A 57,671-nucleotide genomic window follows, 5' to 3' on the forward strand; every position below is an offset into this window, starting at 1 on the left:
TTATCAATTAGTAACGCTAAGTATAATACTACAACATATTTAGCTAACTCTGATGGCTGTAATGATAATCCCCCTAATCTAATCCATCTTCTTGCTCCATTAATATCTGCCCCAACAAATAAAACAACTACTAAAAGACCTATCGTTATTATAACTAACCAAGGAGTCCATTTTTTATAAATATGATAATCTATAGACATAGTAACTATCATACCTACCACTCCTACAACCGTCCAAAGTATTTCTTTAGTAAAATAAAATTCTGAATTGAATACTTTATCCTGATACAAAGCATAATATGAACTTGATGAATATACCATAACTATACCTATGAAAAGCAATACTACTATAGCACATAACAAACTGTAATCTATATTTTTCATTTTTATTTTTTTTCTTTTTATTGAAGGTTTTTTCTTTTTATTTCTCCCCTTTATATCTAACTTTCTTACATTATCCATATTATCTCCTACTATCCTATTATTTCAAATCTAATTTAACTTTTGTTCCCTTTTCAATAAGTTTACCAGCAATAACATCTTGACTATCTACTATACCTGTACCATTTGCTTTAAATGTAATTTGAAGCTTATTTAAAATATTTGTTGCCTCTTCTAAGGTCTTGCCTTCGAGATTTGGCATTATTAACTTATTTGCATCATTTTTAGGATCAGATAAATTAACACTTATAATTGAATTCTCTTCAACTAATGAACCTGGATAAGGTTCCATACTAGTAACTTTAGATCCTTCTTCCTCTAAAGTTATATTTAAATTATTTGCTTCTAATATACTTTTTGCTTCGTCAACTGATTTTCCTCTTAACTCAGGAACAACTACTTTCTTTTTTTCTGTATATCTTTCAGTATAAACTTGTGAATCCATGTAAGTAAACATTTCTGACAATAATGATTTTAATACTGGAGTTGTAACAGGTCCCCCATAGTATTGACCTGCACTTGGGTCTTCAACCTTTATAAATATTGTTACTTGAGGATTTTCAACAGGATATAAAGCAACCACTGATGCAATGTACTTGTCAGCTGAATATCCTCCCAATACAGGATCAACTTTTTGTGCTGTCCCAGTTTTAGCTCCTACTCTTCTCTCTTTACCCATAAAGCTTCCAATTTCTTGTCCTTGATTTATAGTTCTTTCAAGATAATCTCTTAGTACAGCTGTTGTTTCTTCTGAAATTACATTTTCTTCAACTGCAGGTTTAAATTGTTCATCTATTACTTTTGTTCCATTATCAGATTCATGTGTAACTTCTTTCATAATATGTGGTTGAATTAACTTTCCTCCATTAGCTATAGCATTGAAAGCTCTCATAAGTTGAATGCTATTTACAGTATTAGTTTGTCCAAACGCAATAGTGGCTAAATCCATTTCGCTCATATCACTTACTGATTTTATAATTCCTTCTGATTCTCCTGGAAGATCTATTTTAGTCAACTTTCCAAAGCCAAATTTATCTATATACTCTTTTAATTTTGCACTACCTAACCTAGATCCTAATTCCATAAAACCTACATTACAAGAATTTTGCAGTATTTGTGGTAATGTTTGAGTTCCATGCCCTGCTGTATTCCAACATTTAATAGTTGTAGATCCAAATTTTACTCCACCATCACAATAAAATGTATCATTTTCATGCGCAACGCCTTCTTCTATAGCTGCTACCATAGTAATATTCTTAAAGGTAGATCCTGGCTCAAACGTATTACTTATAGAACTATTTCTAAACATATTTTGTAGCTTTTCAAAATCATTTTCTCCTTCAAAATTCTCATATTCATCATATGGATCATTAGGATTAAAGTCAGGCTTATTTACCATTGCTAAAATTTCGCCATTATTAGGATTCATAACTATAATTGATACTTCTTTTGCTTTATTTTCTTCGTAAGCCTTTTGAGCTGCTCTTTCAGCCATTAATTGAATATTTTCATCTATTGTTAACATAACATCTTTACCGTCAATTGGACTTGTATATTTTACTGTTTGGAATGGTAATTCCTTTAATGAACCATCAACTTCTGCTATTTTATAACCAGCTATTCCTGTTAATTCTGAATCATATTGTAATTCTACTCCATTTAATCCTGTATTATCGGAATTCACACTTCCTAATACATGTGATAAAAAGTTATTATTAGGATAATATCTCTTTGGATTAATAGAAATAACAACTCCATATATATTTAATGCTTTAATTTTATCTGCAACTTCTTTTTCTATTCCTGTAACAAGTGTACTATTCCTTATTTGAGTTCCATCTTCACCTACAGTGTTTAGTTTATCTTTAACTTCATTAAAAGGTATTCCTGAAGCATTTGCTAATTCTTGTGCAACTTTATCTATAGTTGTCCCCTCGTCTTGTAAATGTATTTTTATTGCATCTAAATCTAAATCTACCCTATAAACATCAATAGATGTTGCAAGTATAGAACCATTTCTATCTTTTATATCTCCTCTTTTAGCCTCCACAGAAACTTGTGAATTCCATTGACTTTGAGCCATATGTTTATATTCTTTATTTTTATAAATCATTATATAAGTTAATCTTCCTATTAAAAATAAGAATATTAAACAAATACTTATGCTACTATATAAAGCTCTTTCTCTTGAATAAATTTTTTTAAATTTATTGGTTTTTCTTTTATTAGTTTTTCTTTTATTATTCATTCTTCTCCCCCATGGTGCTATTTAAAGATTACTATTCATAGGTTGTCCAATTAATTATATCAAAAAGATATTCATTCAGTAAATTATTCCCTATGAATTAAACTAAATAAAAAGTAAAAGTGGATTCCCACCTTTACTTATTATCTTCAAATAAAGCTAAATATTTCCCATAGCCTTTTTCTTTCATTTCTTTTCTAGGTATAAACTTTAAGGCTGCAGAGTTAATGCAATATCTAAGTCCACCTAACTCCTCTGGCCCATCACAAAACACATGACCAAGATGCGAATCTGAATTTTTACTTCTTACCTCTGTTCTAATCATTCCATGGCTTTTATCTACTTTTTCGGAAATTAACTTTCTATCTATAGGTTTTGAAAAAGCTGGCCAGCCACAACCAGAATTAAATTTGTCTGTTGAAATAAATAATGGCTCTAAGGAAACTATATCTACGTAAATACCTTCTTCAAAATGATTATTATATTCATTCATAAAAGGTGGTTCAGTTCCATTTTCTTGAGTAACTCTATATTGAAGTTCTGTTAATCTATTTTTTAATTCATCTTTATTTAATTTTTCCATATTTCATCCTCCATTTATATTATAAAGCCATTTATGTAAAATTTCTATTTATTCTTAGTAATAAATATTCTTTTTATAACAGTTTGTGGTGGATTTGATTTAGTCATAGCTTCGCTTACTCTCATATATACTAAATCTCCATTTTCAATTACTATATTTTCTTTTTTATCATTTGCTGAATTCATAACTTTCGTTTCATTATCTATAATTCCAACAACTGTTATTTTACTAACTTCTTTTCCTTTCATGTACCCTTGTACAGTTATCATAGTTGAATTTCCATCCTCTGATTTTTTTACTTCTGTTACTTCTCCTATAACAACAGGGCTTTTGGTTGACATTCCTTTTTCAGGGGTTGCTCCAATTAAAATTCCTGAAAAAATAATTAGTGAACAAAGTGCTAATATTGATTTTTTAAATTTCATACTAATTCCTCCTTAATTTATATTCACTAATAGTTTTGTTCTATTTTTTATAAATATTCATAGACTAAATCCAATTTATTTTTTCGAAACATAAGGATTATTTTTAATATAGAACCGCCATTTAAAATCTTTAGCTTCTTCAGCATAATCTATACCTATTCTAGTAGTTTCTACAATTTCTATATTCTTTTCATAATTATATTCTAAGTATAATCCACTATCTATATATAGTTTTTTATAATTATCCTCCCTTGTTATACTTAAAGCCGAACATAACTTAGATGGACCATTAGTTAAATTCTTTTTTTGTGCATTAGTTAACTCATTATAATTTTTGTTAAATCTAATATTAGATAAATACTCAAAATTATCAATGGGTTCTACAGCCCTTATTAAAACTGCTTCTGGTTCATCTTTAATATTGGTCACTATATTAAAACAATGATATAACCCATAAATAAAGTAAACATATGCTATTCCGCCTTCCTCGTATAAAGGCTTCGTACGTTCAGTTCTTTTATAATTATAAGCATGGCATGCTTTATCAGTAGCTCCTATGTAACTTTCTGTTTCCACTATTTTCGTTCTAACCTTTATTCCATTCACTTCTCTTACTAAGTAATGACCTAAAATACTTTTTGCAACTTCAATAGCTCCCTGGTTATAAAACTCTTTTTCAATTATCATAATAAATCTCCAATTTAAATTTATAATTTCATTATTTCTATAACTTTATTATTTATTATACTACTATATTTATTCCTTAAATATTTCATAATTATTACTTATGTTTTTTTTATAAATAGACATAATAAATATTATAAAAAACTATTAATCAGGAGATTTATATGTTAGAAAATTTTATAAAATCAATTATCCCCACTTTAGTAAATATTTTAGAATTAATAGGAATTTTGGTTATATGTATTAGTTCTATTAAAGCCTTTTATCATTATCTATATACATTAATAACTAAAAAACCTTATCCACTAAAATGGGAATATGCTAACTCTATGGCTACTGCACTTGAGTTTAAACTAGCAGCAGAAATATTAAAAACAGTTATTATTAGAAATATGAGCGAACTAATAATTCTAGGCTCAATAACTTTATTAAGAGGATTCTTAACATTAATCATTCATTGGGAAATGAAATCTGAAAATCCTTCTAAAAACAAAAAAGATAGAGAAGCCAAATAAAACTTCTCTATCTTTGCTATTTTAAATTATTAAATGACTGTTTTGTTAAAGATAAATCTTTATAATTTATATATACATCAAAATTTATAGTAGAAATTTTAATGTAAGGTCCTTTATCACTTTGGATATAGAGCTTAACTTCTTCTCCATCCTTCAACTTAAAATCACCCTTTTTAATGGTACCACCATCACTATATCCATTACTCTTAAATTCTATTTCTGGAGTATTATCTACAAGCTCTATTGATTTTATATCTTTTCTTTTTAAAGTAGTTCCATACATTCCATCTATAACTATAGTTTCATCTTTAACTATAATATTATTTGGTTCATTTCCATATGAAAAAATTATAATTACAAAAGATAATGCTATAAATCCTATAACTACCATTACTATTATTTCTACTTTGCTCTTTTTATTATGATCAAATCTTTGAATATATATTAAATATCCAAATATAATAATTAATAAAGTAATTACAAAAGGTAGTATAGAAATTTCAAAGTAATTTGAAACTATAACTCCTACAAATATTACAAAAGATATTAAGTAGCACATTCTTCCCATATGTTTTGCTACTTTTTCAATATCTACTCTCTCTTTTTCCTTTTTAGATTGTGTATTATATCCAGATATTAGCCAGTAGCATTTATACTTACTAATAGCTATTCCTAATATTATAAATATCATGCAAATAATAGAAATAAATATTATGAATCCCATGACATGCCTCTAATCTAAATATTTCTACAAAACAAAGTTATAACTTCATCTTATATGGTTAATTATAACACTTTTAATAATACTGTCAATATTATTATTAGCTATTTCTTACCATTCAATTGTTAAAATATTAACTTCATCTTTTATTAATGATACTTTATACCCTTCAATAACAAGCCAAGTTAATAATTCTTTTTGTACTTCATCATCATTACACATAAGTATTGCTGAGACCTTATTTATACTAGACTCCTTGGCATAATTTATATTATCTAATATTTTTCTTTTTTGATCATTTATAAACTCTAAATTCATAAATATCCTCCTATTTATTTTTATTCATTATAAATATGTATTCATTATAACTCACTATTATGTTAATTTCTTTTATTTCCCTGGGAAATATTTACACAAGCCATTTAAATATGTATAATCCTATAAAAAGGAGATGATATCATGAATAATTTTTTAAGGTTTAAAATTTTAGGTTCTGGAGGATGTACTTCTATACCTAGAGCCTGTTGTAATTGTAATATATGTACTGAAGCAAGATTAAAAGGCGAGCCATATAAAAGAACAGGCTGTTCTCTTTATTTATATAATTTAAATATGCTTATAGACACTCCTGAAGATGTAAATTATCAATTAAATAGAGATTCTATAGATAATGTAGATAATATCCTATATTCTCATTGGGATCCAGATCATACATTAGGCATGAGAATAATTGAACAACTTAGGCTTAACTGGCTTGATTATTTTAGAAACATTGATTGTTCAAAATCAATTAATATATATGCATTGAATGACGTTTTTTCTGAAATAAAAGCTATAAAAAATAAATTTGGATCTTATTTAGATTATTATTCTAAACTAAATCTTTGCAGTATAAATGAAATACCTTCCAATGGCTATGTTAATTTAGATAATATAAAAATAACATTTATCCCTATAGTATCAAATTGTACTTCAACAGCATTTGTCTTTGAGCACTTAGATAAAAAAATTATATATGCCCCTTGTGATAATAAACCATTTCCTAATTCAAATATATTTATGAATGCAGATATCGCAATTTTAGGTGGATATATTCCAAACGAATACTTTAAAAATAACATATATATTCCAATGGGAAATGAAATATATAGTGCAATGTTTACAATTGATGAAATTATAGAAATAAAAAATAAATATAATCTAAAAAAAGTTATACTAACTCATCTTGAAGAAAACTGGGGTAAGAGCTACGATGATTACTTAAGGCTTGAAGCTTCTTTAAAAAAGCATAATATATATTTTGCTTATGATGGAATGGAGATAAACATCTAGTTTATCTCCTGTTTTATTACACCAATTGCAACTCCTAGTATATTAACTTCCTTGTTTTCTAAACTAATTGGAGCATACAAAGAATTTGCTGGCATTAATTTTGGTGAATCTCCATTTAAGTTTAGTGTTTTTAATGTCGCTTCACCATTTAAGCTTGCAGCTACTATTTCATTGTGATTTGCAGTAGCTTGCTTTTTAATAACAACTAAATCACCATCACAAATATCTTTTTCTACCATAGAGTCACCCTTTACTCTTAATATAAATGAATCCTTTCCTCTTTCTAACCAATATTTAGGTAGATAAAAGCTTCCCTCTATATTATCATTCATTTCTATAGGTGTTCCCGCTGCTATATTATTGAACATAGGGATATCTTCTAATTCATTTTCATTATAATAAACACTATTTTCTTCAAATACTTCTTTTTTATTTGAAGCTGTATCTATATTAAATTCAACAACGCCTTTATTTTTTAAGTTTATATATTTATACTTTTCAACTGTGTTTACTTGTTTTTTCTTCTTAGCGTTATATTTAATTTTAAAGTTAAAACTCTTTCCTTTTACATCTATTCCTAAGGTATTTACTTTTCTCCCTTTTATCATCCAAGAATTCTTTTTATTGTTAAGCTCACTATTTAATATGAAAATAAATGAAGAATGAGGCTTATTTTTATAAATAGCTTTTATAAACTCTATTTCCCCTTTAGTAAACTTCTCCATATCATCTAAAATAACATGACTATATATTCCACCATGATTATTTATATATGAAGTAGCATATATAACATGATCATACTCATCCATAAATCCTTTGTTTATTAAACTTTCATTATATAAGTCCTTTATTTTATAGATAGATTCCCTTGTATACGAATCTTTCTTAATTCTTCCTCCTCGTCCCTTTCTATCAACTTCAAGATAGTATTCCTTAGAAAAATTACTTGCTTTAATCCATAAAATTTCTTCTAATAAAAATTCAATTGTTGCCTTTTGAAGGAACTTAGATTTTTTATAAAATAATGATATTTCATTTTCCAACTCTTTTAATATCTCTATGCCCTTAACTTTATCTATAACTTGCATAGCTAGTCCCTTTTCTCTTCTGAAAGCTTTTGAATATGTTTCAATAATCTCTTCTAGCGTTACTATGTTTAATCTATCTTTTTCTAATGAAAATAATGAATAAAAATAGTCCTCTTTACTTTCTTTTTTATAAAGCTCCCTTGCTTCGTATGTCTTAGTATAATTTGATGTTACAAATAAAATTTTATCTTCTTCATAAATACAATAATTATTTTCTAAATTTATAGCCTTATATATTGATGCAGTACTTTTCCCTGTTCCTTCTTTACCTTTCAAAAGCTGATATCCAGAGCTCTTATGGTTTATAAATCTATTTTGAACTTTCGAAAGTTCCATACTTTCACCACCTTAAATCTATCTTATGTTTTTCCGTATTTTAATAATATATTTTATAATACTTTATGTCAAATTACCAATATCAAAAAATCACTATTATATATAATTAATAAACGTATTTAATCTAAGTATAAATAACTTATTTACATACCAAAATATAATACATATGTGCAAAAAAGAACCTATAAAATTTTTCTCCTTTACAAGTGTCTATTTTATAGGTTCTTTATTTAAATCTATCACTAAAAATATTTTTGAAGCAATTTAAATGAAATTTTATTAAAGCTTATATAAAAGGATTATAGAAACGTCCATGATTAAGTATAGTAGCAGCTATAGCTATAATAAATATTGCACTGACTATAGCTATTGTTATATAATCTCTTTTTTCAAATTTTCTTCCACTATACCAAGTACGTTTTTTATTTTTCCCAAAAGCCCTTAGCTCCATTGCTGAACTTATAGTATCTATTCTATCTAAACTTGAAAAAATTAATGGCATCAATATTGAAGCAGAATTTTTAATTCTTTTTGTCAATTTCTCCTTTTTAGACATATCAATTCCTCTAGCTTGTTGTGCAAATGATATATCTTGATAATCACGTTGAACATCTGGAATATATCTTAAAGCTATAGCAACAGAATAAGCAACCTTATAACTAACACCAATTTTATTTAATGATGCTGCAAATTCACTTGGATTAGTTGCAACCATAAATAATAATGCCATTGGTATTATAGAAAAATACTTTAAAGTTATATTAAACTGATAAAATAATTGCTCTAATGTTAGTGTATATGGCCCTGCAATTTTAAATAAATCAGTTCTACTCCCATAAATATGAACTCCTTCATATGGAGAAAAAATAAATATTGCTAAATTATTTAACAATAAAAATATTAATATGAAATATAGAACAAATGATACTTGCTTAAATTCTACTTTTGAAATTTTAAATACAAATATGCTTATAATAAACATAAGTATAAGTACACGTGTATCATATGTAATCATTGAAGCTAATGCCCATATTATCAAAGCAATTAACTTAGATGCACCTGTCAGTTTATGAATAGGTGAATTTAAATTTGTATATTCAAGCATTTTACTCATATGCCTCTAATCCTCCTATCATAGTCAATAAACTTTTTAACAAAATCTCTTGGATTATCTAATTTAGCTTTTATTGCTAACTCATATAAAGATGTCTCTTTTAAATTAGCTTTAGATATCACTTCCTCATCTGTAAGAACATTAGCTGCCATATCATCTGCTAATTTTAATCCATTAGATAATACTATTGCTCGATTTGTGTACTCAAGCATCAAATGCATATCATGAGTTATCATGATTATAGTAACACCTTTTCTATTTAATTCTTGTAAGAATTCCATAATTTCAGTATAATGCTTAAAATCTTGCCCAGCTGTTGGTTCATCTAAGATTATAACTTCTGGATTTAATACTAATATAGATGCAATAGTTACACGCTTCTTTTGCCCGAAGCTAAGTGCAGAAATTGGCCAATTACGAAACTCATATAAGCCACAAATTTTTAATGTATCAAGTACTCTTTCTTTAATTTCTTTTTCACTAATTCCTCTAACTCTAAGTCCTAATGCTACTTCATCAAAAATCATAGTTTTAGATATCATTTGATTAGGATTTTGCATAACAATACCAATTTTATCCGCACGCTCTTTAATTGTATCGTTAACTAAATTTTTACCATTAAACAATATTTGTCCTTCTGTTGGCTTATAAAAACCACATATAAGCTTTGATATAGTAGACTTCCCTGCACCATTCCTTCCAACTATACTAACCATTTCACCTTTTCTAATATTAAAAGAAACTCCTTTTAATATTTCTCTATTTTCTTCATAACCAAACTTTATATCTTTTAATTCAAGTATAGTTTCAGAATTTACATTAGTACTCTTTTCAACAGTTTCATAATACCATTCTTTAAGTTTTTCACTACATGTATGTAAATTTAATGTATCAATATGTTGTGGATTAATTTCTGGAGTAACTTTACAACCTGCATATTTTAAAGCAGTAATATATAATGGTTCACGTATACCTGTTTCAGATAATATATTTGAACTTAGAAGTTCTTCTGGAGTTATATCAGCAGCAATTTCACCATTATCTACTACTATAATTCTATCCACAGGACAATGTAGTACATCTTCTAACCTATGCTCTATAATTACTATAGTTTTATTTGTTTCTTGTTGTATTTTGTCAATTAATTCAATTGCACTTTTACCAGTTGCAGGATCTAAACTTGCAAGTGGTTCATCAAATAAAAGTATGTCTACATCTCCAACCATAACTCCTGCTAATGTTACTCGTTGTTTTTGACCACCTGATAAACTATATGGAGCTGATTCTAAATGCTTATCTATTCCAACAATTTCAGAAACAATTTCTACTTTCTTTTTCATTTCATCTTGAGAAATACAATCATTTTCTAGCTTAAAAGCAATATCTTCTCCTACGGTTAATCCAATAAACTGGCTATCTGGATCTTGAAGTACAGTACCAACTGAATTGGATAATTCAAATACGCTCATCTTACTAGTTTCTTTGCCTTTAACCTTTAAACTTCCTGAAATATCCCCTTTATATGAAAACGGAATAAGGCCATTTATACAACTTGAAATAGTACTCTTACCTGATCCAGAAGGACCAACAATAAGAACTTTTTCACCTTCATATATAGTTAAATTTATATTATTTAATGTTGGCTTTGCTTGAGCTCTGTATTGGAATGTAAAATTATTGAACTCAATTACAGGTTTTTTCATAGCAAATCTCCCTTTATATAAAAATTATATGTTCCTCGAAAACGTTATTTATGATTAAAAATAATAGTATATTGTTTGTAATATATAAGTAAAAAATACCAGAGACCTAAAGCCCCCAGTATTTTAATTAGATATTACTCTCTATCTAAACTTCCTTTTTTAACTCTAGTCTTTGCATAAGTATAAAGTAAAATAGTACCTAATATTCCAACTGTAATTGAATTAGAAATTGCAGCAACTATACCTTGTAAATAAACTTTATTAGCTGGCTCTGCATATATAAGTATATCTAATGTAGGAGCAACTAAAAGCCATGCAATTAAATTAGCAATTACTTGATATATATTAAAAACAATAATTTCTTTTTTATCAAATTCACCGTCATTAACTTTTAACTTCTTCCATGATAATCCTATTATAAGACCAACAACAGCTGAAGCTATAACCCAACTAAACCAAGGAGAACCAAAAAACACCAAATCCTTTAAAGCATGGCCTATAAGACCTATAGATATTCCTGCAATAGGACCATATAATACTGACATTAATGCTAAAAATGCATAACTTGTTTCTATATTAGTATTTGGGATACCTGATGGAATAGCTCCAAAACGTCCTAGTATCATAAATACAGCTGCACCTATACCAATTGCAACTATTGTTTTAATAGACATTTTATTTTCCATTATAATTCCTCCTCATTTCATATATAGTAAATCAATAATATTCGTGTTTTAAATTAATTTCTAATCATATATTACTCTAGGAGCTTTTCTGATAGATATTATCCAATTTGTTCCCGTTTGTATATTATAAGCTTTTGAGAATGATCCTTGATTTATAGCAACAGCTAAATTATCTAATGAGTTAACATAAACCAAAGTTTCACCTACATAAACATCAGCAAATGACTTTGCATAAACCATTATATTTCTATAAACTTCTCTCGTATTATTTCTAATAGAAACTTCAACTTTATCTCCATAGTTAATACCTAAGCTAGTAAATAATTCTCTTCCAATATTTGTCCACAAACTACCAAATCTTACATCTAAAACATCTATAGTTCCTGTTACTAAATCATTTTCTTTTGTAGATTCAACAACTGGTAATTCTACTATTTCATCAACTGGAATTTTTGGTCCTACATGTTCAAAATCTATAACTCCAGCTGCAAGTCTTGCTCCTGTATAGGCATATATATCTCTTCCATGAAAAGTATAAGATGCACCAGAATTAGGTAATCTATTTATAGTTTCATCGATTTCTCTAGCCTCAATTATCCCACATATTCTTTTAATATGAGTAAGTGTTCCGTTATCTGGAGTAATTATATATTGTCCACTTGCAGTCTTAACTCCTATACTCTTTCTATTTGATCCAACTCCAGGATCAACTACAGATACGAACACAGTATCTTTTGGCCAATAAACAACTGTTTGAATTAGTCTATATGAAGCCTCCCAAATATTATATTGTGGTATTTCATGTGTTAAATCAAATAATTGAAGTGTATTATCTACGTTATAAGCAACTCCATACATCGCACTAACTGCGCCATCTCCGATCCCAAAATCTGATTGAAATACTAAAGCATTTTTCATAAAAATTCCTCCTTAGTTAAACATCATATCAAGAGTATATAATGCGAATATTATTTTAGTCAATATTTTTTTTATTCGCATATTAGTGTATTATTTTTGAACTTTTTAATAAATATTTAATGTAAATATAATTTATAATATTCTAAATATAAAATTAGAATATTTCACTCATTGTCTAATAAAAATTCGATAATTTACTTCCTTCATATATCTTATTTTTGTTATTATATCCTGTTTTTTTAATTTATATAAATAATATACGCATTTATTGTCTAAATTATATTTTTTTGCTATAATTTAACAAATAACTTGTGGAGGTGTTTCAAATGAACGATTTAAAAGTTTTAGTATATTTAGACCTTTTAAAAATCAAAAATTTCTTTTTTCAAATTTTTCATAATCCCATTCTATTCTTAAAGAAATTATTTTCCATAATCATATTCTTTGGACTTTGCTTTTCATCATTTATAGTTGCAATATTTAAAAATGAAGCTAAAGCTTCTGTATCACCAGAAATGCAACAAGCTACTTTAGGAATTATAGCTATAATATCATTAGTTTTTATACTATTTGTATTAGCAAACTATTTAAATGATTATGCTCCAAGTAATTTCTCAATTTCAGATATTAGCTATTTATTTCCTTCGCCTATAAATAATCGATTAATATTATTTTATTCAATGGTTCGTAGTGCAATAAAAGGTGTTGCAAGCTTCTTTTTAACCTTTATTTTTATTATACTAATGATCCTAGCATCTACTGATATATCATTAATAGGGCTATTTCCAATAGCTTTAGGCTTTTTCTTTATATTCTTATTTTTTATTTCTTTATCTTATTTATTTTTTGCAATAAAAATTAAGACAGGCATAGTAAAAATCTTAAAGCTTATTTCTTACTTATTACAAGGTATAGCATCTCTAATATTTTTATTTTATTTATATAAGTTTTGGAGTTTAAATTTTAACTTTACTGAATTATCCTTGTCTATTTTTAATAGCTTTATTGTCAAATTACCTATAATTTCATCTATAGTAAGATTTATATCTTTACTTTTAACAGAAACAATTACCCCTCCAATATTTGATATATTATATTTATTGTCATTAGTTATTATTAATTGTTTCTTATTTATAACTCTTAATATTGAATATTATGAAGAAATAGCTGAAAAGGTATCTACACAAAATGAAAAATTAAAACAATTGAAAAATAATAAGAGAGATGTTCATTCACAAATGGAAAAGGAAATGAAAAAAGTTAATTTAAATAGTAGTGCTAAGGAAAGATGGGGAGTTCTTTCTTTATACTGGAAAGCTTCAGTTATTAGAAAGAGAAAACAAACTCCTATAAAAAAATATTTATTATTCTTAGTTAATATTATCATTGGACTCATAGGTGGATATGTTACTTTAAAAGGACATCAATTAATTTCATTACTAGTGATTTCAATTGGTACAGTTTATATAGTTCTTATTTTATCTAATTTTTCTGAATTATCTAGAGAACTAAAAAATGTATATATTTATCTTATCCCAGGAAAACCAATAAACAAAATTCTTTCAACTGTTTTGGATGAGCTATTAATATTACTCATTAGAATTAGTATAATGCTTATTCCTTCAATTATTTTAGATTACAAATTCTTAATACTCGGGATTGGATGCTACTTAATGACTCTAGCATTATCACTAGTAGTAAAGTTACTTAACTTAATTATAATACTCCTTATGCCAAAAGATAATGAATCTGGCCCAGGAATGCTTGCAACTTTTGTATTAATGATAATTATTATGATTCCATTTGTTGCAACTGTAGTTACTTATGCTATAACTAAAAACTCTTATATATCTTTTGCAGTACTCACTGTAATTGTTGGAATTTATATAAGTTTACTAATGTTATTATGTAATAAAATATTTGATTTTATAGAATATTAATTGGAGGAAATTATGTTAGAAGTAAAAAATTTATCTAAATCATTTAAAAAAAATAAGGCAATTGATAATATATCATTCAAATTAAATACTGGTGAAATATCTATATTATGTGGACCTAACGGTGCTGGTAAAACTACCACATTAAAATGCATACTTTCTTTATTAAGAAAAGATTCAGGTGATATTTTAATAGATGGAAAATCTACAAAGGATAGAACTATAAGAGAAAATTTATCCTACATACCTGAGACCCCTGATTTATATAATTTATTAACAGTTTGGGAACACTTTAAATTCATAGCCTTAGCTTATAAAGTTAAAGATTGGACAAGTAAAGCTGAGGAGTTAATGAATGCTTTCAACTTAACCAATAAAAAAGATTCCCTTGCTAAGGACTTATCTAAAGGTATGAAGCAAAAGGTCTCTATTATAATGGCCCTACTTCATGATCCAAATATAATTTTAATTGATGAACCTTTTGTAGGCTTAGACCCAAATGGAATAAAGGAATTTAGAGAAATATTATCAAAAATAAAGTCTCTTGGAAAAACTATACTAGTTAGTACTCATATCCTAGCCTCAATGGAAGAAATCAGTGACACAATGATTTTAATGAAGGAAAGCAAAATAGTAGACTCTGGTAACAAAGAATATCTAAAGGAAAAATATAACGAACTAGGCACTATAGAAGATTTATTCTTTAAAATAATTGATAATGCTTAATTAAAATAAAAATGCTAATACTCTATTTTAAAGTATTAGCATTTTTATTTATATCAAGTTTTGCAATCATAGGATAATGATCTGAAGGATATTTTCCACTCTTATTATAATCCAATATTTCAGTATCTAAAACTTTAAACTCTTCTGTTACAAATATATAATCTATATGAAGACCTTTTTTATTTCCTTTAAACTTACTCATAGTTGACATATTATAAATTTCTTTTTTATGATCTTGTACTGCAATAAATTTTTTACTACTATATTTACCTTCTGATAAATTTTTTATAGCTTTGCTTGTAGGACTTGCATTAAAATCTCCCATCAATATAGCTGGATAATTGTCTTTTTCATGCTGCTTATCCATATACTCACCTATTTTTTTAAGTCCATATTCTCTAGCCTTCGATAGCAAAAAATCTAAATGAGTATTATATACTCTAACTATATTTCCATCATTTAATTTTATTAAGGCAGTTGTACATATTCTTGGATAAACAGAATACCAAATAGCACTTCCTATTTTTTCAGGATCTTCTGAAAGCCAAAATGTATTATGTTCTAATACTTTATGTTTCTTAGAAACTAAAATATCATTTCTCTCTATAAAATATTTAAGACTTCTAGGACTACCAATGATATTATATCCTGAAACTTCTTTTGAAATATCCTTAAACATTTTATTATTTAGCTCCTGAACTCCTATTATATCGCAATCATTATTATTTATGATATCATAAACAATTTCTTTTCTTTTATTCCATCTATTATTTATATCTAATAAGAAATCTGTTCTTAAGTTAAAGGTCATAACCTTCATACTTCTACCTCACTCTATATTCTAAAGTTATTTCACTTCTATAGATAATCTTTGCCTAATTTTCACCCTATCTAAAGAATAGCCAGCTATTAAAAATATTATACCACTTCCTATAGGTTGTATTATATCTATAAAGAAAGTTGCAAGTGGAGCTATAAAGTTACCAGATATAACAGCTCCAGCTAAATAATATCCAAACCAGCCTACTATACCTGCTATAAATACGGCTAATATATTTTTCTTACATATTATATTATCTTCTTTAGAAGTAAAAAATAATACCATAATTGGTTTAATTATTATTGTAGGCAATACCCATATCATTCCACCAGTTAATGCATCTGAAAGTCCAGCTCCTATACCTGCTGCAAGCATTGCATATGGAGTAGGTAAAAGTACTGCTGCAAGATATATAAATGTGTCTCCTAAATGTATATATCCGCCATTAAATCCTGTAGGAATATGAACAAATACAATTGTAACACATATAAATGCTGCAAATAATGCTGCTAAAACTAGATTTCTCGTTTTAATACTTGTTTTCATTTATCAAAATCAGCTCCTTCAAAAATACTTCAAACATTATTCCTTCTTTTGGATTAGTTTTAAATTTAGATGTATATTTAATTGCTTCATAAATAAAATTAGTTGCATTTTTAATTGCAAAATTTAAATCATGATTATTTAATAATAATCCTATAATAATTGAAGTAAAAATATCTCCTGTCCCACTATATGATTCATTATTAAAAACTGATTTTACTATAAAAAATTCATCTTTTTCTTTATCGTAAGCAAAGTTATAAATTTCACTTTTTCTTATTATTCCAGTAATAATGATCTTTGTAGGCCCTAATTTTGCCAGTTTTTTAGCAATTCTCATAACTTTTTCATCACTTATATCGTGCTTTTTATATTCTTCCCCTGTTAATATACAAGCTTCTGTTAAATTTGGGGTTACTATACTTGCAATAGAAATAAGTTCTTTCATTTTATTGCACATATTTTCTGTAAAAGTATCATAAAGTATCCCATTATCCCCCATAACCGGATCTATAACAACTAAAGAATCTTTATTATCTTTTATAAAATCTAAAACTATGTCAATTTGCTTTTCAGAACCTAAAAAACCACTATATATACAATCAAATTTTATATTAAGTTCTTTCCAAATTTTTTTGTAAGTATTCATTTCGTTAGTTATATCTAAAAATGAAAATTTATCAAATTCTGTTTGAGAAGAAAGTATAGCTGTAGGAAATGGACAACATTGTACTCCTAAAGCTGATAATATGGGAAGTGCTGCGGTTAATGAACATCTTCCTATTCCAGATAAATCATTTATTGTAGCTACTTTTTTAACCTCATTCATAAGTGCACCTGCTTTTTAATTAAGTTATTTATTTTATAATAATCCAAGATTTGCATTTTGTCCATTGTACCGATACAATATTCAATTAATAAAAAATAGAACTATTAATATTAAATAGTTCTATTTTTTTATTATTAATCTTTATTTTTGCGTACTACTATAACTCTATTACTTTATTTAATAACTCATTACTTCTATTAATGAAGTCATTCATTTCTTCAGCATTTAATTCTTTATTAGCTATTAAAGCTAAATCTAAAATATATTGACATATTAAATTAATGTCATCCTTTTTACTTTCAGAATCTGTATCTACCAACTTTTTAATTATTGAGTTATTATTGTTTATAACTAAAGTTTTTTCTTCCATAAACATATTTGGCATTTCCATTCCACCAAACATTTTGCTCATCTCTGCCATTCTTCTTGATTGCTCTGAAACTAATATCATAGCAGGAGTTGCTGAATTTTTTAAGCTTTCAACTTTAATATTATTTACTTTATTAGAAGTTGCTTCTTTAAATAATTCTTCTATCTTGGTATTTAATTCTTTTGAATCTTCACTTTCATTATTTTTAAGTATTTCAGAAATATCAGAGTCTATTCTAGTAAATGTAACTCCATTTTCTTTTGACTCTAAAAAGCTAATAAAATGATTATCTATTGAGCAATCTAAAACTACAGCATCTAAATCTGCTTCCTTAAACATTTTGATATATTGTGATTGTTGTTTTTCATCTGTTACATAAAAGACTTTATTTTCATGTTTATCTTTATTATTTTCTAAATATTCCTTTAAAGTTATATAACCACCATTTAATCTTCTAAAAATAATAATATCCTTTATTTTATCATAGAAACTTTCATCCCTTAGACAACCATACTTAATAAATATTTGAATATCCTTCCAGAAGTTATCAAAGCTTTCTCTTTCATTTTTATATAGTCCAACTAATTTATCTGCTACCTTCTTAACTATATGCTTAGATATCTTTATAACATCTTTATCCTTTTGAAGGAAACTTCTTGAAACATTTAAAGGTAAATCTGGACAATCTATTGTACCCTTTAATAATAGTAAGAAATCTGGTATAACTTCTTTAATATTATCGGCAACAAAAACTTGATTATTATATAGTTTTACTTGTCCTTCAGTAGCCTCAAGTTCATGCTTTAACTTAGGAAAATATAATATTCCTTTTAAATTAAATGGATAGTCTACGTTTAAATGAATCCAAAATAGTGGATCATTAAAGTCTGAAAATACCTTTTTATAAAATTCTTTATATTCTTCATCAGTACAATCCTTTGGAGATTTCATCCATAATGGAGTTGTGTCGTTTAAAGGCTTACTATCCTCTTCTTTAACTTCTTTTCCATCTTCCTCTAAATATATTTCTATAGGTAAGAAAGAACAATACTTTTCTATTATTTCTCTAACCTTATATAATTCTAAAAATTCATTACTATCGTCATCAACAAAAAGAGTTATTGTTGTTCCTCTTTCTTTTCTATTTTCAGATGGAGATATTTCATATTCTGTACCACCGTCGCAAATCCAAGTTACTGCTTCTGATCCTTCTAAATAAGATAAAGTATCTATTTGAACTCTTTTTGCAACCATGAAAGCAGAGTAGAAACCTAGGCCAAAGTGGCCAATTATATCTTTTCCATCTTCCATTTTATCCTTATATTTTTCTATAAAATCCTCGGCACCTGAAAATGCAACTTGATTTATATACTTTTTAACTTCATCTTCAGTCATTCCAATTCCATTATCAATAAACTTTAAAGTTTTATTTTCTTTATTTAATGAAACTGTAACCCTATATTTTTCATTATCATTTCCCTTAGCCTCCCCTAAGGAAACTAATCTTTTATATTTACTTATGGCATCGCATCCATTACTGATAAGTTCTCTAATAAAAATATCTTTATCAGAATATAACCATTTTTTTATAATTGGAAAAATATTTTCTGTATGTATTGAAATATTTCCTTTATTTTTCTCCATTAACAATCCCTCCTCTTTACCATAAATATTTTATTTAAAAGACATTATTATGTCAATATTTACTAAAGCTTGTTTTAGTTACTAAAATATCTATATTAATAATTAATTGAATAAAAATCAATTTTTTATAACAACACTTGCTTTATCTTTAACTTTCTTTGATTTTCATTTAATATATTTAATATTCCTATTAAAAGTCACGTAAATATATAGTATTTCAATTTATATATAAAAATATATTGTAAATTAATTCCTAAGAACTATATAATATTAATATAATGAATTATCTATTAATTTGTAAAGAAGGGTTTATTTTGAAAAAGATCATTCTAAATACTTTATCTTGGATATTTATTGTATCCGTACTATCTTTTTATCTCGAAAAGACTTTTAGTTTTCCTTTAATTAATTATATTTTAATCTTAGGGGTATCCCTTGTAGTATTTGGTATCATATCTATTTTAAAACCAATATTTAAAACTTCTAATATAAAAAATGCACTTGAAAATACTATTAACTTTAGAAATATTGAAGGTAGCAGTATTTCAATTTGTTTAGCAGGAATAATTTCTTTATTAACGTGTATTTTATTATAATCTAAAAAGCAGTAGGAAAATATTAATTCCTACTGTTTTTAATATATTAAGTATTATTTTTCAATTACCTTAATAGTATTATAATGCACCCCAATTACTTTTAATCTATTATCAATATACTCTTTAATTATATCAATAGCTTCTTTAGTAATTTTCTCACCTGCACAAATTAAAGGAATACCTGGAGGATATGGAATTATAGCCTCTTTAGCTATTCTTTCTAAAGAATCTTCTATATTTATATCCACACTATTTAAGCTAAAAATCTCATATGGTTCTAATACCTTAACAGGTGATATGTGTGGAAAGATTGTATTTTTTTCATCAGTCTTTAATAAACTTATATCTAAATTCGCAATAGATAAGTATAATTTTCCAAAGTCCTCTTCTATATTTGAAGGAGATAAAATTAAAACTACTCCTTGTGAAAAACTCATTTCAGCTTGAATCTTATTATCTCTTAGATAATTTAATAGCTTATGTCCACTATATCCTTTATTTAAAATAATTAAATATCTACTTCTATCTATTGTATATTTATCTGCTAAATCTCTATCATCTATAATTTTAACTTTATTTAATGAATTTATTTTTTCTTTCCACTTTTCTGCTCTTTCTATTAAATTACCGTAATCATATTCTCCATAGTTATCTAGATAATATCTAGCATAATCTAATGAAGCCATTATTAGATATGATGGGGATGTAGTCATAAAAGCTTTTATATAAAAATCAATATTTTTTTCTTCATTATCATTTACTAATAAATATGCACCTTGCGTTAAACTCGGCAATGTTTTATGAGCACTTAGAACTACATAATCTCCTAATTTAGCTAGAGATTTAGGCAATTCTTTGATTATTCCAAAATGAGCTCCATGAGCACTATCAATTATTACTTTTATACCTTTTTCTTTTAACTCATTAATTTTATTTTCTATATCATAAGATACTCCAAAATAATTAGGACTTGTAATTATTATTCCTTTTGGATTACTTGCTTTATTTAAAGCTTCATTTATTTCTTTTTCGCTAGGTGGCAAAAATATTCCTATTTCTTCATCTATTACAGCATCTATATAAATTACTTTAAGTTTTCTTAAAATAAGACCATTATAAATTGACTTATGGCAATTTCTTTCTACTAATACTTCATCACCTTCGTTAAAAGCTGAAAATATTGAAGCTAAATTTCCAGATGAACTTCCATTTACAAGAAAATATGCTTTTTTCACATTGTAAGTTTTCGCTAAAAGCTCCTCCGCTTCTTTTATTACTCCTTCTGGGCAATGTAAATTATCTAAAGGATCGACTTCAGTTATATCTAATGCTCCTAAAGATTCCTTAAATTTTCGTCCTAGTGAATCTCTTAAAAATGCTTTACCACTTTTATTTCCTGGCATTGATAAAATCAAATTTTCTTCTTCATGATATTTTAATAATTCTTCTAATAGAGGTGCTTTATTCATAAATATCTCCCTTTTAGTTATATTTAACTTAGTTACTCACTATTTGTATAGATTTATTCTTCAATACTTTTTTAGCCACATCTGAAATATATTTTTTGTCTATAACTTCAAGATTATTAAATTCTTCTGAATATATTTTATAATCGCCAAACATTGTGCTATATGTTGATAATTCTTTGGCTAAAATTATATTTTGCTCTTCTCTAAACCATCTTTTTAGTTTCATAGATTTTATAAAATCTAATATATCATCATCACTTATATCTTCTTTAAATCTTTCAATTTTGTCTATGCAACTATTAATTAACTCCATTGATTTATTTAAATTCTCTTTTGAAGTACTGTAAGTTATTTTATATAGCTTTATATACTTTTCATAAGAAATTTTGGTTAAAATATCATATACAAGTCCATTTTTCGTTCTTAATATATCGAATAATAATGAATTAACTCCTTCTCCAAAGTATTCGTTAAATATTCTTAATGCTTTTATCTCATTATAGCTTAAACTATCTATAGGAAAAATAATTTGGACTTTACAAGTATTAATTCCCTCTTTAATTTCTTTATAAAATCCAAAGTTAGTCTTATCGTAAATTATTTTTTCTTTATCATTTTCATTATACTCAGTACTCCAATTTTCAAAATATCTTTCAACTATATTTTTGACTTCTTCAAATTCTAAAGAAGAAACTACTGCTATAGAAGTCTTATATGGTAAATAATTTTCTTTATAAAATTGTTTTATATCTTCTAATTTTATTTTTTCTAAATCTTCATTTGTACCTATGATTGGATATTTTATTCGTCTTTCTTCAAAGCTATTAAAAAATAATTTATCCTCGCAATATTGTTCTAATTCTTCATCCCATTCTCTTAATTCTTCCATTATTACATTCATTTCTTCTTCAAAGCCATCATTAGAAAATATAGGATTTATAATTATATCAGAGAAGAGTTCTACTCCCTTTTCAAAATCCTCATTTAGCATGGTTCCATAATATATAACATATGGAAAGTTTGTCATAGCATTTTGAAATCCGAAAATTTTACTTAAATCTCTATTTATTTGCTCTTCAGTTCTTTTTTTAGTACTCTTGTAAACCATATGCTCAGTTGCATGAGCAAGTCCTAATAAGTCTTTTTCTTTACAAGCACCTGCATCTATTGATATAGACATTGATGTTAAATTAGATGTAGTTTTTGTATATATAAGCTTTATATTATTTTTTAATATAAATTCCATCCTATCCTCCAAAAATTATTTTCTTATTAACATTGTAATATAAAAAGTTGGTACTTGACATAATCAAATACCAACTTTTTATATTTAAATTATTCTGCCTTCAAAGCAATTGCACATTCAATTCTCTTCTTTTGCATTTTGCAACCAACTTCATAAGGTATTTTCATATCTCCATTGAAGCTAAAGTTATTTGCTTGACATCCTCCACTACAATAGAATCTTGCCCAGCAATCTCTGCACTTAGGCTTATTGTATATATGAGCTTTTTTAAATTCTTTGCCAAGGTCTTTGTTGTATGTATCATCATATATACTTCCAAGTTTAAATTCTTCTTTTCCTACAAATTGATGGCATGGATAAACATCCCCCTGTGGAGTTATTGCAACATATTCAAATCCTGCTCCACAACCTGAAATTCTCTTATAAACACATGGTCCACCATTTAAATCAACATTAAAATGATAGAAGTTGTATTCTCCATTTTTTTCTCTTTTTCTTCTTACCATATCTTCATATAGCTTATCATAGTTTTTCATTATTTCTGGTAAATCTTCTTCTCTTAATGCAAGAGGATGTCCCTTTTCTAGTACAACTGGTTCTATAGAAACTTCATCAAATCCCTCATTTACCATTGCCATTACATCTTCAAAGAAATCAGTATTGGCTCTTGTAAATGTTCCTCTAACATAATACATCTTACCAGGTGTTCTCTTTTTAATCATTTTCTTGATATTTGGAAGTATGTCATCATAAGAACCACTTCCATCAACTTTTATTCTTACATTATCATTAACACATTTTCTACCATCTAATGAAAGTATGATATTTCCCATTTCTTTATCCATGAAATCCATCATATCATCGTTTAAAAGAGTAGCATTTGTTGTCATTGTGAATCTTATATTTTTCTTCCACTCTTTTTCGTTTTCTCTAGCATACTGTATTATTTCTTTTACAGTATCCATAATCATAGTTGGTTCTCCACCAAATAAATCTATTTCTATATTTCTTCTTGGACCACTTCTTTTTACTACATAATCTATTGCTTTTTTAGCTGTTTCTAAAGACATAACCCCTTTATGTCCATTATATTCACCTTCATCTGCAAAGCAATATTTACATCTTAAATTGCATCCATGAATTATATTTAGACATACTGCCTTTATATAATCCCTATCATCCATTGAGCCATGAGCTATATCCTCATACTTATCTTCTGAATATAATAGTCCATCTTTTACAAGCTCCATTATTTCATCATAGGCTTCTATAATCGTATCTCTATCATATTTATCGCATAAAAGCTTTAATGTTTCTTCCTTATCCTTCATTCCATCATCATGTACTAAATCATATACTAGCTCGTCTACTATATGAACAGCTCCTGTATTTACATCTAATACAAAATAATTATCACCTTGTTTAAATTTGTGTATTAAAGACATTTTCCATCCCTCCAAAAGCTTTGCTAAAACTAAAAAGTAAGCAGCAACTTAATTGTTGCCGCTTCTTGTTAATTAGTTTTCACACTCTAAGTTTGCAACTGTACATGAAGTTTTGCAAGCTGATTGACATGAGTTAGCACATTCTTTACAACCTGGTTTTACTAAGCTGTTTTTGATATTAGTCTTATTGATTGTCTTGATATGTTTCATGATTATACTCCCCCATTCTTCCAAAATACCCAACGATTATAACATAAAAAACTAACTTATAAAAGATTAATTTCACAAATTTGGTGAATTTCTTATTATGTAACCATCATATGGTATTCTAACTCCTACTCTCGTTACATCAAATTTATAATCTGTATCTTGTAATGCTTCTTTACCTTCGGCTAAATTTAATGCTATTCTATAAAGAACTTTTGCCTTTTCTTTAGCATCTTGTAGAACTGTACCTGTCATAAATCCCTTTTTTATCATTTCCCTAACTTCTTCTGTTCCACCTATACCTACTACAGATATAAATTTATTTGGATCTCCTAGATTATATCCTTTTTCTTGAAGTGCTAAAACAGCTCCTACTGCCATATCATCATTATTTGATATTATTACTTCGATATTATCTCCATATTTATCAAATAATGACTCAATCTTTTCTCTGGCACATTCTTTTTCCCAGTTGCATACTTCTGAAGCTATTTCATTAGTTTTAATTCCATTTTCATTTAAGGATCTTATGACACACTCACTTCTTAATTGTGCTTCTACATTATCGCTTTCTCCTTCTAATAATATATAGTCTAAACTATCATTGTTATTTTTGTTCTTTATATTCCCTCTCTTTATCTCATTAATTATCATTTCACTTTTAATCTTACCTGCATCACAAGATTGTGTGCCTACATACAAAGATTTATTATAGGATTTAATTCCATTTAAGGATAATGGTTCTCTATTAAAGAATATTACAGGAATATTCTTTCCCTTAATCTTATTTATTACAGAATCTGCTTCATGCACATCTACAATATTTAGAAGTATTACATCTACTTTCATATTTATAAGTTCATTAATTTGCTTATTTTGTAATTGTTGATTTCCTTGGGCATCATAAAATATAAAATTAATTTTACTTTTATTTTCACTTTCAAGCTTTTCTAATTCTTTTTTTACCTCAGAAATATAATAAATGTTTTCTTTATATAAAAGTACTCCTACTCTTATAGGTTTTGTATCAATTGTATTAGCACTTATATCTAAGCTAAATATATTTATAATTATAATTACTACAATACTAAATAAACTTATTTTTTTCATATTATTCTTCACATCTCCTTTGCTTAGCAATACAGTCAAATATGTTTTTTATTCTTTTATGATTTTAATATTATTTTTATAGCCTATAAACTCATAATTATTGTTAATCATAAAAATATTTAAAATAAATTTCAACTTAATTTTCTCTATATTTTCAATAGTCAAAAGGAGAAAATAAAAGGTCTTTTATAGACCTTTTATTTACACTTATCCGCTCTCCTATCTTTTTCAAATTGTTTTTCCTACAACAATATTTAAATAATTTTCTTTTAAAGTAATTTGACCTACTTCTTCTATGTTTTTTTCATTTTTCTCTAAAACTACAATTCTAATAATTTTTTAATTGACAGCCACTTTAAATTTTTACCTTAAAATAACACTCAATTTTATGAATTAGGTGAATTTCTCACTATATACCCATTATATGGAATTCTAACACCTACACCTGTTACATCGAATTTATATTCTGTATCTTGCAATGGTGCTTTTCCTTCAGCTAAGTTTAATCCTATTCTATAAAGTGCTTTAGCCATTCCTTCAGCATCTTGTATAACTGTGCCTGTCATAAATCCATTTTCTATCATTCTTCTTGCTTTTTCTGTTCCATCTACACCTACTACTGATATAAACTTATTTGGATCCCCTGTATTATATCCTTTTTCTTGAACTGCTAAAATAGCGCCTATTGCCATTTCATCATTATTTGAAATTATCACTTCAATATTATCTCCATACCTTGAAAATAGTGATTCAATTTTATTTTTAGCACATTCTTGTTGCCAATTACAATATTCAGTTGCTATTTCATTAGTCTTAATTCCGTTTTCATTTATTGTCTTTATAACACATTCGCTTCTTAATTGTGCTTCAATATTATCTTTTTCTCCTTGTAATAATGCATAGTCTAGTGTTCCATTTCCATTTCTATCTTTTATATTGCTACTTTTCAGTTCATTGATTATCATTTCTCCTTGAATTTTACCTGAATCACAAGCTTCTGTTCCTATATATAAAGATTTACTATAAGACTTAATTCCATTTAGTGATGAAGGTTCTCTATTAAAAAATATTACAGGAATATTATTCTCTCTAATTTTATTTATTATAGGATCTGATTGATTTATATCTACAATATTTAATAGTATTAAATCTACTTTCATATCTATGAGCTCGTCTATTTGCTTATTTTGTAATTCTTGATTTCCATTAGCATCAAAAAATATAAAATCTATTTTTTCTTTATTTTCATTTTCTATTTTTAATAAATAATTCTTCACTTCAGAAATGTAATAATCATCTGCTTTATATAATAGTACCCCTGCTCTAACAGGATTTATATTAATTGTATTAGCACTTGCATTGAAACTTAATATATTCATTATCATAATTGTTATAATACTAAATAAACTTATTTTTTTCATAGTATCCTCCATATCACCTTTATTTATTAATAAAATTAGCTTTATATAAATCTATTTCTTCTACTATAACCTCCTGTAATTCTAAAAATTAAAATTTATATATTCCTTTTATTTTCAACTTAAACTACTAAAGTTAGTATTAATCATAAACATATTTTTAATACTCTATAAGGTAGCATAAAGATTTAACATTTTAATAAAAATATCTAAATAATTTATCGCATATAAATATAATTATTATTTCATCCACTTGTATAAAAAGACCACATAATAAATACCTTCAATTTTACTATTTTCATAAATTAATATACTAAAACTTTAGTTTATTAATAAATCATTAATTAAATTAAAAATCTTTCATCTAAAAAGTATTTATTAAATGGTTTTTATAAATCAAGCACTCATATCCCATATAACTTAATTTATAGTAAATATTACAACTTGAATTATTCGTAATAAATTGCTAATATAAAAATAGTCTTAAGTAACTTCCAAGTGGAGTGAAAATAGATATAACACAAACTTATTGTGGAGGGTGATTATGGCAAATCACTCTTTTTTAATTTAAATTATTATTCTTCTTATTATAAAATGTGTTATCATATCAAATGTGATCTTCCTTTTTTATTATCTTTAATTTATATCAAGTAAAATTTTATATTTTCACTAAAGATATAAAAAAATAAAAGGCCTATATAAGACCTTCTATTTGTAATTTTCTATTTTTATTTATTGCTTAAATACTCTTCTAATCTTCTTATATTGCTCTTTTTACCTATAACAACAATTAAGTCATTTTCTTTTAAAATATAATTAGGATCTACTTCTATTATAGTTTCTTCATCTCTTTCTAGAGCTATAATATTTAAATTAAAATCATTTCTTATTTTAGATTTTAATATTGATTTTCCACCTATTTTGGATGTAACTCTTAATTCTTCTATATGAATATCATTATTTAGCTCAATAAATTCTAGTGCCTCTTCATTTAATAACCTATTTGCAATTCTAATTGCCATATCATTTTCAGGATATACAATTTCGGCACCAATTTTCTTTAGCACACATCCTTGCTCATATGTTATTGCTTTTGAAATAACTCTCTTTACTCCCATGTTTATTACATTTAATGTTGTTAAAATACTTACGTCTATCTTTTCACCTATACATACAAATACAGTCTCACAATTTTGAATACCTGTTTCTTCTAATGTTTCCTTATCTAAATTATTAACAACAAAAGCATTTTCTGTAAGAGATCTAATTTGCTTTATTTTACTTTCGTTATTATCTAGAACTATAACTTCCTTTCCTGCCTCTATTAAAGTTTTTGCTAAGGCGAAACCAAATCTACCTATTCCAATTATTCCAAACTCAATTTCTGGTCTATGATTAAACATTTTTCCTCTCTCCTATCCTATTATAACTGTTTCTTCTGAATAATAAGCATTTGATACTTCTTTAAAAGACCAAATTGTAGCTATAGTCATTGGTCCAAGTCTTCCAATAAACATTATTATCGATATTATTATCTTACTTAAATCAGTAAGATTTGGTGTTATTCCTGTTGATAATCCTACTGTACCAAAAGCACTAGTTACTTCAAACAATAATTGCATAAACGTATAATTAGGCTCTAATATACTTAATATAAATGTTCCCATACAAACAACAAATAATGCCAATATAGTTATATTAAAAGCTTTAAAAACTACACTAGTAGGGATCTTTCTTTTAAATGCAATACAATGTTTATTAGTAGATGTACTATACATGCTTTTATATAAAGTAAATATAGTCGTAGTTTTTATCCCCCCACCAGTAGATCCTGGAGATGCACCAATAAACATTAAAATAACTAACACAAATAATCCAGCATTTGTAAAGCTACTTAATGAGTAAGTACTAAATCCTGCTGTTCTTGCAGAAGTACTAAAAAAGAATGCTCCAAGCCACGAGATATCCTCAGTAAGTTTTAATAATATCGTTCCAACTACTAGTAATATAGCTGTCATAGTAATTACTACTTTTGTATGTAAGCTAAACTTTTTAAAAGATCTTTTCATTAAAATTTCTTTAGTTACCAAAAATCCTAAGCCTCCAAAAATAATTAGTCCACATGTAGTTAAATTTAATAAGACATTATTTTGATAAGGTATCAAATTTTGAAGTCCTCCCAGTATATCAAACCCTGAGTTGTTAAAAGCTGCAATGGAATGGAACATACTTATCCCTAGTGCATCTAATGGATTATAATCCCTTGAGAAAACTAAATAACTTAATATAACCCCTATAGTTTCAAAGGTTAACGTCATTAATAGGATTGATTTAACTAATCTTACTAGTCCCTTCATTGAATCTAAATTCATTGATTCCTTAATAAGTGTTCTTTCCTTAATACCTACCCTTTTTCCCATAAGTAAAATAAATCCTACACCTACAGATGTAACTCCTAATCCACCTATTTGAATCAATAAAGCTACTACAGTTCGTCCAAAAACAGTAAATGTATCAGCAGTATCTATAGCTATCAATCCCGTTACACAAACTGCACTTGTAGAGGTAAACAAAGCATCTACAAAAGAAACTTCACCGCCATCATTTATAGATATTGGTAGCATTAATAAAATTGCGCCTATAACAATAACTAATAAAAATCCTAAAACTATAATTCTTCCTGGCTTTACTTTCTTCATTAATTTCATATAAAGCTCACTCCTTTGTGATGTCTTTTTATTATTATTTCCTTATTCTAATATTCTAGAATAGAAATAACTTCCTGATTAATCTTTAATTCTTATTTATTAAACAAATAATAGTAGCTATTTACTTATAAAATTTGCCAAGATTTTTATGATTAATTATATATACACTGTTATATACTGTCAATTTTGTTATTCTTACTGATATTGTTATAAAAATTCCATTACACTAAAATAACGCTCTCTAATTTACTTATCTTCTAAAAATGTTGCAAATTCTTCCTTAATTAAATAAATAAGTATTTTAATAAAAAAACTCCGTATCAATTTAAAATTGATACGGAGTTTTTATTAAATTTATTCATCCCATCCTTCAGGGAATTCTGCATTGTGGTACACTTCTTGAACATCATCATCATCTTCAAGTAAGTCTAACATTTTTTGGAACTTCTTAGCATCATCTTCATTGATTTCAGTATATGTATCTGGAACCATCTTAACTGCCGCTTCTAAGAATTCTAATCCATTTGATTCTAAAGCTTCTCTAACAGTACCAAAATCTTCTGGTGAAGTTGTTATTATAAAAACTTCATCTTCTGCTGCAAAATCTTCTGCACCAGCATCTAAAGCAAGCATCATAACTTCATCTTCATCTTTATCTTCTCTTTCAATAACAATTTCACCCTTTTCTTGGAACATGAAACCTACACATCCTGTTGCTCCCATGTTTCCACCACCTTTAGTGAAAGCACTTCTTACATTTCCTGCTGATCTATTTTTGTTATCTGTTAAAGTTTCAACTATTACAGCAACTCCTGATGGACCATATCCTTCATAAACTATTTTTTCATAATTAACTCCAGCAAGTTCTCCTGAAGCTTTCTTTATTGATCTTGTTATAGTATCATTAGGCATATTTGCAGCCTTTGCTTTTGCTATTACATCTCTTAATTTTGGATTAGTGTCGGGTACAGGACCACCATTTTTAACTGCAATAACAATTTCTTTACCTAACTTTGTAAAGATTTTCCCTCTTTTAGCATCTGCTTTTCCTTTTTTGTTTTGTATATTATGCCATTTTGAATGTCCTGACATTTTTATTCCTCCCAACATTAATCGAAAATTTTATAAATATAGTGGAATTATAACACAATTATATTATTATGACAAATTTTCTTATATATTCTTAATTAGTAATAACTTCACTAATATTATGTCTATATTAACTTAGTATTCTTTAATAATACTCTTCACAATTAAACTAATAGTAAATACACCTATAAGTATATTATCAAGTTTGAAAGCATCAATTATTTAGTTTTAAATCAATTTGTATAGCCTATTTTCTTCTTTAAAGTATATTCCTTCATCTTCTTTGTTCACTATTATTTTGCCATTTGATATTTCAATTATTTCTTTTTCTATATCATTAGCTTTTTCTACTTCTGCTAATATATGAACAACTACTTTATCTGTATACTCAGTATCTTCTATATACCAATTATTTTCATTGCATTTATATTGAATTTTCCCTAACATATCGTAATCCATATGAAATAATAATCTTACTCCATTTACTTTTTCAACTACTCCACCAGCTTTTAAAGCTATAGATGCGCCCTTTGTATATGCTCTAGTAAGCCCTCCTGCACCTAATAATATTCCACCATAATATCTTGTTACTACTATTGCACAGTCTGTTACATTGCTTTTTTTCATTACTTCAAGTATTGGTATTCCTGCTGTTCCTTGTGGCTCACCATCATCGCTATACCTTTGAATCCCCATATTTTCTCCAATAACATATGCAAAACAATTATGAGTGGCTTGTTTATGTTTATTTTTAATTTCTGATACAAATGCCTTTGCTTCTTCTTCACTTTCACATCTTTTCGCATAACCAATAAATTCAGATTTTTTCTCTACAAAACTATCTTCTCCAAAATCTCTTATAGTAATGTAACTCATTAAAGTTCCTCCTTAATTAAACCTATACCTTTTATTATCTTATCTTTACTTACTTGTGAGAAACCAATTCTAAAAAAGTAATCTCCATTTTTGGAATCTCTATAAAATATTACTCCTGGAGTAATAAATACATTTCTTCTTTTTAACTTATAGAATAGCTCCTTAGATGTTATACTTTTATCTTTTAATTTTATATAAAAATAGAGTCCTCCTTTAGGATCTATATATGTTACTTTATCTAAAAGCTCATCTTCAATTAAACTTTTTATTAATTTATATTTTTTCTTATATTCCCTACATTGGTAAGCAATATGCTCTTTCCAGAATCCTTCACTTATATAAAGTTCCAAAGCTCTTTGCATAAGACTTGAAGTAGTAATATCAGTATTTATTTTAGAACTTTGTATAATTTCATTAAATGAAGCTGGTGTTACCATATACCCAAGTCTTATTCCTGGTAAAAATATCTTTGAAAAACTTTTTATATAAATAACTCTTTCATACTTATCAAGTTTTTTCAATGGTTCGTGAATTATATTATTATCATATATAAGTTCAGATAAATAGTCATCTTCTATAATATAGAAATCATATTTTTTTGAAAGCTCTAATAACTTTAGTTTTTTTTCACGGCTATAACTTATACCAGTAGGATTTTGAAAATAACTCATAGTGTAAAAACAACTGATTTTATTCTTCTTTAAAATTTCTTCAAATTCATCTAAATCTACGCCATCTTCTTTAATTTCTATTTCAAATATATTAGCTCTTCTCCATTTGAATACCGATAATGCTCCCCCATAAGTTGGCTTTTCTACTATAACATTATCATTTATATTTACGATAGCCTTTGATGCTATATCAATCCCCTGCTGTGCTCCTGAAACTATTAATATATTATCTAAATCTAATTTATTGTTCCAAAAAGATTTATTTATGGTTTCTCTTAGTTTTTCATATCCAAGAGGTTCTTTTATTATTAAAGCATTTGCTCCATCCCTATCTAGAACCTTATTTATTACAGATTTAAATTCATTTATTGGAAAATAAACCTCTGTATTTGTTTCTCCCGTAAAATCTATAATCTTTTCCAGTTCCTCGGGTAACATATTTTTAAATATCCTAGAATACTCTCTATTAAATAATGATGTTAGTTCCTTTCTTTTAGCATATGTTCCAGAACCAACTTTTTGAAAAGCATATCCATCTGATTTTAATTTTTTATATGCATTTACTATAGTAACATTATTTACTTCTAAAATATTTGCTAATTCCCTTATAGTAGGTAATTTTTCTCCATCGCTTATATCCTTATTATCTATTAACTTTTTTATATGATTTGCTATTTGTACATATTTAGGAATTTCATCTTTAAAAGATATCTTAAAAAATTCTTTCATATTTCCCCCAGAGCAACTTATTTTTTATAACTATATACATTTTCAACAGCAAGTAAACTTCCCTTAGAATCTCTAAACGCTCTTTCATTTCTTATCAAAATATTATTCTTATATAACAATTTTAATATCTCTTCAAATTTAATATTGAAATTTTTGAAATACAAACTCTCTTTAATTTCAAAGGCACTTAGTGGTTTCTCTTCTTCTTTTATATGCTCTAATAAATCTTTTGCACATATTTCAATATTATATTCTAAGTAATCTTCAATATAATTTAAAACATTTTTAATATTTTCATCATTAATATCAGAATAGAAAAGTTCTCTAACCATTACATTAAGCTCATCATTCAAGTTACATGCCATAGTTAATGAATCTTTACTTACAGTGTAACCATTAATACTTAAATAAAGATTAGAAAAACTACTTAACGCTCTAATTAAAAGTTCAGAAGCAGTATATCTACTTCCTGTACTTAGATACTTTTTACATATTCCTATTTCTTTCAGTGTATTTCCTAAATAAACTAGATTCCATCTTCCTTTGTCTAAATCCATTATATATATAAGTCTTTGATAAAGCTCTGTTATTTCCTGATCAATTGAATATATCAGCTTAGAAGATATAAGACAATTCTTTATTATATCCCTTTTACCTGCCTCAAGAAAATTCTTCTTAAAAGCTTCCTTACCTAGAAGTTTTATATGTATGGGTATATCCATAACTTCTGAATATAAATCTCGTACATTTTCAAATTCATCTTTATATATTACAAATAAATCTATATTTGATTCTTCCCATAAGTCACCAGTAACCATACTTCCAAATACAAAAATTGCTATTACATCAGTATTTTCCATAAGAATTTCTGTAATTTCCTTATAGGCTTTTTGGTAATCTATAATTGATTTTGCCATTAATACTCCCCCTTATATTTTTACTATTGTATTACTACAATTTATTATATAAAAAAACTGCAATAAAGTCTAATCTTCACCGCAGTCATCATCTTTTTCATTATCATCATTAAATTTTTTATCCTCTTCATCTAAACAGTCAAAACATGATTTATAATCACTTGGTAAATCTCCGCATCTTTCAATATCATTTTCAACAGCACGCCTATATATGGCATTTCTTTTCTTTAAAGTATCTAAAATACAATAGGCTTCTTTTACTATCTCATAAGTTAAGTCAACAGGAAGTTTAATTTGTCTCTTTTTTGCATATGCATTAGATTGTAAATTTTGTGCTGCTATAGATATACCTTGTGCTGACAAAGAAAGAAAATATAATTCATCTAATAGCGGTTTAACCTTTCTATCATAAAAGTATTTTTCCTCTTCACCACCTATAATTATTGAACCTATATTAGTTTGCATACTATTTAATGCAGCAGATAAAGTTGTTACTTTAGCTACTGCATCATCCACAGGGTTAGAAGATGAATGATTTAATGCATCTGATGTATCATTTAATCCTGATGTATTATTGTTCGAATTCGTATTGTTATTTATTATTGCTGCTTGATCATCTTCAAGGGTTACATTTTCTTCGTCATTTGATGAATCTATCGCTACTTCATATATAACATTTTGCACTCAATCATCTCCATAACTTGTTTGTTACAGTATATTCTTAAGTAAGTATGTTTATTATAAAATCACTTGATTTGTTATAAGCTTCATCATCTACTTCAACAATCATAAAGGTTCCGTTATCTCTATAATCTTCTTCTAAAACTCTTCCATTTCTATGAAGATATGAATTCATATCACTTCTATCATAAGGAATTAAATATTCACATTTTTTCATTTTATATGGTAATTTTTCTTCTATTAAATCAAGAAGATTATCTAAGTTAATTCCTTCTTTTGCTGATATTTCAATTATTTTGTATTCTGAGCATGCTTTCTTTAATTCTTCTATTTGTTCATCTGTAGCTTTATCTATTTTATTTAACACTAATATAGTTTCTTTATCTTTTGCTCCAAGTTCTTCTAAAACTTCTTCTACAGCTTTTATTTGATCAAGTGCAGAATCTGAAGAAGTGTCTACAACATGACATAAAAGATCCGAATATATTACTTCTTCTAGAGTTGATTTAAATGCTTCAACTAAATCATGAGGTAATTTCCTTACAAATCCTACTGTATCTGTTATTGTAACTACTCCTTTATTTTTTAATATTATTGATCTTGTAGTTATATCCAAGGTTGCAAATAACATATCTGCTTCAAAAACTTTTTCTTTTCCTTGAATCTCTTTTTGAGCTGCAACATCACAAAGCTTATTTCTTAGAGTTGATTTACCTGCATTTGTATATCCTACTAAGGATACTTTAGGAATGCTTTCTTTTATTCTTTTTTCTCTTTGAACTTCTCTTGTTTTCTTTATTTTTTTAAGTTCATCATTTAAATCATATATAGTTTCCTTTATATGTCTTCTATCAGTTTCAAGTTTCTTTTCTCCTGGTCCTCTAGTTCCTATTCCTCCACCAGTTCTTGAAAGCACTGTTCCTAACCCTTGAAGTCTACCCATTCTATATTTTAACTGAGCTAATTCAACTTGAATTTTTGATTCTTTACTTCTTGCTCTTCTTGCAAATATTTCTAAGATTAAAGTTGTTCTATCTATTACTTTAGCTCCTATAGCAGCTTCCAAATTTCTAACTTGTGAACCTGATAGTTCATCATCAAAAATTATAAGGTTTGCATGCTTACTTTGTCTTAAACTTGCTATTTCCAAAACTTTTCCTTTTCCTATATAAAAAGCTGGATCAATTTTACTTCTACTTTGATATACTGAATCTAGTACTGGTATATCACATGCCTTTGTAAGCTCCTTAAGCTCCTCTAAACTTTCTTTAGTATCGGAGCCAACTAAAATTGCCTTTTCACCTTCATCTTCAATTATATCTTTTTCCTTAATCATGCTTTCTACATGTTGAATTCTATCTAATATATGAATTGAAAGCACTTCTTCTATTGAAAGGTTTAATTTTTCTTCATAGTCTAATAAATCATCTGTAATTGTGATCATTCCTAAAGAGCAATCTGTTACCTTACCTTCATATACTCCTATTGCCATTATTGCATCAAGCTTTAATTTTAATAATGCTGATAAATCAAGAGCAGATAAATTAGAAAAACCATTAGGATGTGTATGTATAACTCTAACTCCTGATAATCTTTTTTCTCTTATATCTATCATTGATACTTCAACTGAAGTTGAATCTCCAATAGCAACAGAGACAACCTTACCTCTTCTATCTACTGCAACACTTATTTCCCTCTCCAAAATAGAAGTTAACCTTGAGATTACCTCTATTATTTCTACACTACATACTTCATCTTTTAAAACCTTTACTTTATAAAGCCTTTCAAGCTCCTCTAAATAAGTTTTTTTAATACCATCTATATTTCCAAATATCATTAATACCACCTCGCTTATATAATATTAACATAACAACTTTCATATAATTCTATACTATTAATTAAATCTTGTAAATATAGCCAAATCAATATACTATCTATGTTTATAGAATTAAAATATCCTCAAAAAGCCTTCAAAAATAAGTTGCAAGAATTTAAAATAATATGTAATATAAAAATAATAATATAATTAATATCATAAAAATTAACTAGATATAACTATTATAAGAATTTTATAATGAAATTTTTTATAAAATATTGAGGTTTATATTAAGAACATTTTAGGAGGATTAAACTAATGGATGACAAGAAAAGAAACATACTTTTTACAGAAGAACAAATTAAGACTAGAATAGCAGAGCTTGGTAAAGTATTAACTGAAGAATACAAGGATAAAAAGCTTTATGTGCTTCCACTTCTTAGAGGTAGCTTTGTCTTTGGGGCTGATCTATTTAGAGCTATTGACTGCAGGGCTAAAGTTGGTTTTATGACTACATCTAGTTATGGTCATGGAGAAGAAAGTACTGGTGAAGTTAAAGTTGTAAATGATATTCCTGATAATATAGAAGGATGGGATGTATTAATTGTAGATGATATAATAGATACTGGCTACACTATGGAATTTGTAATAGATTATGTAAAAAAACGTGGAGCTAATTCAGTAAAAACTTGCACTCTATTAGATAAACCTTCAAGAAGAAAGGTTAATTTGAAACCAGATTATTGTTGTTTTGAAATAGAAGATTTATTCGTAGTCGGTTATGGACTTGATTATGAAAGCTTCTATAGAAATGTACCTTATGTGTTTAACTGGGAATCAAAATAAAAATATAAATTTAAATTTTTAATATATCAATTATTAATATACATATAAAGAGTAATAATCTGTTTAATAACATTGCTTATTTTGACACTAAAAATAAAGGCCCCTAAAATTGGGGCTTTTATAATTTTTAAATTAAAATTAATTAACTCATATATTTATTTTTATAAGTAATTTTTTTATTCTTCTATTATATAGATTTTTTTAGCAGTGCTTTTATTATTTTCTTATGACTATTTTAGCTTATAGATTAGCTAACGTATCTTATCAGTAACAAATTCCTATTTACTCTCAAGGTTTATTTAGTTCAATTGCAGTATTAGGAATTTTTCCGACTATTATTGTTTCAGCAATTGGTATTTGGCATGCTACTTCAACATCCTTGCTATTTAATGGTACTACTATTTTCATCTTCATATCAACGTTCAAATATATTTTATGCCTAGTTTGATTTATTCCTGCACTTTCAAATACCGACTCATAACTACTAGTTATGTTTCCTATCTGAGTCATCTTTATATTCATCTTAGGTCCTAAATTATAAAAAACTAAATTTTTAGTCATATATCCTAAAGGAACCTCTAACCCCATCTCTTGTAATTTTCCAAATTTATCATTAGCTGCTAAAATCAATCTGGAAGATAGATAATTTAACTTTACCGTATCGGCTCTTAGCATAGTTATGTTTCCATCATTATCTTTTTCTGTAATTATCATATCAGAATAATCGAATTGATTTGAGTAAATATCTAATGCTGTTTCATTTATAATCTCTGTCGCTTCTCTTTTTAACTGTTCTTCTCCTATAGTTAAAACAGCTGGTAAAATATTTTTATCAAAAAAATACAATATAGAATTAAATAAGACACAAATGGCGATAATAACCAATATAAGTTTAGGATGTTTAATTTGAAATCGCATTTTAGGTTTTTTTGTATAATACTTCATAGACACCTTCTTGAGTTATTATTTTACTCTTTATATAAATATGCTATAATATTCTATATTATTTATTTTATACTTTAAATAATTTTAAATTGCAAGGGAGGAACAAATGGCTAATAAAGATACTTCTAGAACAGAAAAAAGCCAAGCTAATGTTAAAAATAATAAAAACAATGGCAAAAATTCTAAAAAGAAAAAAAATCAACCTAAATATAAGAAAATTTTGAAAGGTACTTTTCTTGGAATATTAATAGCAGGGCTTCTTTGCTTTGTTGTCGGACTTGGTTATATATTTGCAATAATTAAAAGTACCCCACCTCTTGACGTAAATGCAGTCTTAACTTTAAATGAACCTTCAATGCTTTTTGATAGTGAAGGTCAATATATTGATAATATACCAACTGAAGAAGAAAGATATAAGATAACCTTAGATGAAATGTCTAAATACTTAAAAGATGCCTATATTTCAATTGAAGATGAACGTTTTTATAAGCATCCTGGTGTAGATATAAAAAGAACTTTAGGTTCAGCCCTAAGATCTGCAAAATACTTCTTTACAGGAAGCGGAAACGTACAAGGTGGATCTACTCTTACTCAACAATTAATAAAAAATACCTTATTAACAAACGATGTTAAAATTGAAAGGAAAATTAGAGAAATCTATCTTGCACTAAACCTAGAAAGTAAACTTACAAAAGATCAAATATTAGAAGCATACTTAAATACCATTCCTCTAGGTGGTAGAATTTATGGGGTTGAAGCTGCTTCAAAGTACTATTTTGAAAAAAGTGCTAAAGACTTAACTTTACCTGAAGCTGCATTTCTTGCTGGTTTAACTCAAGCACCAAGTGCTTATAGTCCTTATGACCCAGAGAATATAGCAGACCCTACAATATATTTAGATAGAACAAAAACTGTTCTTATGAAAATGAGAGATTTAGGTTATATAACTCAAGAAGAATATGATGAAGCTTATGCTTTTACAGATGCAAATCAATTTGCTTTTTCTCAAACAGTTATTAATTACAAAATTAATTATGAATGGTTTGTATATCCTGCTTTAGATCAAGTAAGAGAGGATTTAAAAGAAGTATATAAATATACAGACGAAGAAGTAGATAGATTATTTGCTACCGGTGGTCTAAAAATTTATACTACTATGGATAGAAAAATGCAAGATTCTACTCAAGCTGTCTTGAATGATAGAAATAGTATTCAGCAACTTGATATTTATGCTAATCCAGAAGTTACTGATGAAAATGGAACTCCATCACTTCAGGCAGCCGCTGTAATTATGGATTATAGAACTGGTCAAATTAAGGCCATGGTTGGTGGTAGAGGTGAACAGCCTGCTAGATCTACAAATAGAGCCTATTATGCTTTAAGATCTATTGGATCAACTACAAAACCTTTAACTGTTTACGGACCTGCAATTGATACTAAAACTATTACTGCTGGTACTGTTCTTGACGATGCTGGTCTTCCATCATCTATTCAAAGTAAATATGGTGGATACAATCCATCAAACTGGAATAGGGTTTCAGATGGATTAATTACAGCAAGACAATCAATTGCATTATCTAAAAATGTACCAACGGTTCTTATTGAAGACAAACTTGGTATCGAAACTGGATTAGCTTACGGTGAAAAATTAGGATTAGTTTATAGTGACCAATCAAAGGTTATATCTACTTTATCTTTAGGTGAATTTACAGGCGAAATTGGTAATCCCGATGGTGGTAATCCGTATATACTAGCTTCTGCTTTTGGAACTTTTGGTAATAATGGCTTATATACTGAACCATTATTATATACTAAAGTTGTTGATGCTACTGGTAAAGTTATTTTAGAAGCTAAACTTAATCAAACTCAAGTATTTTCTCCTCAAACTGCATATATAATGAGAGATTTACTTAAAGGTCCTTTAAGCTTTGATGGTGCTTTAGCTAAGCTTTCTAATATGCCTGTAATAGGTAAAACAGGTACAACTAGCCTTGTTACAGACTTTTTATTTGCTGGATTAACTCCATATTATTCAGGAGCAGTATGGATTGGTTATGATAATAGAAATCCAATGGGAGGAGCTAGTTATAGTTCTTCAGCAGCTTCATTATGGGGTGCTATTATGGCTCCAATTCATGCAGATTTAGAGTATAAAGAATTTGATGGAAATCCAGGTGGAGTTACTAGTGTATCTATTTGTAAAGACTCAGGAAAATTAGCTACAGATTTATGTTCTAGAGACCAAAGAGGCTCAAGAGTATACACCGAATTATTTATCTCTGGAACTGAGCCTACAGGAGTTTGTGATGTTCATGTAACAGCTAAAGTTAATAGAAACAATAACAAATTAGCAACAGAGAATACTCCATCAAATTTAATTGAAGATAGAGTATTTATAAAGAAACCTAATCCTTCTCCAAGTGCAGCTGATTATAAATATGTACTTCCAACAGAAAAGGATGATACAAAACATGTTCCAAAAGATGAAGAATTTAAATTATCTGATTTAGGAATTACTATAGGAAGCAATGCTGATAATGCTATAGAATTGCTAAAATCTAAGGGAGTAAATGTAAAGATTTCTAACAATAATGCAAAAACTAGGATAATTAAAAGTATATCATCAGATAAAGCTAAAAAAGGTGATACAATAACTATAGAATTAAACGACTCTGAAGAAGTTAATAATAATAATAATAATAATAATAATAATAATGGTGGTGAAAATGAAAATACTCAACCACCTAATCCTGATGTTGACTAATTAAACATATTACAAAGAGCTTAATATTTGGTAGTATATAAAAATAAAAGTAAGGTAAGTAATATTAGATATTACTTACCTTATTTTTATACTCTTAAATTTATCTACTTTTGATTATGCATAAGTTGTCAGAATCAAATTCATTATATTGAATTAATAAATGAAAAATAGCTTGTTTATCTCGATTTTATGAATTGCTAATACTTTTCTCTTGCATTTTTTTCATATTTAATATATTATAATTTTAGATAAAACTTGTATTAATTACGAATGAAAAGGGGGATATTATTTTATGGAATTTTTAAATAATATTATTTTAACATTTAATGATTTTTTATGGACTTATATACTAATCGCTATGTTAATTTTAATTGGACTTTACTTTACTATTAAAACTAAATTTGTTCAATTTGGAAACCTTAAAGAAATGTTTAGACTTCTTGGTGATGGTGCTACTGCTGAGAAAAAGGACCATTCAGTTTCATCTTTCCAAGCTTTTTGTATAAGTACAGCTTCTAGAGTAGGTACTGGAAACCTTGCAGGTATAGCAACTGCAATTGCAATAGGTGGGCCTGGTTCAATATTTTGGATGTGGCTTATAGCACTTGTTGGAGCAGCATCAAGTTTTATAGAATCAACTTTAGCTCAAATATATAAGGTTAAAGATGGACACGCTTTTAGAGGTGGTCCAGCTTATTATATGGAAAAAGGACTAAAGAAAAAATGGATGGGTATTACTTTTGCCCTACTTATTACAATTGCATTTGGATTAGTCTTTAATTCAGTTCAAGCAAATACTATTACTCTTTCTCTAAATAATTCATTTGGATTTAATCGAACATTCATCGGGGCATTAATAACAATCCTTACTATTTTTATTATTTTTGGAGGAGTTAATAGAATTGCTAAAGTTTCAAGTACTTTAGTTCCAATCATGGCAATAGCATATATAGTTGTTGCACTTTTTATTGTTATTAAAAATATAAATGAAATTCCTTCAGTACTAAAGCTTATATTTGAAAATGCATTTGGTGTAAATCAAATTGTTGGTGGTGGAATTGGTGCTGCATTAATGCAGGGTATAAAAAGAGGTTTATTCTCTAATGAGGCTGGTATGGGTTCAGCTCCAAATGCAGCTGCTACAGCAACCGTATCACATCCAGTTAAACAAGGCTTTATACAAACTCTTGGAGTCTTTACTGATACAATAATAATATGCAGTTGTACTGCATTTATAATTTTATTATCAGATACTCCACTTGATGGTACTGTAAAAGGAATAGAACTTACCCAAGCAGCACTTAACTCTCAAGTTGGTTCTTGGGGTGGAATATTTATTTCAATTTGCATTTTATTATTTGCATTTAGCTCTATTGTTGGAAATTATTATTACGGCGAAGCCAATATTCAATTTATAACTAATAAAAAGATTTATTTACAAATTTATAGAATTGCAGTAGGCGCAATGGTATTCTTTGGATCTCTTGTTAGCATGGATATAGTTTGGAATTTAGCTGATGTTTTTATGGGTCTTATGGCTATAATAAATTTAGTAGCAATTGTATTACTAAGCAAAATTGCCTTTAAAGCATTAGATGATTATAAAAAACAAAAAAGAGCTGGAATAAAAGATCCTATATTTGACGCTTCATCAATTCCTGAACTTTCTGACGAAGCAATAGAATGGCAATCATATGATGAAAATGATATAGCAGTTTAATTAAAAAGAGATTTGAATATTAAATTTATTCAAATCTCTTTTTATTACATTTATTTATTTTTCTTAATTCATTGCTACAGTTTCTAAATTGAAATTTATTACTTCTCCTGAGTCAGCTCTTATACATATATTATATATTTCTTCTTTTTTATCATTATTAATTACTTTTACATTATAAATATATGATAATACCATTTCATCATCTTTTACGGATACAAAAGCAATCATAGGATTATCCAAAGCACTGACTTTAAAATTAAGATTTGTAAAATGTCCTTTTGCTATTTCTCCAGCCTTAACTTCATCAATATTTATTTCTTTAATATGCTTTATATGATCTAATGGATAGTTTGAATACCCTTCTAACTTGCCTTCACTTTTATCAATTATTGCACTTATTTCCTGTTTATAGTAAGGATATCCATCTTTACACTTATAAAAAATTATATTATAGCATGGACTATTTTCCTCTTGTCTTGTCCTAACTTCTTTAAATTTAAACTCATCATCAGTAATTTCATTAACATACTTTGTTGCTAAATTAATAGCCTTTTTTTCATCTATAACTTCATTTATAGGCATACTTCCCAAATTTTTATTAGAAAATCCCAACACATTATAATTTTTATCTATATCTACTCCATAATTCCCTACTATAACAGAATATTGTATTTGAGAACTCTTATTAGCTAACTTATTTAATGTTGCTTCTTCAACTATTTTACTATCATCTTTATATTTTTCTATTATATTATTATCAGACAAATTCTCTATAAATTTTTTTGCTACACTAACTTCTTTTGTTCCTTTATTTAGTATATTGTTTACTATAAATACTATAAGAACTAATAATACTACAATAACCATACTGAAAGTTATAGTTCCTTTTTTTAGCCTCATTGTATCCTCCTTAACTTCTTGTATTAATTTTAATTCTATATCTAGGTTTTCTTAATACAATAATTTTAATAAAATCCTAACTGCTATGTTTATTTATATTTTACATTATATAAGTTATAATATAAAGTATTTTTTTATTTAGTAAAATTTCATAACTTTTCATATTATCAACTTATTTTGAAGATTACTTGTATTTATATACCAATTATTCTATAATCCATATATAAAACTAATTTACTATAAATGGGGGATTTTAATATGAATTTGACAAAGTTAATAGAGCAAAAGAAAAAAGAAAAAGCTAAAAGAGAAAAAGCTAAAGTTACTAAAAATGTTGCTTTAGGTGCTACTATTGGTATTGCTGCTGGACTAGCTAGTGGATTATTATTTGCACCTAAATCAGGTAAAGATACTAGAAAGTCATTAAAGAAAACTGCTAAGGATTTAAGTAATACAATTAAGAATAAAACTATAGATATAACCGAAGATACTAAAAGCAACTTTGATGACGCTAAAAGTAAAATTTCAAAATATCTTGAATCTAAAAAAACTATAACTAGCGATTTTGAAAAAAAGTCCACTGAAGAAGTAACAACTGAAAATAATAATGAATTTAACGAAGATTTAAATATTTAGGTAAACAGCATACTTATTTTATTAATATTAAGTGAGGAAATATAATATGACTATTACTATTAATTTTAATACTCTTTTATTAACTATTATAGTTATCGTTTCTGTCATAGCTTTAATTTATTTAATTTTAGCCTTGAGAAAGCTCATTATACTTATTGATACTATAAACAATACACTTAAGGATAATAAAGCCAATTTGGATAATACTATAAAGAATTTAAACGGAATTTCTGAAAATGTTAAAGATATAAGCGATGTTGCTGTTGAAACTACAGCCGAAGCTATTATTATGAAGGATGGAATTGTTAATCAATTAGATACCATAAAAGACATTATAAATATAATAGTTGGAGTATTTTCAAAAAAATAATTTACATATGTAAAGGACAGTCAATATTTGCTTTTAATCAATTTTTGAACTGTCCTATCTTTTATATTCTATTCTTTATTTTATACAACCTATTATATCATTTATATCTTTTATCCCTTGATCTATGCAGAACTTTTCCATTTCACTTATTATTTCTTTTCCAGCCATAGGGTTTATAAAGTTTATAGTTCCTATTTGAATTGCAGATGCTCCTGCCATCATAAATTCAATTGCATCTATTCCATTAGAAATACCACCTAATCCTATAACAGGGATGTCAACAACCTTAGATACCTCATGTACCATTCTTAATGCTATTGGTTTTACAGCTGGTCCTGAAAGTCCTGCATATATGTTGTTAAATATTGGCTTTCTTTTAAATGGATCTATTGCAAATCCTTTCAATGTGTTTATTAATGATATTGAATCTGCCCCAGCCTCTTCACAGCTTACTGCCATTTTAACTATATCTTCTGCATTAGGAGAAAGCTTAACCATAAGAGGCTTATCTGAAATATTCTTTATTTTAGAAACAACTTCATAGGCTACATTTGACTTTATTCCAAATGCCATTCCTCCTGATTTTACATTAGGACATGATATATTAAGTTCTATCATATCTATATCAGTATTTCTTAATTTCTCAATAGCCTCCTCATAATCTTCCATGCAACCTCCACCGACATTTGCAATAATATTAGTGCCAAGCTCTTTCATCTTTGGAAGTTCTTCTTTTATAAACCTATCTATTCCCGGATTTTGAAGTCCAACTGAATTCATCATTCCTGATGGAGTTTCATATACTCTTATTCCTTCGTTACCGTCTTTAGGACTTAAAGTTAATCCCTTTGATGATATTCCCCCTAAGATCCCAACATCATAGAAATTATTATATTCTGCTCCAAAACCAAAGGTTCCTGATGCTGCTATTACTGGATTCTTAAATTCTACTCCATTTATATTAACCTTCAACATTTATAAAATTCCTCCTTTGATTTTAAAGTTCAACATAATATCCATCAAATACTGGACCATCCTTACATGTTCTTTTATTGCCATCTTTAGTTTTACATGTACAGACAAGACAAGCTCCAACTCCACAAGCCATATGTTTTTCCATAGATACATATGCTTTTACATTTTTTTCTTTACACATATCTATAACTTTTTTCATCATTATTTCTGGTCCACAGCAAAATACAGTATCATAATCTTCTACTTTAAGAATATCTGTTACAAATCCCTTATGTCCATGTTTACCAGAATTTGTACTTACGTATGCTTTATCTACATAACTTTTTATTTCATCTATTAAATAAATATCCTCTCTAAAGCCTGCATATAAATCTAACTTAGATGAATTCTTATTTTCTTTAATTTTTTTTGCTACTTCTAACATTGGTGCAGTACCTATGCCCCCAGAAACTAAAGCAACTTTACCAAGTTTTTCATATACATTAAATCCATTTCCTAAGGGTCCAGTAAGGTTTATATACTCGCCTTTTTCTAAATTAGTATATTCTCTTGTACCATTTCCAACAACCGCATATAAGAAAGTTATAGTTCCTTCGTTTTTTTCGCATACACTTATAGGTCTAGGAAGTAAAGTTTGTCCATTTAATTTTAACATATAGAATTGTCCTGGCTTCACTTCATTATTATCTTCTACAACCATTTTGTATATTCCATCAACTATTTTTTCATTTGATATAACTTTTGATTTACTATAAGTTACCTTCATTAGTTTTCCTCCTATATACTTTCTACTGCTGCCTTTATTTCATCTCTCATTTTTATAGCTTCTTCTCTTGCAAGTAATGCAAAATCTTTTTCCATGCCCTCTTTCTTTTTATATGCTAAAAGTATAGCTCTTGAAGAGTTTACAACTCCTCCATTTCCATTATTTAAATATAAAGCCACATCTTCTGCTTTTCCGCCTTGTGCTCCATAACCAGGTATTAAGAAAAACATATTCTTAAATCTTTTTCTTATTTCAATCCCCTCTTCAACATGAGTACATCCTATAACTCCACCAATGCTTGAATAGCCACACTCTCCTACTACTTCTTTACCAAGCTCAGCAATTTTATCACCAACTACCTTATAAACATCCCTATAATCTGTAGTTTTCAACATTTCTATATCTTCTGCTCCTGGATTAGAAGTTCTAACTAACGAAAAAACTCCCTTATTTCCTTTTTCCATATATGGCATATAGGGTTCAATACTATCCATCCCCATATATGGACTAAGAGTTATAAAATCAGCTTCAAAATCGCCTTCAAAATGGGCCTTAGCATATTGCTTAGCTGTTGCAGCTATATCTCCTCTTTTTATATCAGCAATTATAATTGCATCTTTTTCTCTTAAATAATCTAAAGTTTCTTTATAAGCAATCATTCCTCTTAATCCTAACGCTTCATAATAAGCAATTTGAACCTTAAAGCAGGCTGCTACATCTATAGTTGCATCTATTATTTGTTTATTAAACTCAACTAATGCTTCTACTTCCGATCTTCCTTCAAAAAGATAGCTCGGGATATATTCAAGCGCAGTATCTAATCCAACGCAAACTACGCCTCTTTCCTCTACTCTATTAAATAATTTATCCATTATTAAGCTTTTCATCTTTATCCTCCTACTTCTTATAAAGAACTCTTCCTGCTTTTATTGTCATCTGGACTTCACCATAAAACTCCATACCTTCAAAAGGAGTATTTTTGCCCTTTGAATGAAATTCATTTGAGTTTACTTTTATCTTCTTATCTAAATCTAATAAGACTACATCTCCATCAACTCCAGGACTAATTCTCCCCTTATTCATACCTAGAATATCAGCACAGTTCTTTGACATAATTTCACTTAGCTTATTTAAAGTTATAGTTCCTGGTTTTACTAGGTTTGTATAGCATATAGAAAATGACGTTTCAAGTCCAACCATTCCAGGTGATCCTTTCTCTTTGTCTTCTTTTGTATGAGGCGCATGATCTGTTCCTATACAATCTACAACTCCATCTTTTATAGCATTTATAATTTTATCTACATCTTCTTTTTCTCTTATAGGAGGGTTTACTCTATAATTATTTATATCTTTTGTTAAGGATATATGATGAGGAGTAACCTCACAAGTTATATTGCTAAAGCGCTTCTTTGCTTCCCTAATATATTCTATAGCTTCTTTTGTACTAACATGACACATATGAAGCCTTGCCCCAGTTTCTTTTGCTAAACAAATATCTCTTAAAGTCATTATATTTTCAGCAATTCTCATATCTATATCTGAAAAGCTATTATCTTCTGCATGAGACATTACTATCCAGTCATGTTCTTTTGCCTTTAACATAGCTTTATACATTATTTCGGAATCCATAACTCCAACACCATCATCTGATATTGCTTTAAGTTTAGTATCACTTTTAAATTCATCTAAATGGCTTATATCTTTTCCATTAAACCCTTTTGTAACAGATACACATTGATGCAAATCTATTAAATCCAGCTCTTTTTCTCTATTTCTAACTTCTTCTAAAACTTCTTTACTAGAACATATCGGCTTAGTATTTGCCATCAAGCATACTCCAGTATATCCTCCCCTTAATGCTGCCTTAGAACCTGTTTCTATATCTTCTTTGTAAGTAAGTCCTGGCTCCCTAAAATGAGAATGGGTATCTATAAATGAAGGCATTAACGTAAGTCCTTTAGCATCTATAAAATTTACATCATCTCTTTTAATATCTAATCCTACTTCTTTTATTTTTCCATTTTCTATATAAAGATCTCCAATAAAATCCTGTGAATAATCTACTATTCTAGCATTTTTTATTAGTAAATTCATAATTTCACCTCATATCTCATATTTAAATCTATAAATCAGATAGCTTTGTTATATGATCACAATAATCGCACTTGTATGTTCCTTTATTTTCATCTATTAGATTAAATGTATGAGGAACATATTGCTCTACTTCTGTTATACATCTTGGATTACCGCAAATCAGAACATCTATAACCTTTTTAGGTAACTCTGGTTTTATTTTTCTAGCTATTTCGCCTTCTCTTACCTCGTTTATAGTAAGATTTGGTGAAAGTAATCCTAAAATTGTATAGTTTACTTCTGAAGAATTTTCTATTTTAATTATGTCTTTTTTACCAATTTTATCACTTTCAACATTCATTATTAAAGCGACTTGACTATTCACTTTATCAAGATTTAAATAATTAAATATTTTTATTCCCATTCCAACTTTTATATGATCTATTACTAATCCATTTTTTATACTTGTTATTTCTAACATCTAAGCCACCCCCAAGAGTTTTGCAATTAATGCCATTCTTACATACATTCCATATTCTGCTTGCTTAAAATAACAAGCTCTCTCATCTTTATCTACTTCTATAGATATTTCATTTACTCTTGGTAGTGGATGCATAACTATCATATCTTTTTGGGCTAACTTCATTTTTTCTATATCCAGGATATAGCTATCTTTAAGCCTAATATATTCCTCTTCATTGAAAAATCTTTCTTTTTGGATTCTTGTCATATATAAAATATCTAGTTCCTCTATTACATCTTCTAATTTTTCAACCTCTTTAAATTCTATATTGTTTTTTATCAATATTTCTTCTCTTATATAAATTGGTATAGATAATTCCTTTGGTGAAATTAAGATAAATTTAGTTCCTTCATATCGTGACATAGCTTTTATAAGTGAGTGAACTGTCCTTCCATTTTTTAGGTCCCCACAAATTCCCATCGTATGATTTGTTAAGCCATCCTTTAAAGACTCTATAGTTAAAAGATCAGTTAATGTTTGAGTTGGATGCTGATGTCCCCCATCTCCCGCATTTATTACAGGAACTTCTGAGTACATACTTGCAAGTTTTGCAGACCCCTCCATTGGATGCCTCATGGCAATTATGTCAGAATATATAGATACCATAGTTATAGTATCTGCTAAAGTTTCTCCCTTTACAGTGGAACTTGAATTCGGCTCAGAAAACCCTAGAATTTTACCACCAAGTCTCATCATTGCAGCTTCAAAGCTAAATCTTGTTCTTGTACTTGGTTCATAAAATAAAGTTGCTAAAATTTTTCCATCACAGATATGAGAATATTCTCTCGGATTTGCCATTATTTGGTGTGCTAATTTAAAAATTTCTTGTAATTCCTGCCTTGAAAAATCCATTGGATCAATCAAATGCTTATTTTTGATATCCATTTACATCACTCCTTGTTAACATCTCTGTGTTAAATTTAAAGGTATATAAGTTGTAATAAATATTCTATACTTAACTAAATTATTTTAAAGCTTATAGTATTCAAGTAAAATAATAATTTCAGCAACTTATATAAAAATTATATACAATATATTTTCAATTTTACTCTTTTACTTAAATAAGCTTATCAAATTTTAATTTTATAAGATCGTAATTATATAGATTATTAATTAAAACATATATATTATAATTTACATAAAAAAACCTTCCTTATTTCAAGGAAGGTATAATAAGCCCTTAATAAAAGTCTTTTACTATTACAATCTCTTCCTTGTTAATCTCTCTGGATTAATTTAAAGGTCATCTTTTCCAATAGAATAACATTTATATATTCCATTGTCAATAAAGTATCTTCAAAAATACTATTTAATATATTATCTTTCATTAATAATTTCTTATCTCTAAAAGTTTAACGACTTAAATTAAAATGCGTAACATTATTGCACTTTATTACATATTATACACTATGTAATAAACACAATTTATTTATGTTTAAAACTAATAATGAGGGGGGGAATTTATATGTCTAAATATTATTATAGCGATTACGATTATAATGAAATACTTGATGGTTCTTATAATAACTATCTTAAAGTATTATATCAACTTCAAAAACAACTTCAGCTTCAAGCTCAAATTCAGGCTCAACTTCAAGCTCAGCTTCAAAGGCAAGAACAAGATCAGAGACAGTTTCAAGCCCAACTTCAAGCTCAACTTCAAAGGCAAGAACAAGATCAAAGACAATTTCAAGCTCAAATTCAGGCTCAGCTTCAAGCTCAACTTCAAGCTCAAGAAACTTCTAATACCGATACTACAAGTAACGGTAATACAATAACTTTAAATGTTACTGTTAACGGAACTAATACTAGCACTGATATTGAGACTGAAACTGAGACCGAGACTGAGACTGAAACCGAAGATGAAAGAGAAATTGATGCTAATGTTAACGTAAATGTTCAATAGTCCTTTATCTAATAAAAGCTTATATCTATAGATTAAAAATTTATCTAATCATAGTCTCTTATTTTAATAATTTATATAAAAAATAATTAATTTTTCATTGGCGTTACTGGAATAATAATTCCTGTAACGCTTCTATATGAAAAGCCCTTTTACTATTCATATTATATTTCTTCACTTTAACTTCCTATAATCAGATTCTCTTAATTTCCAATATAGTAGTAACATAAAAATATATTTTATATACTTATTTTCAAGCACATTTCTTTTTGAATTACATATTATAAATTATATTATTTTGAGATAGGAGAATTTTATATGTATACAAATGATTATAGCGCTTTAAGGCGTTGTCGCAGACAAACTCACAATCATGAATTCTTAGGAAGTACTAGATTTGCAGAAGAAGGTGATGATAGACATAATCATCGTTTTGCAGGAGTCTCAAGCGAAGCTATTCCATATAATGGATCTCATGTTCATAAAATAAAAACTAGCACAGACTTCTTCGGACACTTTCATGAAATCTGCATTGTAACAGGTCCAGCAATACCAGTAGGTAATGGTAAACATGTCCACTTAGCAAGAGCTACTACAACATTTGTTGATGGTCATGTTCATGAATTTATTTTCACAACATTAATTGATGCACCTACACTATAATTTATATTCTTGAACACTTTTAAAGTTAATCCCTCTTGTAATAAACAAACAGAAAATTATCTTTTAATCAAATTAAATGTTTGTTTCTATAGGGGGATTTTTATATAAATTTTATTATTACTAATCTATTCTTCTTTTCGAAGATTTGATTATCAAATTTATAGTAATACACTATATTTATTTTTTTTACATATAAACGTAACTTTTTTTATACATATACCATGCTATAAAGTATGAAGTTAAGTTGTTTTAAAATACAATATACTGGACTATAAAATTCTCCAAGGAATAACTATAATATTGGTTATTCCTTCTTACTTATATTTCAATTTTATCTTTTTATATAAATAAAATTATCTATCTCTTTCATAGCCACAGTTCTAAAAAATTCATTTACTGATATATTTTTTAAATCACAATATTTTTTTATTAATTGTTTTTCTTTACTGTTTATCTTAAGCTCAACCTTATCATCTAAAATAGAATTCTCTTTCTCCTTAAAAATAAATTTGACTAATTTTAATATACTCCCCATTATTATCCTCCATAGATATCTACTTAAAAGCATCTTAAAGCAAAAGATAATTTTTAATTTTTTTGATTCTGTAATTATTATAAACTATCTTATATTACATATTTATTATATTGGTAACAAGATTATTACAATTTTTTATCATCTTTATATATTTTGTATTTATTTTGTATATTTAATTTTTATAAAGCCAAAATAATTGCGAAAGGTGGTTATTTAAATGAAAAAATTTATAGCTATTATTTTTATTTCTTTATTTTTAAACTTTAATATTGTAAAAGCAAATCCTCAAATCTCTTCTAATATATTAAAGGAAGGTGTTTACAACGTAAATGATATTACTAACACAATAGGAAATGTTAAAAATGTTCAGAATATCTCAAAAGATGGTTCTATATACCTGATACTTTTAGATAGAAATGAAACAGTTTTGCAAACAATAAAAATGAAGCCCGAATCTCAAAAATATACTTTAAATGATTTTGAAAAAAATTACAAGCTAATATTAATTGGTGATGGCTCAGCTTTTTTATCTTAGCTTTTAAGTTCATTTATATAAATATTTACTATTTCACTAAATAACACTCGTATAATATATATTTATTTAGTTAATTTTAATAGAAAGGTAGATGTTAAAATGAAAAAATTTATTAGCATACTATTACTTTGTTTATCATTATCATGCATACCTACTAACGCGATTATTCAATTTGCCGAATCTCAACTTAAAGAAGGGGTATATAGGGTAAATACTTTTACTACCCCATTAAATGAAATAAATTATATTGAAAATACATCAAAAACAAATGATGTTTATTTTGTAGTATTTAATGAAAATGATACCCTAATGCAATCAATAAAATTGCCTTCTAGTTCTTCTAAATATAAGATTTTACAGCTAGAACCTAGCTACAAAATAGTAATTATTGGAAAAGGCAGTATTCTTTTATCTAAAGAATAATTTTGAAAATTAAATATTGCTATTTTTTTTTATAAAGCATTCTTTATTTATAGGGTAGATTTGTTTAATAGTTTCTACTCTATATTTTTCTATAAAAATAACTCCTAGAAACCTAGGAGTTATCATATTTCTTTAATTAATGCCAATTATTCATAACATTATCCCACATCATTTTTCCGCATTTAGCCAATGTAACTGTTCCATAAACACTATTAGGTATTCCCATAGATAAAACCGTGAATGTAAAGTTTCCTTTTGATAATCTAATTAATTCAGTATCGTTTTCTACTCCATTCTTATCTCCAGTCTTACTTGAAATTTCATATTTTAAATCATCTGGAATATATAAAGCTAGCTTATTTTTAATTTGTTGTCTTGTTAAAATATCAATTAACATTTGACTATTTTCTTCGTTTAAATAAGTTGAATTATATAAATGCCTCCATATTCTAGCAAGATCTAACGCACATGTTATATTTTCAATTTCATTTTTAACTTTTCTTTCATCTGTTGTTTTTCTATTTAGTGTTGTATTTTTTAAACCCATTTCTTTTATATCTTTATTTATTTCTTCCATTCCAACAATATCAATTATTTTATTGGCTGCTGTATTATCACTTTGTATTAACATAGCAACTAATAATTCAAAAACTGTATATTCCCTTTCATTAAACTCATGAATTATACCTGTACCATAAACTTTATCTTTTCCATCTATCTTTATTTTATCTAAAAAATCAATTTTTTTATCTTCTACAGCTTTAATTAATGATACAGCTATAGGCAGCTTCATACAACCTGCTGCTACCATTTGAACGTTTTCATTATAACCATAAATGTATCCACTCTTTAAATCCTCAAAGAAAAATCCATACGTCCCAATTCTTGATTCTAAATATTTCTTTATCTCTTTCATAATACCCTCCAGCTTTCCTTACTGTATTCTCTGCCTAATAAGATTATATCATATTGTCAGAAAATTTTGAAGTATCAAATAAAATTTTATATAAGTTTTATTTAGTTTTTTATGTATATTTAAACAGCTAAAATAGTGGTAGAGTAAAATCTCTACCACCTCTATTGTAATTAATCAGCAAATGAAATTCCTATTTGTTTTGCAACTTGAACTAATTCTCCATTTGGATCCACTAATTTTGATTTTTGTCCTATAACATTTTCTAGACTATCACTAGACATTTTTCCATCTTTAAGACAAACCATTTCTCCAAATTTACCTTCATTAATAAGTTCCACAGCTCCAACTCCATATCTTGTTGATAAGATTCTATCATATGTTGAAGTTATTCCACCTCTTTGTATATGTCCAAGTACTGTACATCTTATTTCTTTATCTGGTAACAGCTTTTCTAAGTCTTCAGCCAATTTATTTCCTATTCCGCCAAGTCTTATTGGATCTGGACTATCAGCAACTATCTTAGCCACTACTACTTCTCCATCTTTTGGCTTTGCTCCTTCTGCTACTACAACTATACTAAATCTTCTTCCTGCCGCTTCTCTTTCTTTTACTTTTTCAGCAATCTTATTTATATCATAAGGCATTTCAGGTAAAAGTATAACATCTGCAGAACCTGCAATACCAGATTCTAATGCTATCCAACCTGCTCCTCTCCCCATAACCTCACAAATCATTACTCTATGATGTGATTCAGCTGTTGTATGAAGTCTATCTAATGCTTCAGTAGCAACATCTATAGCTGTATTAAATCCAAATGTTACATCTGTTGATGCTAAATCATTATCAATTGTTTTTGGAACTCCTATTACTTTAACTCCTTTTCTCGCAAAATCTCTTGCAGATGTTAAAGTTCCATCTCCTCCTATTACAACTAATACATCTACTCCTTCTTTCTTTAAATTTTCCACTGCTACATCTGATACATCTTTTTTAACCATAACGCCATTTTCTTCTACTAAGTAATCAAATAAGTTGTCCTTATTTGAGCTATATAATATAGTTCCACCTCTATGAAGAATACCTGATACGCTATCTAAAGTTAGAGGTACAAAATCATTGTTGTATAATCCTCTGTATCCAAACTTATAGCCTATTACTTCCATTCCATAGTTTATTATAGCTGTTCTTGTTACGGCTCTTATAACTGCATTTAATCCCGGACAATCTCCACCACCTGTTAGTAATGCTATTTTTTTTATTTGTTGTGACATTTAAAATTCCCCCTACCCGATTCAGTTACTTTTAAATTGATTATACATTTAAAATTTTCTGTTAATTCTCTTTAAAAATATAACAGTTTTTCTTTAATTAATGCAATTGTTTTCAAACTATTATTGTTACTTTTCTTATTTAATGATAGCATAAAGATAATATACTGAAAAGGAAAATTATTTATATTTTCAATATTTTTTATATCTTTGTAATTTTCTCATAATTATTCTTTTGATTTATATAAATTTAACTAAATTCTATTAAAATTAGTATTAAATACTATATAAAAGGTAAAATCAATTCTGTTCTATATTCAACAAATAAATTAAATATCAAAATAAATACTATAAAATCAAACTTAGCAAACAAAGTTCATGATTTTAAAGAAGAAATTGAAAAGTTAAAGAGAGAATTAGAAATTGAATAAAAAAATAAGAGTACTTGTTTGTACTCTTATTTTTTTTAATTATTTTACATAGTTAAAGTAACAATTCCAGCAAGTGATAATCCTAATAAAATTATACCTGCAATAACTCTATATATAGCAAATATTCTCATAGGCTTTTTCTTTAAATAACTTACAAACATATCCATAACTATTATTGATACAATAAAGGCTACAATAAATCCAATAATTAATGCAACTATATATGTAGAATTCATTATTGAATAATCAAAATTATATAAATCCATAGCCGATGAACCTATCATAGCTGGAACTGCTAAAAAGAATGAGAACTCTGCTGCTACTGGAGTTGCAAGTCCAGCAATCCATCCACCCATTATTGTTGAAGCACTTCTTGACATTCCTGGCCACATTGATAAAACTTGAAATAATCCAACCTTTAAAGATTGTATTGGAGTTAAATCAAAAACATCAACTGTTGGAATTTTTCCGCTTTTAGAAGTTTTATTTCTAAATCTATTTTCTATTACTAATAATAATATACCACCTACGATAAATCCAACAACTACTGCTGAAGGTTTAAATAAACTCTTTATATTATCATATAATGTTAAACCTACAATTAAAGCTGGGATTGATGCTATTATTATATTTATACCAAATTTAAAACCTGATTGTCCTTTTTTACCTAATGTAAAGATATAAGTAAAGAACTCAACTACCGCTCCCCAAAGTTTATTCCAATATAATACTACTACTGCTAAAATTGCTCCAAGTTGTATAACTACCTCAAACATGCTTGCAAATTCTTCTGCACCAATGCTACCTGATCTAAAGCCTATTAGACTTCCTACTAAAATCATATGACCTGTTGATGAAACTGGTACAAATTCTGTAAGACCTTCTACTATAGCTATAACAATAGCCTTAAGTATATAGATAAAATCTAAACCCATTCTTTTTCCTCCTTTTAAGACCTGTTCTAATTACAACAAATCTTATTATACCTTTATAATTCTTTACTGTCTATTGCTTATAATCCATTAATTCTTAAGATTATATTAAAGAACTTTAAAAATAAAGAAAACTTATATTTCATTTTTTATAATCTATTTCTATACTACTAACTACATTTTCACCATCTAATGAAAGTTCTATTAAGTTATCTCCCTTTGTTAATAATATATCTGAATATTTTTTAACTTTTCTAAACCCACTATCATTTTCCTTTATATAATATTCATCCAATATTTTTCCATCCTTAAAAGCACCAATTACAAAACTATTGTTTTCATTTTTATCTTCAAGTGATGTTTGCTCTTGTTTTTTCATTAAAATTATATATGCTTTTTCATCACTTTTAACAGTTGTATCAATAGGATTTTTACTCATTAAATCTTTATTTTGAGTAAATATTGTAGGTGTAATATAACTTCCTTTAAATTTAAAGGTTATATCACTTGTATTTTTAACATAAGTTACATAGCTATTACTTTTTTTCATATCAGTAGTATTATCAATACTTATTGTGTAAGTATATAAAGATTTTTTTAGCATTGGTATATAATTTCTTCTATCACTGTTTCCTGTATAATTTAAATTTCTAACATCTTCATCTAAAAGTTCAACTGCACTGCAATAAAATCCTTCTTTATCAAAATATCCTCTATCAATAAAATCAATCATTATCCATTTATTATCTTCTTTGCTCCAAAACTCAACTACATAATATGAATTTTGCTTACTTAATTTAGCATCAGTCCTTCTAAATTCACCAAGTCTTGCGGTGTAGCCTACACTTTCAAGAAAATCCCTATAAATTATCCCAAGATCTCTAGCTGAAGCTTTTTTAGCTCCATTCTT

The 57,671-nt window shown here is 27.1% G+C and carries 57 protein-coding genes (2 of these 57 running past the window's edge); 14 read left to right on the forward strand and 43 right to left on the reverse strand.

Annotated elements, in window-relative coordinates:
- From spoVE to I2E83_RS03020, 5 genes are all read right to left on the reverse strand, one after another.
- On the reverse strand, nucleotides 1-461 hold the start of the coding sequence (spoVE, locus tag I2E83_RS03000) for a stage V sporulation protein E (protein WP_195428489.1). Its footprint begins 712 nt before the window's first position; the window shows 461 of its 1,173 coding nt (coding positions 1-461); the start codon lies at nucleotides 459-461; its stop codon lies beyond the left edge, outside the window.
- 19 nt (nucleotides 462-480) lie between these two features.
- The gene (locus tag I2E83_RS03005) at nucleotides 481-2,688 is read right to left on the reverse strand and encodes a stage V sporulation protein D (protein WP_195428491.1); all 2,208 of its coding nucleotides are present in this window, start codon (nucleotides 2,686-2,688) and stop codon (nucleotides 481-483) included.
- Between the two features lie 133 nt (nucleotides 2,689-2,821).
- Nucleotides 2,822-3,268, reverse strand: a complete 447-nt coding sequence (gene msrB, locus I2E83_RS03010) for a peptide-methionine (R)-S-oxide reductase MsrB (protein ID WP_195428493.1) — start codon at nucleotides 3,266-3,268, stop codon at nucleotides 2,822-2,824.
- 44 nt (nucleotides 3,269-3,312) lie between these two features.
- Nucleotides 3,313-3,693: a hypothetical protein gene (locus tag I2E83_RS03015; RefSeq protein WP_195266894.1), complete on the reverse strand. Its 381-nt coding sequence runs from the start codon at nucleotides 3,691-3,693 to the stop codon at nucleotides 3,313-3,315.
- 75 nt (nucleotides 3,694-3,768) lie between these two features.
- Nucleotides 3,769-4,380 carry a DNA-3-methyladenine glycosylase gene (locus I2E83_RS03020; RefSeq protein WP_195266895.1) on the reverse strand — a complete coding sequence of 204 codons (612 nt, stop codon included), beginning with the start codon at nucleotides 4,378-4,380 and terminating at the stop codon, nucleotides 3,769-3,771.
- Between the two features lie 161 nt (nucleotides 4,381-4,541).
- Here I2E83_RS03020 and I2E83_RS03025 point away from each other — a divergent pair, with 161 nt between their 5' ends.
- Nucleotides 4,542-4,892, forward strand: a complete 351-nt coding sequence (locus tag I2E83_RS03025) for a DUF1622 domain-containing protein (protein ID WP_195266896.1) — start codon at nucleotides 4,542-4,544, stop codon at nucleotides 4,890-4,892.
- A gap of 16 nt (nucleotides 4,893-4,908) precedes the next feature.
- Here the strand turns inward: I2E83_RS03025 and I2E83_RS03030 are convergent, their stop codons facing one another.
- Together I2E83_RS03030 and I2E83_RS03035 are read right to left on the reverse strand one after the other, a co-directional pair.
- Complete coding sequence (locus I2E83_RS03030) at nucleotides 4,909-5,616, reverse strand: DUF3784 domain-containing protein (RefSeq protein ID WP_195266897.1); 708 nt, start codon at nucleotides 5,614-5,616, stop codon at nucleotides 4,909-4,911.
- Between the two features lie 108 nt (nucleotides 5,617-5,724).
- Complete coding sequence (locus I2E83_RS03035) at nucleotides 5,725-5,931, reverse strand: hypothetical protein (protein ID WP_195266898.1); 207 nt, start codon at nucleotides 5,929-5,931, stop codon at nucleotides 5,725-5,727.
- Nucleotides 5,932-6,072: 141 nt separating this feature from the next.
- Here I2E83_RS03035 and I2E83_RS03040 point away from each other — a divergent pair, with 141 nt between their 5' ends.
- Entirely contained in the window at nucleotides 6,073-6,945 is an 873-nt protein-coding gene (locus I2E83_RS03040) for an MBL fold metallo-hydrolase (RefSeq protein WP_195266899.1), read from the forward strand.
- Here the strand turns inward: I2E83_RS03040 and lexA are convergent.
- The 5 genes from lexA to I2E83_RS03065 all read right to left on the reverse strand — a co-directional run bounded on the left by lexA (nucleotide 6,942) and on the right by I2E83_RS03065 (nucleotide 12,790).
- Nucleotides 6,942-8,369: a transcriptional repressor LexA gene (gene lexA / locus I2E83_RS03045; protein ID WP_195266900.1), complete on the reverse strand. Its 1,428-nt coding sequence runs from the start codon at nucleotides 8,367-8,369 to the stop codon at nucleotides 6,942-6,944. The two genes, I2E83_RS03040 and lexA, sit on opposite strands and share 4 nt — an antisense overlap.
- Nucleotides 8,370-8,655: 286 nt before the next feature.
- Nucleotides 8,656-9,483, reverse strand: a complete 828-nt coding sequence (locus I2E83_RS03050) for an energy-coupling factor transporter transmembrane component T (protein WP_195266901.1) — start codon at nucleotides 9,481-9,483, stop codon at nucleotides 8,656-8,658.
- Nucleotides 9,480-11,186: an ABC transporter ATP-binding protein gene (locus tag I2E83_RS03055; protein ID WP_195266902.1), complete on the reverse strand. Its 1,707-nt coding sequence runs from the start codon at nucleotides 11,184-11,186 to the stop codon at nucleotides 9,480-9,482. The genes I2E83_RS03050 and I2E83_RS03055 overlap by 4 nt, the downstream gene beginning before the upstream one ends.
- Before the next feature lie 134 nt (nucleotides 11,187-11,320).
- Entirely contained in the window at nucleotides 11,321-11,872 is a 552-nt protein-coding gene (locus tag I2E83_RS03060) for an ECF-type riboflavin transporter substrate-binding protein (protein WP_195428495.1), read from the reverse strand.
- Between the two features lie 60 nt (nucleotides 11,873-11,932).
- A complete protein-coding gene (locus I2E83_RS03065; protein ID WP_195266904.1) occupies nucleotides 11,933-12,790 on the reverse strand; it encodes an S-adenosyl-l-methionine hydroxide adenosyltransferase family protein in 858 nt (285 codons plus the stop codon).
- A 326-nt stretch (nucleotides 12,791-13,116) separates the two neighbouring features.
- Here I2E83_RS03065 and I2E83_RS03070 point away from each other — a divergent pair, with 326 nt between their 5' ends.
- Nucleotides 13,117-14,730 carry a putative ABC exporter domain-containing protein gene (locus tag I2E83_RS03070; RefSeq protein WP_195264117.1) on the forward strand — a complete coding sequence of 538 codons (1,614 nt, stop codon included), beginning with the start codon at nucleotides 13,117-13,119 and terminating at the stop codon, nucleotides 14,728-14,730.
- A gap of 12 nt (nucleotides 14,731-14,742) precedes the next feature.
- On the forward strand, nucleotides 14,743-15,453 hold the full coding sequence (locus tag I2E83_RS03075; protein ID WP_195264118.1) for an ABC transporter ATP-binding protein: 711 nt from the start codon (nucleotides 14,743-14,745) through the stop codon (nucleotides 15,451-15,453).
- 22 nt (nucleotides 15,454-15,475) lie between these two features.
- Here the strand turns inward: I2E83_RS03075 and I2E83_RS03080 are convergent, their stop codons facing one another.
- From I2E83_RS03080 to htpG, 4 genes are all read right to left on the reverse strand, one after another.
- Complete coding sequence (locus I2E83_RS03080; protein WP_195264119.1) at nucleotides 15,476-16,273, reverse strand: endonuclease/exonuclease/phosphatase family protein; 798 nt, start codon at nucleotides 16,271-16,273, stop codon at nucleotides 15,476-15,478.
- Between the two features lie 27 nt (nucleotides 16,274-16,300).
- Nucleotides 16,301-16,819, reverse strand: a complete 519-nt coding sequence (locus I2E83_RS03085; RefSeq protein ID WP_195264120.1) for a TIGR04002 family protein — start codon at nucleotides 16,817-16,819, stop codon at nucleotides 16,301-16,303.
- Complete coding sequence (locus I2E83_RS03090) at nucleotides 16,803-17,645, reverse strand: pyridoxamine kinase (protein ID WP_195428496.1); 843 nt, start codon at nucleotides 17,643-17,645, stop codon at nucleotides 16,803-16,805. Before I2E83_RS03090 ends, I2E83_RS03085 begins: the two co-directional genes overlap by 17 nt.
- A gap of 157 nt (nucleotides 17,646-17,802) precedes the next feature.
- On the reverse strand, nucleotides 17,803-19,659 hold the full coding sequence (htpG, locus tag I2E83_RS03095) for a molecular chaperone HtpG (RefSeq protein WP_195428498.1): 1,857 nt from the start codon (nucleotides 19,657-19,659) through the stop codon (nucleotides 17,803-17,805).
- A gap of 314 nt (nucleotides 19,660-19,973) precedes the next feature.
- Between htpG and I2E83_RS03100 the strand changes: the two genes are divergently transcribed.
- Nucleotides 19,974-20,255 (forward strand): hypothetical protein, encoded by a 282-nt coding sequence (locus I2E83_RS03100; RefSeq protein ID WP_195428500.1) that lies wholly within the window; start codon nucleotides 19,974-19,976, stop codon nucleotides 20,253-20,255.
- A 53-nt stretch (nucleotides 20,256-20,308) separates the two neighbouring features.
- Here the strand turns inward: I2E83_RS03100 and I2E83_RS03105 are convergent, their stop codons facing one another.
- From I2E83_RS03105 to hflX, 14 genes are all read right to left on the reverse strand, one after another.
- On the reverse strand, nucleotides 20,309-21,724 hold the full coding sequence (locus I2E83_RS03105; RefSeq protein WP_195428502.1) for an aminotransferase class I/II-fold pyridoxal phosphate-dependent enzyme: 1,416 nt from the start codon (nucleotides 21,722-21,724) through the stop codon (nucleotides 20,309-20,311).
- 28 nt (nucleotides 21,725-21,752) lie between these two features.
- Entirely contained in the window at nucleotides 21,753-22,970 is a 1,218-nt protein-coding gene (locus I2E83_RS03110; RefSeq protein ID WP_195428505.1) for a pitrilysin family protein, read from the reverse strand.
- Between the two features lie 89 nt (nucleotides 22,971-23,059).
- Nucleotides 23,060-24,415 (reverse strand): thioether cross-link-forming SCIFF peptide maturase, encoded by a 1,356-nt coding sequence (gene scfB / locus I2E83_RS03115; protein WP_195264125.1) that lies wholly within the window; start codon nucleotides 24,413-24,415, stop codon nucleotides 23,060-23,062.
- Between the two features lie 72 nt (nucleotides 24,416-24,487).
- Complete coding sequence (scfA, locus tag I2E83_RS03120) at nucleotides 24,488-24,625, reverse strand: six-cysteine ranthipeptide SCIFF (RefSeq protein WP_016208429.1); 138 nt, start codon at nucleotides 24,623-24,625, stop codon at nucleotides 24,488-24,490.
- A 72-nt stretch (nucleotides 24,626-24,697) separates the two neighbouring features.
- Nucleotides 24,698-25,732, reverse strand: a complete 1,035-nt coding sequence (locus tag I2E83_RS03125) for a galactose ABC transporter substrate-binding protein (protein ID WP_195264126.1) — start codon at nucleotides 25,730-25,732, stop codon at nucleotides 24,698-24,700.
- Between the two features lie 386 nt (nucleotides 25,733-26,118).
- On the reverse strand, nucleotides 26,119-27,153 hold the full coding sequence (locus I2E83_RS03130) for a galactose ABC transporter substrate-binding protein (protein WP_195428507.1): 1,035 nt from the start codon (nucleotides 27,151-27,153) through the stop codon (nucleotides 26,119-26,121).
- Nucleotides 27,154-27,878: 725 nt separating this feature from the next.
- Complete coding sequence (locus I2E83_RS03135) at nucleotides 27,879-28,553, reverse strand: TrkA family potassium uptake protein (protein ID WP_195264128.1); 675 nt, start codon at nucleotides 28,551-28,553, stop codon at nucleotides 27,879-27,881.
- A gap of 12 nt (nucleotides 28,554-28,565) precedes the next feature.
- Nucleotides 28,566-29,858 (reverse strand): potassium transporter TrkG, encoded by a 1,293-nt coding sequence (locus I2E83_RS03140; protein WP_195264129.1) that lies wholly within the window; start codon nucleotides 29,856-29,858, stop codon nucleotides 28,566-28,568.
- A gap of 354 nt (nucleotides 29,859-30,212) precedes the next feature.
- Nucleotides 30,213-30,950, reverse strand: a complete 738-nt coding sequence (locus I2E83_RS03145; protein ID WP_195264131.1) for a YebC/PmpR family DNA-binding transcriptional regulator — start codon at nucleotides 30,948-30,950, stop codon at nucleotides 30,213-30,215.
- A 225-nt stretch (nucleotides 30,951-31,175) separates the two neighbouring features.
- Nucleotides 31,176-31,823: a YigZ family protein gene (locus I2E83_RS03150; protein ID WP_195264132.1), complete on the reverse strand. Its 648-nt coding sequence runs from the start codon at nucleotides 31,821-31,823 to the stop codon at nucleotides 31,176-31,178.
- Nucleotides 31,823-33,223, reverse strand: a complete 1,401-nt coding sequence (locus I2E83_RS03155) for a PLP-dependent aminotransferase family protein (protein ID WP_195428509.1) — start codon at nucleotides 33,221-33,223, stop codon at nucleotides 31,823-31,825. The genes I2E83_RS03150 and I2E83_RS03155 overlap by 1 nt, the downstream gene beginning before the upstream one ends.
- A 17-nt stretch (nucleotides 33,224-33,240) precedes the next feature.
- Entirely contained in the window at nucleotides 33,241-34,140 is a 900-nt protein-coding gene (locus I2E83_RS03160; protein WP_195428510.1) for a nucleotidyltransferase domain-containing protein, read from the reverse strand.
- A 69-nt stretch (nucleotides 34,141-34,209) separates the two neighbouring features.
- The gene (locus I2E83_RS03165) at nucleotides 34,210-34,824 is read right to left on the reverse strand and encodes a hypothetical protein (RefSeq protein WP_195428512.1); all 615 of its coding nucleotides are present in this window, start codon (nucleotides 34,822-34,824) and stop codon (nucleotides 34,210-34,212) included.
- 37 nt (nucleotides 34,825-34,861) lie between these two features.
- Nucleotides 34,862-36,658 (reverse strand): GTPase HflX, encoded by a 1,797-nt coding sequence (gene hflX / locus I2E83_RS03170; protein WP_195264136.1) that lies wholly within the window; start codon nucleotides 36,656-36,658, stop codon nucleotides 34,862-34,864.
- A 297-nt stretch (nucleotides 36,659-36,955) separates the two neighbouring features.
- Here hflX and hpt point away from each other — a divergent pair, with 297 nt between their 5' ends.
- The gene (hpt, locus tag I2E83_RS03175; RefSeq protein ID WP_195264137.1) at nucleotides 36,956-37,483 is read left to right on the forward strand and encodes a hypoxanthine phosphoribosyltransferase; all 528 of its coding nucleotides are present in this window, start codon (nucleotides 36,956-36,958) and stop codon (nucleotides 37,481-37,483) included.
- Between the two features lie 288 nt (nucleotides 37,484-37,771).
- Here hpt and yunB read toward each other — a convergent pair whose 3' ends face one another.
- Nucleotides 37,772-38,428 carry a sporulation protein YunB gene (gene yunB, locus I2E83_RS03180; protein WP_195264138.1) on the reverse strand — a complete coding sequence of 219 codons (657 nt, stop codon included), beginning with the start codon at nucleotides 38,426-38,428 and terminating at the stop codon, nucleotides 37,772-37,774.
- A 106-nt stretch (nucleotides 38,429-38,534) separates the two neighbouring features.
- Between yunB and I2E83_RS03185 the strand changes: the two genes are divergently transcribed.
- Entirely contained in the window at nucleotides 38,535-41,192 is a 2,658-nt protein-coding gene (locus I2E83_RS03185; protein ID WP_195428513.1) for a PBP1A family penicillin-binding protein, read from the forward strand.
- A 292-nt stretch (nucleotides 41,193-41,484) separates the two neighbouring features.
- On the forward strand, nucleotides 41,485-42,912 hold the full coding sequence (locus I2E83_RS03190; RefSeq protein ID WP_195428514.1) for an alanine/glycine:cation symporter family protein: 1,428 nt from the start codon (nucleotides 41,485-41,487) through the stop codon (nucleotides 42,910-42,912).
- 63 nt (nucleotides 42,913-42,975) lie between these two features.
- Here I2E83_RS03190 and I2E83_RS03195 read toward each other — a convergent pair whose 3' ends face one another.
- Nucleotides 42,976-43,812: a hypothetical protein gene (locus I2E83_RS03195; RefSeq protein ID WP_195428515.1), complete on the reverse strand. Its 837-nt coding sequence runs from the start codon at nucleotides 43,810-43,812 to the stop codon at nucleotides 42,976-42,978.
- A 258-nt stretch (nucleotides 43,813-44,070) separates the two neighbouring features.
- Between I2E83_RS03195 and I2E83_RS03200 the strand changes: the two genes are divergently transcribed.
- Together I2E83_RS03200 and I2E83_RS03205 are read left to right on the forward strand one after the other, a co-directional pair.
- Nucleotides 44,071-44,448, forward strand: coding sequence for a YtxH domain-containing protein (locus I2E83_RS03200; RefSeq protein WP_195428516.1), 378 nt, complete (start codon nucleotides 44,071-44,073; stop codon nucleotides 44,446-44,448).
- A gap of 46 nt (nucleotides 44,449-44,494) precedes the next feature.
- Nucleotides 44,495-44,818: a hypothetical protein gene (locus tag I2E83_RS03205; protein WP_195264143.1), complete on the forward strand. Its 324-nt coding sequence runs from the start codon at nucleotides 44,495-44,497 to the stop codon at nucleotides 44,816-44,818.
- 75 nt (nucleotides 44,819-44,893) lie between these two features.
- Here I2E83_RS03205 and I2E83_RS03210 read toward each other — a convergent pair whose 3' ends face one another.
- The 6 genes from I2E83_RS03210 to pyrB are packed head-to-tail and all read right to left on the reverse strand — an operon-like array spanning nucleotide 44,894 to nucleotide 50,040.
- Entirely contained in the window at nucleotides 44,894-45,793 is a 900-nt protein-coding gene (locus tag I2E83_RS03210; protein WP_195264144.1) for a dihydroorotate dehydrogenase, read from the reverse strand.
- Between the two features lie 22 nt (nucleotides 45,794-45,815).
- Nucleotides 45,816-46,559, reverse strand: a complete 744-nt coding sequence (locus I2E83_RS03215; RefSeq protein WP_195428517.1) for a dihydroorotate dehydrogenase electron transfer subunit — start codon at nucleotides 46,557-46,559, stop codon at nucleotides 45,816-45,818.
- 11 nt (nucleotides 46,560-46,570) lie between these two features.
- Nucleotides 46,571-47,446 carry an orotidine-5'-phosphate decarboxylase gene (pyrF, locus tag I2E83_RS03220; protein ID WP_195428518.1) on the reverse strand — a complete coding sequence of 292 codons (876 nt, stop codon included), beginning with the start codon at nucleotides 47,444-47,446 and terminating at the stop codon, nucleotides 46,571-46,573.
- Between the two features lie 10 nt (nucleotides 47,447-47,456).
- Complete coding sequence (locus I2E83_RS03225) at nucleotides 47,457-48,653, reverse strand: dihydroorotase (protein ID WP_195428519.1); 1,197 nt, start codon at nucleotides 48,651-48,653, stop codon at nucleotides 47,457-47,459.
- Nucleotides 48,654-48,681: 28 nt separating this feature from the next.
- Nucleotides 48,682-49,113 (reverse strand): aspartate carbamoyltransferase regulatory subunit, encoded by a 432-nt coding sequence (locus I2E83_RS03230; RefSeq protein ID WP_195264148.1) that lies wholly within the window; start codon nucleotides 49,111-49,113, stop codon nucleotides 48,682-48,684.
- Nucleotides 49,114-50,040 (reverse strand): aspartate carbamoyltransferase, encoded by a 927-nt coding sequence (gene pyrB / locus I2E83_RS03235; protein ID WP_195264149.1) that lies wholly within the window; start codon nucleotides 50,038-50,040, stop codon nucleotides 49,114-49,116.
- 580 nt (nucleotides 50,041-50,620) lie between these two features.
- On the opposite strand from pyrB, the gene I2E83_RS03240 reads away from it, so the two are divergent.
- Together I2E83_RS03240 and I2E83_RS03245 are read left to right on the forward strand one after the other, a co-directional pair.
- Nucleotides 50,621-51,061 carry a hypothetical protein gene (locus I2E83_RS03240; protein ID WP_195264150.1) on the forward strand — a complete coding sequence of 147 codons (441 nt, stop codon included), beginning with the start codon at nucleotides 50,621-50,623 and terminating at the stop codon, nucleotides 51,059-51,061.
- Between the two features lie 315 nt (nucleotides 51,062-51,376).
- Nucleotides 51,377-51,721, forward strand: coding sequence for a YmaF family protein (locus I2E83_RS03245; protein WP_195428521.1), 345 nt, complete (start codon nucleotides 51,377-51,379; stop codon nucleotides 51,719-51,721).
- 331 nt (nucleotides 51,722-52,052) lie between these two features.
- Here the strand turns inward: I2E83_RS03245 and I2E83_RS03250 are convergent, their stop codons facing one another.
- Complete coding sequence (locus I2E83_RS03250) at nucleotides 52,053-52,256, reverse strand: DUF6290 family protein (protein WP_195264152.1); 204 nt, start codon at nucleotides 52,254-52,256, stop codon at nucleotides 52,053-52,055.
- Nucleotides 52,257-52,473: 217 nt separating this feature from the next.
- Here I2E83_RS03250 and I2E83_RS03255 point away from each other — a divergent pair, with 217 nt between their 5' ends.
- Nucleotides 52,474-52,791 carry a hypothetical protein gene (locus tag I2E83_RS03255; protein ID WP_195428523.1) on the forward strand — a complete coding sequence of 106 codons (318 nt, stop codon included), beginning with the start codon at nucleotides 52,474-52,476 and terminating at the stop codon, nucleotides 52,789-52,791.
- Nucleotides 52,792-52,890: 99 nt separating this feature from the next.
- Nucleotides 52,891-53,214 (forward strand): hypothetical protein, encoded by a 324-nt coding sequence (locus I2E83_RS03260; protein WP_195428525.1) that lies wholly within the window; start codon nucleotides 52,891-52,893, stop codon nucleotides 53,212-53,214.
- 136 nt (nucleotides 53,215-53,350) lie between these two features.
- Here I2E83_RS03260 and I2E83_RS03265 read toward each other — a convergent pair whose 3' ends face one another.
- From I2E83_RS03265 to I2E83_RS03280, 4 genes are all read right to left on the reverse strand, one after another.
- Nucleotides 53,351-54,130 carry a serine hydrolase gene (locus I2E83_RS03265; protein ID WP_195428527.1) on the reverse strand — a complete coding sequence of 260 codons (780 nt, stop codon included), beginning with the start codon at nucleotides 54,128-54,130 and terminating at the stop codon, nucleotides 53,351-53,353.
- A gap of 170 nt (nucleotides 54,131-54,300) precedes the next feature.
- The gene (locus tag I2E83_RS03270) at nucleotides 54,301-55,401 is read right to left on the reverse strand and encodes a 6-phosphofructokinase (RefSeq protein WP_195264156.1); all 1,101 of its coding nucleotides are present in this window, start codon (nucleotides 55,399-55,401) and stop codon (nucleotides 54,301-54,303) included.
- A 472-nt stretch (nucleotides 55,402-55,873) separates the two neighbouring features.
- A complete protein-coding gene (locus I2E83_RS03275) occupies nucleotides 55,874-56,764 on the reverse strand; it encodes an undecaprenyl-diphosphate phosphatase (RefSeq protein ID WP_195428529.1) in 891 nt (296 codons plus the stop codon).
- A 139-nt stretch (nucleotides 56,765-56,903) separates the two neighbouring features.
- Nucleotides 56,904-57,671, reverse strand: partial view of a hypothetical protein gene (locus I2E83_RS03280; RefSeq protein WP_195428530.1) — the 3' portion only. It continues 330 nt past the right edge of the window; only the last 768 of its 1,098 coding nucleotides appear in the window; its start codon lies off the right edge, out of view; it ends in the stop codon at nucleotides 56,904-56,906.

Source organism: Clostridium sp. D46t1_190503_E9, assembly GCF_015555225.1.
Lineage (GTDB): Bacteria > Bacillota > Clostridia > Clostridiales > Clostridiaceae > Clostridium.

Bases quoted from the DNA above. Each gene is read 5' to 3' on its own strand.
- I2E83_RS03195 (WP_195428515.1), bottom strand. From the start codon at position 43,812: ATGAGGCTAAAAAAAGGAACTATAACTTTCAGTATGGTTATTGTAGTA.
- I2E83_RS03260 (WP_195428525.1), top strand. From the start codon at position 52,891: ATGAAAAAATTTATTAGCATACTATTACTTTGTTTATCATTATCATGC.
- I2E83_RS03145 (WP_195264131.1), bottom strand. From the start codon at position 30,950: ATGTCAGGACATTCAAAATGGCATAATATACAAAACAAAAAAGGAAAA.
- I2E83_RS03245 (WP_195428521.1), top strand. From the start codon at position 51,377: ATGTATACAAATGATTATAGCGCTTTAAGGCGTTGTCGCAGACAAACT.
- I2E83_RS03125 (WP_195264126.1), bottom strand. From the start codon at position 25,732: ATGAAAAAAATAAGTTTATTTAGTATTGTAGTAATTATAATTATAAAT.
- I2E83_RS03210 (WP_195264144.1), bottom strand. From the start codon at position 45,793: ATGTTGAAGGTTAATATAAATGGAGTAGAATTTAAGAATCCAGTAATA.
- pyrF (WP_195428518.1), bottom strand. From the start codon at position 47,446: ATGAAAAGCTTAATAATGGATAAATTATTTAATAGAGTAGAGGAAAGA.
- I2E83_RS03140 (WP_195264129.1), bottom strand. From the start codon at position 29,858: ATGAAATTAATGAAGAAAGTAAAGCCAGGAAGAATTATAGTTTTAGGA.
- I2E83_RS03255 (WP_195428523.1), top strand. From the start codon at position 52,474: ATGAAAAAATTTATAGCTATTATTTTTATTTCTTTATTTTTAAACTTT.
- I2E83_RS03185 (WP_195428513.1), top strand. From the start codon at position 38,535: ATGGCTAATAAAGATACTTCTAGAACAGAAAAAAGCCAAGCTAATGTT.
- hpt (WP_195264137.1), top strand. From the start codon at position 36,956: ATGGATGACAAGAAAAGAAACATACTTTTTACAGAAGAACAAATTAAG.
- I2E83_RS03040 (WP_195266899.1), top strand. From the start codon at position 6,073: ATGAATAATTTTTTAAGGTTTAAAATTTTAGGTTCTGGAGGATGTACT.
- I2E83_RS03065 (WP_195266904.1), bottom strand. From the start codon at position 12,790: ATGAAAAATGCTTTAGTATTTCAATCAGATTTTGGGATCGGAGATGGC.
- I2E83_RS03240 (WP_195264150.1), top strand. From the start codon at position 50,621: ATGTCTAAATATTATTATAGCGATTACGATTATAATGAAATACTTGAT.
- I2E83_RS03050 (WP_195266901.1), bottom strand. From the start codon at position 9,483: ATGAGTAAAATGCTTGAATATACAAATTTAAATTCACCTATTCATAAA.
- htpG (WP_195428498.1), bottom strand. From the start codon at position 19,659: ATGGAGAAAAATAAAGGAAATATTTCAATACATACAGAAAATATTTTT.
- I2E83_RS03105 (WP_195428502.1), bottom strand. From the start codon at position 21,724: ATGAATAAAGCACCTCTATTAGAAGAATTATTAAAATATCATGAAGAA.
- I2E83_RS03135 (WP_195264128.1), bottom strand. From the start codon at position 28,553: ATGTTTAATCATAGACCAGAAATTGAGTTTGGAATAATTGGAATAGGT.
- I2E83_RS03155 (WP_195428509.1), bottom strand. From the start codon at position 33,223: ATGAAAGAATTTTTTAAGATATCTTTTAAAGATGAAATTCCTAAATAT.
- I2E83_RS03205 (WP_195264143.1), top strand. From the start codon at position 44,495: ATGACTATTACTATTAATTTTAATACTCTTTTATTAACTATTATAGTT.
- I2E83_RS03230 (WP_195264148.1), bottom strand. From the start codon at position 49,113: ATGTTAGAAATAACAAGTATAAAAAATGGATTAGTAATAGATCATATA.
- I2E83_RS03265 (WP_195428527.1), bottom strand. From the start codon at position 54,130: ATGAAAGAGATAAAGAAATATTTAGAATCAAGAATTGGGACGTATGGA.
- I2E83_RS03160 (WP_195428510.1), bottom strand. From the start codon at position 34,140: ATGGCAAAATCAATTATAGATTACCAAAAAGCCTATAAGGAAATTACA.
- I2E83_RS03035 (WP_195266898.1), bottom strand. From the start codon at position 5,931: ATGAATTTAGAGTTTATAAATGATCAAAAAAGAAAAATATTAGATAAT.
- pyrB (WP_195264149.1), bottom strand. From the start codon at position 50,040: ATGGATATCAAAAATAAGCATTTGATTGATCCAATGGATTTTTCAAGG.
- I2E83_RS03200 (WP_195428516.1), top strand. From the start codon at position 44,071: ATGAATTTGACAAAGTTAATAGAGCAAAAGAAAAAAGAAAAAGCTAAA.
- I2E83_RS03275 (WP_195428529.1), bottom strand. From the start codon at position 56,764: ATGGGTTTAGATTTTATCTATATACTTAAGGCTATTGTTATAGCTATA.
- lexA (WP_195266900.1), bottom strand. From the start codon at position 8,369: ATGGAACTTTCGAAAGTTCAAAATAGATTTATAAACCATAAGAGCTCT.
- scfA (WP_016208429.1), bottom strand. From the start codon at position 24,625: ATGAAACATATCAAGACAATCAATAAGACTAATATCAAAAACAGCTTA.
- I2E83_RS03070 (WP_195264117.1), top strand. From the start codon at position 13,117: ATGAACGATTTAAAAGTTTTAGTATATTTAGACCTTTTAAAAATCAAA.
- I2E83_RS03270 (WP_195264156.1), bottom strand. From the start codon at position 55,401: ATGTCACAACAAATAAAAAAAATAGCATTACTAACAGGTGGTGGAGAT.
- yunB (WP_195264138.1), bottom strand. From the start codon at position 38,428: ATGAAGTATTATACAAAAAAACCTAAAATGCGATTTCAAATTAAACAT.
- I2E83_RS03060 (WP_195428495.1), bottom strand. From the start codon at position 11,872: ATGGAAAATAAAATGTCTATTAAAACAATAGTTGCAATTGGTATAGGT.
- I2E83_RS03080 (WP_195264119.1), bottom strand. From the start codon at position 16,273: ATGAAGGTTATGACCTTTAACTTAAGAACAGATTTCTTATTAGATATA.
- I2E83_RS03110 (WP_195428505.1), bottom strand. From the start codon at position 22,970: ATGGAATTTATATTAAAAAATAATATAAAGCTTATATATACAAAAACT.
- I2E83_RS03015 (WP_195266894.1), bottom strand. From the start codon at position 3,693: ATGAAATTTAAAAAATCAATATTAGCACTTTGTTCACTAATTATTTTT.
- I2E83_RS03150 (WP_195264132.1), bottom strand. From the start codon at position 31,823: ATGAGTTACATTACTATAAGAGATTTTGGAGAAGATAGTTTTGTAGAG.
- I2E83_RS03025 (WP_195266896.1), top strand. From the start codon at position 4,542: ATGTTAGAAAATTTTATAAAATCAATTATCCCCACTTTAGTAAATATT.
- I2E83_RS03020 (WP_195266895.1), bottom strand. From the start codon at position 4,380: ATGATAATTGAAAAAGAGTTTTATAACCAGGGAGCTATTGAAGTTGCA.
- I2E83_RS03130 (WP_195428507.1), bottom strand. From the start codon at position 27,153: ATGAAAAAAATAAGTTTATTTAGTATTATAACAATTATGATAATGAAT.
- I2E83_RS03055 (WP_195266902.1), bottom strand. From the start codon at position 11,186: ATGAAAAAACCTGTAATTGAGTTCAATAATTTTACATTCCAATACAGA.
- I2E83_RS03215 (WP_195428517.1), bottom strand. From the start codon at position 46,559: ATGAAGGTAACTTATAGTAAATCAAAAGTTATATCAAATGAAAAAATA.
- scfB (WP_195264125.1), bottom strand. From the start codon at position 24,415: ATGTCTTTAATACACAAATTTAAACAAGGTGATAATTATTTTGTATTA.
- I2E83_RS03085 (WP_195264120.1), bottom strand. From the start codon at position 16,819: ATGAAAACAAGTATTAAAACGAGAAATCTAGTTTTAGCAGCATTATTT.
- I2E83_RS03030 (WP_195266897.1), bottom strand. From the start codon at position 5,616: ATGGGATTCATAATATTTATTTCTATTATTTGCATGATATTTATAATA.
- msrB (WP_195428493.1), bottom strand. From the start codon at position 3,268: ATGGAAAAATTAAATAAAGATGAATTAAAAAATAGATTAACAGAACTT.
- I2E83_RS03090 (WP_195428496.1), bottom strand. From the start codon at position 17,645: ATGAATGAGGTTAAAAAAGTAGCTACAATAAATGATTTATCTGGAATA.
- I2E83_RS03005 (WP_195428491.1), bottom strand. From the start codon at position 2,688: ATGAATAATAAAAGAAAAACTAATAAAAGAAAAACCAATAAATTTAAA.
- hflX (WP_195264136.1), bottom strand. From the start codon at position 36,658: ATGATATTTGGAAATATAGATGGTATTAAAAAAACTTATTTAGAGGAG.
- I2E83_RS03225 (WP_195428519.1), bottom strand. From the start codon at position 48,653: ATGAATTTACTAATAAAAAATGCTAGAATAGTAGATTATTCACAGGAT.
- I2E83_RS03075 (WP_195264118.1), top strand. From the start codon at position 14,743: ATGTTAGAAGTAAAAAATTTATCTAAATCATTTAAAAAAAATAAGGCA.
- I2E83_RS03250 (WP_195264152.1), bottom strand. From the start codon at position 52,256: ATGGGGAGTATATTAAAATTAGTCAAATTTATTTTTAAGGAGAAAGAG.
- I2E83_RS03190 (WP_195428514.1), top strand. From the start codon at position 41,485: ATGGAATTTTTAAATAATATTATTTTAACATTTAATGATTTTTTATGG.